General features: G+C 60.6%; 49 protein-coding genes (2 of these 49 only partly in view). 26 read left to right on the top strand and 23 right to left on the bottom strand.

Annotation, left to right across the window (positions count from 1 at the left end):
- The 6 genes from DQ393_RS14590 to DQ393_RS14565 form a co-directional block, all read right to left on the bottom strand.
- A protein-coding gene (locus DQ393_RS14590) for a class I SAM-dependent methyltransferase (RefSeq protein ID WP_112342474.1) crosses the window boundary here: on the bottom strand, positions 1-261 show its 5' portion. It extends 333 nt beyond the left edge of the window; 261 of the gene's 594 nt are visible here — the first part of the coding sequence; the start codon lies at positions 259-261; its stop codon lies beyond the left edge, outside the window.
- A gap of 55 nt (positions 262-316) precedes the next feature.
- A complete protein-coding gene (locus DQ393_RS14585) occupies positions 317-1,666 on the bottom strand; it encodes a c-type cytochrome (RefSeq protein WP_112342473.1) in 1,350 nt (449 codons plus the stop codon).
- Between the two features lie 126 nt (positions 1,667-1,792).
- The gene (locus tag DQ393_RS14580; RefSeq protein ID WP_112342472.1) at positions 1,793-4,057 is read right to left on the bottom strand and encodes a xanthine dehydrogenase family protein molybdopterin-binding subunit; all 2,265 of its coding nucleotides are present in this window, start codon (positions 4,055-4,057) and stop codon (positions 1,793-1,795) included.
- Positions 4,054-4,515, bottom strand: a complete 462-nt coding sequence (locus DQ393_RS14575) for a (2Fe-2S)-binding protein (protein ID WP_112342471.1) — start codon at positions 4,513-4,515, stop codon at positions 4,054-4,056. The genes DQ393_RS14580 and DQ393_RS14575 overlap by 4 nt, the downstream gene beginning before the upstream one ends.
- Before the next feature lie 268 nt (positions 4,516-4,783).
- The gene (locus tag DQ393_RS14570; RefSeq protein WP_112342470.1) at positions 4,784-5,503 is read right to left on the bottom strand and encodes a CDP-diacylglycerol diphosphatase; all 720 of its coding nucleotides are present in this window, start codon (positions 5,501-5,503) and stop codon (positions 4,784-4,786) included.
- Positions 5,504-5,687: 184 nt separating this feature from the next.
- Positions 5,688-6,035, bottom strand: a complete 348-nt coding sequence (locus DQ393_RS14565; protein WP_112342469.1) for an NIPSNAP family protein — start codon at positions 6,033-6,035, stop codon at positions 5,688-5,690.
- Between the two features lie 537 nt (positions 6,036-6,572).
- Here DQ393_RS14565 and DQ393_RS14560 point away from each other — a divergent pair.
- The 4 genes from DQ393_RS14560 (at position 6,573) to mgrA (ending at position 11,687) form a co-directional block, all read left to right on the top strand.
- Positions 6,573-7,046: a (2Fe-2S)-binding protein gene (locus DQ393_RS14560; RefSeq protein ID WP_112342468.1), complete on the top strand. Its 474-nt coding sequence runs from the start codon at positions 6,573-6,575 to the stop codon at positions 7,044-7,046.
- A complete protein-coding gene (locus tag DQ393_RS14555) occupies positions 7,046-8,029 on the top strand; it encodes an FAD binding domain-containing protein (RefSeq protein WP_112342512.1) in 984 nt (327 codons plus the stop codon). The genes DQ393_RS14560 and DQ393_RS14555 overlap by 1 nt, the downstream gene beginning before the upstream one ends.
- Positions 8,026-10,314: a xanthine dehydrogenase family protein molybdopterin-binding subunit gene (locus tag DQ393_RS14550; RefSeq protein ID WP_112342467.1), complete on the top strand. Its 2,289-nt coding sequence runs from the start codon at positions 8,026-8,028 to the stop codon at positions 10,312-10,314. Before DQ393_RS14555 ends, DQ393_RS14550 begins: the two co-directional genes overlap by 4 nt.
- A 329-nt stretch (positions 10,315-10,643) precedes the next feature.
- Positions 10,644-11,687, top strand: a complete 1,044-nt coding sequence (gene mgrA / locus DQ393_RS14545; protein WP_112342466.1) for an L-glyceraldehyde 3-phosphate reductase — start codon at positions 10,644-10,646, stop codon at positions 11,685-11,687.
- A 75-nt stretch (positions 11,688-11,762) separates the two neighbouring features.
- On the opposite strand, the gene DQ393_RS14540 is transcribed toward mgrA, so the two are convergent.
- The 6 genes from DQ393_RS14540 to DQ393_RS14515 all read right to left on the bottom strand — a co-directional run bounded on the left by DQ393_RS14540 (position 11,763) and on the right by DQ393_RS14515 (position 20,714).
- Positions 11,763-13,016 (bottom strand): LVIVD repeat-containing protein, encoded by a 1,254-nt coding sequence (locus tag DQ393_RS14540; RefSeq protein WP_112342465.1) that lies wholly within the window; start codon positions 13,014-13,016, stop codon positions 11,763-11,765.
- 73 nt (positions 13,017-13,089) lie between these two features.
- Positions 13,090-14,133, bottom strand: a complete 1,044-nt coding sequence (locus DQ393_RS14535) for a substrate-binding domain-containing protein (protein ID WP_112342464.1) — start codon at positions 14,131-14,133, stop codon at positions 13,090-13,092.
- A 40-nt stretch (positions 14,134-14,173) separates the two neighbouring features.
- Positions 14,174-15,205: an ABC transporter permease gene (locus tag DQ393_RS14530; RefSeq protein ID WP_112342463.1), complete on the bottom strand. Its 1,032-nt coding sequence runs from the start codon at positions 15,203-15,205 to the stop codon at positions 14,174-14,176.
- Positions 15,205-16,686, bottom strand: coding sequence for a sugar ABC transporter ATP-binding protein (locus DQ393_RS14525; RefSeq protein WP_112342511.1), 1,482 nt, complete (start codon positions 16,684-16,686; stop codon positions 15,205-15,207). Before DQ393_RS14525 ends, DQ393_RS14530 begins: the two co-directional genes overlap by 1 nt.
- 561 nt (positions 16,687-17,247) lie before the next feature.
- Complete coding sequence (locus DQ393_RS14520; RefSeq protein ID WP_112342462.1) at positions 17,248-19,131, bottom strand: MFS transporter; 1,884 nt, start codon at positions 19,129-19,131, stop codon at positions 17,248-17,250.
- A 383-nt stretch (positions 19,132-19,514) separates the two neighbouring features.
- Positions 19,515-20,714, bottom strand: coding sequence for an MFS transporter (locus DQ393_RS14515; RefSeq protein ID WP_112342461.1), 1,200 nt, complete (start codon positions 20,712-20,714; stop codon positions 19,515-19,517).
- A 720-nt stretch (positions 20,715-21,434) separates the two neighbouring features.
- On the opposite strand from DQ393_RS14515, the gene DQ393_RS14510 reads away from it, so the two are divergent.
- Positions 21,435-22,994 (top strand): DUF4070 domain-containing protein, encoded by a 1,560-nt coding sequence (locus DQ393_RS14510; protein WP_112342460.1) that lies wholly within the window; start codon positions 21,435-21,437, stop codon positions 22,992-22,994.
- 414 nt (positions 22,995-23,408) lie between these two features.
- Positions 23,409-23,651, top strand: coding sequence for a DUF1127 domain-containing protein (locus tag DQ393_RS14505; RefSeq protein WP_112342459.1), 243 nt, complete (start codon positions 23,409-23,411; stop codon positions 23,649-23,651).
- 137 nt (positions 23,652-23,788) lie between these two features.
- Here DQ393_RS14505 and DQ393_RS33435 read toward each other — a convergent pair whose 3' ends face one another.
- Both DQ393_RS33435 and DQ393_RS14500 read right to left on the bottom strand, forming a co-directional pair.
- On the bottom strand, positions 23,789-23,953 hold the full coding sequence (locus tag DQ393_RS33435) for a hypothetical protein (protein ID WP_162736959.1): 165 nt from the start codon (positions 23,951-23,953) through the stop codon (positions 23,789-23,791).
- Between the two features lie 83 nt (positions 23,954-24,036).
- Positions 24,037-25,068: a class I SAM-dependent methyltransferase gene (locus DQ393_RS14500; RefSeq protein WP_112342458.1), complete on the bottom strand. Its 1,032-nt coding sequence runs from the start codon at positions 25,066-25,068 to the stop codon at positions 24,037-24,039.
- A gap of 256 nt (positions 25,069-25,324) precedes the next feature.
- Between DQ393_RS14500 and DQ393_RS14495 the strand changes: the two genes are divergently transcribed.
- Positions 25,325-27,265: a putative bifunctional diguanylate cyclase/phosphodiesterase gene (locus DQ393_RS14495; RefSeq protein ID WP_245430358.1), complete on the top strand. Its 1,941-nt coding sequence runs from the start codon at positions 25,325-25,327 to the stop codon at positions 27,263-27,265.
- Positions 27,266-27,309: 44 nt separating this feature from the next.
- Complete coding sequence (locus DQ393_RS14490; RefSeq protein WP_112342456.1) at positions 27,310-27,693, top strand: ester cyclase; 384 nt, start codon at positions 27,310-27,312, stop codon at positions 27,691-27,693.
- 41 nt (positions 27,694-27,734) lie between these two features.
- Here DQ393_RS14490 and DQ393_RS14485 read toward each other — a convergent pair whose 3' ends face one another.
- The 5 genes from DQ393_RS14485 to DQ393_RS14465 form a co-directional block, all read right to left on the bottom strand.
- The gene (locus DQ393_RS14485) at positions 27,735-28,940 is read right to left on the bottom strand and encodes an MFS transporter (RefSeq protein WP_245430357.1); all 1,206 of its coding nucleotides are present in this window, start codon (positions 28,938-28,940) and stop codon (positions 27,735-27,737) included.
- A 132-nt stretch (positions 28,941-29,072) separates the two neighbouring features.
- Entirely contained in the window at positions 29,073-31,400 is a 2,328-nt protein-coding gene (locus tag DQ393_RS14480) for a cation:proton antiporter (protein WP_112342455.1), read from the bottom strand.
- A 147-nt stretch (positions 31,401-31,547) separates the two neighbouring features.
- A complete protein-coding gene (gene pcaF, locus DQ393_RS14475) occupies positions 31,548-32,753 on the bottom strand; it encodes a 3-oxoadipyl-CoA thiolase (protein ID WP_112342454.1) in 1,206 nt (401 codons plus the stop codon).
- Positions 32,754-32,865: 112 nt separating this feature from the next.
- Positions 32,866-33,555 (bottom strand): CoA transferase subunit B, encoded by a 690-nt coding sequence (locus tag DQ393_RS14470; protein WP_112342453.1) that lies wholly within the window; start codon positions 33,553-33,555, stop codon positions 32,866-32,868.
- Complete coding sequence (locus tag DQ393_RS14465; protein ID WP_112342452.1) at positions 33,552-34,259, bottom strand: 3-oxoacid CoA-transferase subunit A; 708 nt, start codon at positions 34,257-34,259, stop codon at positions 33,552-33,554. The genes DQ393_RS14470 and DQ393_RS14465 overlap by 4 nt, the downstream gene beginning before the upstream one ends.
- A gap of 152 nt (positions 34,260-34,411) precedes the next feature.
- On the opposite strand from DQ393_RS14465, the gene DQ393_RS14460 reads away from it, so the two are divergent.
- Entirely contained in the window at positions 34,412-35,167 is a 756-nt protein-coding gene (locus DQ393_RS14460) for an IclR family transcriptional regulator (RefSeq protein ID WP_112342451.1), read from the top strand.
- A gap of 3 nt (positions 35,168-35,170) precedes the next feature.
- On the opposite strand, the gene DQ393_RS14455 is transcribed toward DQ393_RS14460, so the two are convergent.
- Complete coding sequence (locus DQ393_RS14455; RefSeq protein ID WP_112342450.1) at positions 35,171-36,058, bottom strand: helix-turn-helix domain-containing protein; 888 nt, start codon at positions 36,056-36,058, stop codon at positions 35,171-35,173.
- Between the two features lie 113 nt (positions 36,059-36,171).
- On the opposite strand from DQ393_RS14455, the gene pobA reads away from it, so the two are divergent.
- Entirely contained in the window at positions 36,172-37,344 is a 1,173-nt protein-coding gene (gene pobA / locus DQ393_RS14450; RefSeq protein ID WP_112342449.1) for a 4-hydroxybenzoate 3-monooxygenase, read from the top strand.
- Between the two features lie 7 nt (positions 37,345-37,351).
- On the opposite strand, the gene pcaQ is transcribed toward pobA, so the two are convergent.
- Positions 37,352-38,278, bottom strand: coding sequence for a pca operon transcription factor PcaQ (gene pcaQ, locus DQ393_RS14445; RefSeq protein ID WP_112342448.1), 927 nt, complete (start codon positions 38,276-38,278; stop codon positions 37,352-37,354).
- 94 nt (positions 38,279-38,372) lie between these two features.
- On the opposite strand from pcaQ, the gene pcaD reads away from it, so the two are divergent.
- From pcaD to DQ393_RS14375, 14 genes are all read left to right on the top strand, one after another.
- The gene (gene pcaD / locus DQ393_RS14440) at positions 38,373-39,179 is read left to right on the top strand and encodes a 3-oxoadipate enol-lactonase (protein ID WP_112342447.1); all 807 of its coding nucleotides are present in this window, start codon (positions 38,373-38,375) and stop codon (positions 39,177-39,179) included.
- Positions 39,179-39,583, top strand: a complete 405-nt coding sequence (pcaC, locus tag DQ393_RS14435; protein ID WP_095437121.1) for a 4-carboxymuconolactone decarboxylase — start codon at positions 39,179-39,181, stop codon at positions 39,581-39,583. The genes pcaD and pcaC overlap by 1 nt, the downstream gene beginning before the upstream one ends.
- A gap of 12 nt (positions 39,584-39,595) precedes the next feature.
- Complete coding sequence (gene pcaH / locus DQ393_RS14430) at positions 39,596-40,345, top strand: protocatechuate 3,4-dioxygenase subunit beta (protein ID WP_112342446.1); 750 nt, start codon at positions 39,596-39,598, stop codon at positions 40,343-40,345.
- 2 nt (positions 40,346-40,347) lie between these two features.
- Positions 40,348-40,959, top strand: coding sequence for a protocatechuate 3,4-dioxygenase subunit alpha (gene pcaG / locus DQ393_RS14425; protein ID WP_181592353.1), 612 nt, complete (start codon positions 40,348-40,350; stop codon positions 40,957-40,959).
- Positions 40,960-40,962: 3 nt separating this feature from the next.
- Positions 40,963-42,015 carry a 3-carboxy-cis,cis-muconate cycloisomerase gene (locus DQ393_RS14420; protein ID WP_112342444.1) on the top strand — a complete coding sequence of 351 codons (1,053 nt, stop codon included), beginning with the start codon at positions 40,963-40,965 and terminating at the stop codon, positions 42,013-42,015.
- 146 nt (positions 42,016-42,161) lie between these two features.
- Positions 42,162-43,334, top strand: a complete 1,173-nt coding sequence (locus DQ393_RS14415) for an ABC transporter substrate-binding protein (protein ID WP_112342443.1) — start codon at positions 42,162-42,164, stop codon at positions 43,332-43,334.
- Positions 43,335-43,421: 87 nt separating this feature from the next.
- Positions 43,422-44,285: a branched-chain amino acid ABC transporter permease gene (locus tag DQ393_RS14410; RefSeq protein WP_112342442.1), complete on the top strand. Its 864-nt coding sequence runs from the start codon at positions 43,422-43,424 to the stop codon at positions 44,283-44,285.
- Position 44,286: 1 nt separating this feature from the next.
- Positions 44,287-45,291, top strand: a complete 1,005-nt coding sequence (locus tag DQ393_RS14405; RefSeq protein WP_112342441.1) for a branched-chain amino acid ABC transporter permease — start codon at positions 44,287-44,289, stop codon at positions 45,289-45,291.
- Positions 45,288-46,052, top strand: a complete 765-nt coding sequence (locus DQ393_RS14400) for an ABC transporter ATP-binding protein (protein WP_112342440.1) — start codon at positions 45,288-45,290, stop codon at positions 46,050-46,052. Before DQ393_RS14405 ends, DQ393_RS14400 begins: the two co-directional genes overlap by 4 nt.
- Entirely contained in the window at positions 46,033-46,749 is a 717-nt protein-coding gene (locus DQ393_RS14395; protein WP_112342439.1) for an ABC transporter ATP-binding protein, read from the top strand. The genes DQ393_RS14400 and DQ393_RS14395 overlap by 20 nt, the downstream gene beginning before the upstream one ends.
- 136 nt (positions 46,750-46,885) lie before the next feature.
- Complete coding sequence (locus DQ393_RS14390; RefSeq protein WP_112342438.1) at positions 46,886-47,278, top strand: GFA family protein; 393 nt, start codon at positions 46,886-46,888, stop codon at positions 47,276-47,278.
- A gap of 133 nt (positions 47,279-47,411) precedes the next feature.
- Positions 47,412-51,038 (top strand): hydantoinase B/oxoprolinase family protein, encoded by a 3,627-nt coding sequence (locus tag DQ393_RS14385; RefSeq protein ID WP_112342509.1) that lies wholly within the window; start codon positions 47,412-47,414, stop codon positions 51,036-51,038.
- An 84-nt stretch (positions 51,039-51,122) separates the two neighbouring features.
- The gene (locus DQ393_RS14380; RefSeq protein ID WP_112342508.1) at positions 51,123-51,650 is read left to right on the top strand and encodes a winged helix DNA-binding protein; all 528 of its coding nucleotides are present in this window, start codon (positions 51,123-51,125) and stop codon (positions 51,648-51,650) included.
- 302 nt (positions 51,651-51,952) lie between these two features.
- The gene (locus DQ393_RS14375) at positions 51,953-52,783 is read left to right on the top strand and encodes an MBL fold metallo-hydrolase (protein ID WP_112342437.1); all 831 of its coding nucleotides are present in this window, start codon (positions 51,953-51,955) and stop codon (positions 52,781-52,783) included.
- Positions 52,784-52,923: 140 nt separating this feature from the next.
- Here DQ393_RS14375 and DQ393_RS14370 read toward each other — a convergent pair whose 3' ends face one another.
- Positions 52,924-53,670 (bottom strand): polysaccharide deacetylase family protein, encoded by a 747-nt coding sequence (locus DQ393_RS14370; protein ID WP_112342436.1) that lies wholly within the window; start codon positions 53,668-53,670, stop codon positions 52,924-52,926.
- On the bottom strand, positions 53,660-54,757 hold the full coding sequence (locus tag DQ393_RS14365; RefSeq protein WP_112342435.1) for a glycosyltransferase family 4 protein: 1,098 nt from the start codon (positions 54,755-54,757) through the stop codon (positions 53,660-53,662). The genes DQ393_RS14370 and DQ393_RS14365 overlap by 11 nt, the downstream gene beginning before the upstream one ends.
- A 304-nt stretch (positions 54,758-55,061) precedes the next feature.
- Here DQ393_RS14365 and DQ393_RS14360 point away from each other — a divergent pair, with 304 nt between their 5' ends.
- The gene (locus tag DQ393_RS14360; RefSeq protein ID WP_112342434.1) at positions 55,062-56,786 is read left to right on the top strand and encodes an adenylate/guanylate cyclase domain-containing protein; all 1,725 of its coding nucleotides are present in this window, start codon (positions 55,062-55,064) and stop codon (positions 56,784-56,786) included.
- Between the two features lie 80 nt (positions 56,787-56,866).
- On the top strand, positions 56,867-57,671 hold the 5' portion of the coding sequence (locus DQ393_RS14355) for an FkbM family methyltransferase (protein ID WP_112342507.1). 74 nt of this gene lie beyond the right edge of the window; the window shows 805 of its 879 coding nt (coding positions 1-805); it begins with the start codon at positions 56,867-56,869; its stop codon lies beyond the right edge, outside the window.

Here is a 57,671-nt window from a genome sequence, read left to right as displayed (position 1 = left end):
CCATTTTTGCACGGATACCCTTTGTCGCGCGGTTTCCGCTCTCGCCATCTCGATCATGCTTTCATCCAGATCGAGCGCATAGACCTTTCCTTCGACGAGTTTCGCCAGCGGCGCCGTAAAGTATCCATCGCCGCAACACAGATCGAGAACCGTCATGCCCGGCGTGATACCGAGCGCTCGGAGCATGCCTTGCGGATCGGGCCAAAGCGCCGACCACCAGTCGCGGTCGGGCATCGATGTGGCCGGAAATGCTTCACCCATGACGGGCCTCCGCAAGGGGTTGAGTTGATCGCAGCCGGCTGGCATGCAGCCCGAGCTACCGCATCTGCAATATGATGGGGCTGCTGCTTGCCGGATCGGTATGCTCGCGCAGGGATTTCACGTCAACAGGCGCGACCGCCCCGCCGCGGTTTCCCCAGGAGGACCGAACGAAGGTCAGGACATCGGCGATCTGCTGGTCCGAAAGCTGCTGCCTGAATGGCGGCATGCGATAGGCGTCCGGAATGCCGTTCGCCACGACGCGGCTGGAGCCGTTCAGCGTCACGTTGATCTGAGAGGCGTTTTCCTTTGCGAGCGATGCGGCGGAGCCGGCCAGCGGCGGGATCCATTGTTCCTTTCCGCGACCATCGATGCCATGGCAGAAGCTGCATTTCGCGACGAATGTCTGGGCACCGGGCACTTGCTGACGGGCAGGCAGGGCGACGTCCTTGGCCGTAGCTTCGTCATATTGCCAGGGGGTACCGTCGCGTGCCGGGTCGCCTGGCAAGGACTTCAGATAATGGCTGATGGATCTGAGATCGTCATCGGTCATGAACTGGGTCGAATTGTTGAAGGCATCGGCCATGGAGCCGAAGACGACGGCATGGCCGTTTCGGCCGGTCTTGAGAAAGGCGTATATGTCCTCTTCGGTCCATCGGCCGAGGCCTGTATTCGGATCGCCGCGCAGGCTCGGGGCATACCATCCGTCGAGAAGGGCGCCGGAAAGATAGAGCGGGCTGCTTTCATCGAGCGCTTTTTCCGCCATGGTGATCGCGCGCGGCGTGTGACAGCTGCCGCAATGGCCCGGTCCCTGGACGAGATAGGCGCCTCGATTCCACCGATCGTCACCGGCGGCTTTAGGCTGATAGGCTCCGCTTTCGGTAAAGACCGCATTCCAGAGCGCAAGCGGCCAACGCATGTTCATCGGCCATTGGATTTCGGAAGGTTTGTTCGCCTGGCGAACGGGCTCGACCCTGTTCATGAAATAGGCGTAGAGCGCGCGGATATCGTCGTCGCTCATTTTCACATAGGAGGGGTAGGGCATTGCCGGATAGAGGCGATGTCCGTCGCGTGCAATGCCCTGGCGGACGGCGCGGTCGAAATCGGCCAGCGTATAGTCGCCTATGCCGGTTTCCTTGTCCGGCGTTATGTTGGTCGCAAAGATCGCGCCGAGCGGCGTTCCCATTTCCAGGCCGCCGGCAAAGGGTGCGCTCTTCGGTGTGCTGTGACAGGCAACGCAGTCCCCCAGGCGCGCGACATACTCGCCATGTTGGAGCAGCTCCTGTGAAGGTGTCTGCACCGCGGCGACGCTATCGAAGGGAGATGCCGGCTTGCGGGTTACGAACCACGCGACGCCGCCGGCCACAAGCACGACAATCAAAAGAAGAACCAGAAGAAATCTCTTCAAGAATGTGCCCTCATGTCTTTGCTTCGGGATTTCGGACTCGGCTGTTTGAAGGAGCCAAGCACGCCGGCTCTCGGACCGGAGTGGGCCGAGAGCCGGAATTGTGCCTGGCGCAGCGTTTGCCGCGCCTCAGCTTTCAAAGGTGTAGTTGGAGAGAGGCATGCTGCGTATCCGCTTGCCCGTCAGCGTCGAAACCGCATTGGCGACCGCCGGCGGGATGGCTGGCAGCCCCGGCTCGCCGATGCCGCCCATCTCCGCCCCGCTTTCGACGATGCGGACGTGGACGCGGGCCATGCGGTCTGGCGGCAAGATCGGATAGAGGTCATAGTTGCGCGCCACCGGCTCGCCGTTCTTGTAGACGGCTTCCTCCATCAGCACCTGCGATATTCCGAGCGCGGTTGCCGAATTGACCTGTGCCTCGATGATCGCCGGATTGACGATGCTGCCGGGATCGATGGCTTCCCAGACGTCGTGCACAACCACCTGTCCGTTGCGGATGGAGACTTCGGCGATCGCCGCCGTATGACTGCCGAAGGGAGAGGCCATGGCGACGCCCCGCGCCCGCTTTGAACCATCGTCCGCGGTGAAGGGACCCCGCTTCCAGCCGCCGGAGAGATCGCCGACGGCTTTCAAGAGATTGCTCAGCCGCTCGTTCTTCTGCAGCAGTTTGAGGCGCATCTCGTAGGGATCCTGCCCGCCCTTGTCGGCCAGTTCGTCCAGGAATGTCTCATAGAAGAAGTCGTTCATGGAGTTGCCGACCGAGCGCCAGTAGGCAAGCATCGTCGGGTTTTTCACATAGATCTGAGCGATACGGTAGTTCGGGATGGCATAGGATTTTCCGGTCAGGCCCTCAAGAGCCGTTGGATCGAGCGAATCCTCCTTGTGGCCGAAAACGCCTTCCGTCGGCCCTTCGCAGGCGCTGATGGCCTCGAGCGCGACCGGCATGCCGCTGGCGTCGAGCGCTCCGCGGAAGCGCACGGCTGCCATCGGGCGCAGCGGATCGCGCAGAAACTCCTCCTCGCGGCTCCAGATGAGCTTGATCGGCCGCCCGACGTCCTTTGCAAGCTGGATGGCCTGCGGATAGGGATTGGCGGACGGATAGAGGAAATGTCGTCCGAAGAAGCCACCCAGGATGGGACTGTGTACCGTCACCTTTGATGATTCAAGCCCGGTCAGCTTGGCGATATCGGCCTGGAATTGTTCGGGCGCTTGATTTGGCATCCAGACTTCCAGGCTGCCATCCGGATTGAATCGCGCCAGTGTGGACGGCGGCTCCAGCTGCGCGTGATGAAGATACTGGCTCTTGTAAGTGGCCGAAACGACGGTCTTGGCGGCATCGAACGCTTTGGCGATGTCGCCGACATTCTCCGCCTCTTTGCCGTTGCCGGGCTCGTTGGCGAGCCTGTCGTTGAAGGCTGCGGTCGAGAAATCCGCCGGCATATAGCGGAAGGCGGGATTTGCATCCGGGCCGGGTTCACGCCAATCGACCTGAGCAGCCTCCGCTGCCCGCTTGGCATTCCACCAGCGTTCGGCAACGACGGCGACGGCACCGGGCAGGCTGTGGACGGAATGCACGCCCGGCATTGCCTTGAGCTGATCCTCATTACGGATCCTGCCGATGGTCAGGCCAAGGCGCGGGGCGTGCTGGACGGCGGCATGCAGCATGCCGTCGACTTTGCAGTCTATGGCGTAGACCGCCTTGCCGGTCGATTTGTCGTGCATGTCCAGCCGCTCGACCGGTTTGCCGATCCAGCGGAATTTGCTCGGGTCCCGAAGCGTTACGCTCTCGGGAGCGGGAACCGGCAGATCCAGCGCCTCGGCAGCGATGTCGCCATAGGCAAGGCTGCGTCCCGATGCGGCATGGATTACGCGGCCGGGCTCGGTGGTCAGCTCGGCAATCGGCGCATCCAGGCGCTTGGCGGCGGCTTGCAGGATCATGTTGCGCGCCAGTGCGCCGAGCCGGCGCATGGTCTCATAGCTGGTGCGCACCGACATGCTGCCGCCGGTAATGCGCATCTTGCCATGCACGACCAGATAGTCGCTGCCTGTCGGGGCATTTTCGACGACGAAGCTTTTCGGATCGGCGTCGAGCTCCTCGCCGACGATCTGAGCCATCGCCGTGAAGACGCCCTGGCCGCCTTCGACGAAGGGGCTCATGAAGCGGATGGCGTTGTCCGGACGGATTTCGAGGAATGCCGGAACGCGCGTGCCGGGCGGCATGGCGGTTGCGGTCTGCTGGGCGCGTGCGCGGCCGACCGGAACGCCGAAGCCGAGCACGAAGGCACCCGCTGCGGCCCCGGCGGAGGTCAGGAGAAAATGCCGGCGCGAGATATTGACCGGAGATCCGGTCGGGAATTCATCTTCCGGAACGAGATTGCGGCTGGTCTCGGTCATAGCGTTTCTCCTTCTTTCGAGGAGAGGTCTTTGACCGCCGCTTCAATCGCGTTGTAGGTTCCGCACCGACAGAGGTTGATCATCGCCGCGGCGATCTCGTCATCGGAGGGATTGGGTGTCTGTTTAAGAAGTGCCGTTGCCGCGACGACCTGCCCCGATTGACAGTAGCCGCATTGCGGAACCTGATGCTTGACCCAGGCAGCGACCACCCGCTTGCCGACGGGGTCCGTTTCGATCGCTTCGATCGTCGTGATCTGGCGACCGACAACGCTATCGAGCGGCGTCACGCATGAGCGCACTACCTCTCCATCGACAAGAACCGAACAGGCGCCGCATTGCGCCAGCCCGCAGCCGTATTTCGTGCCAGTCATGCCGAGCTCGTCGCGGATGATCCAAAGGAGCGGCGTGTCTCCGTCCGAGTTGACCTGATATGACTGGCTATTGATCTGAAGATTCATGAAGCGCCTCCTGAGGCTTTCGATCGTGAACCTTCCATGCCAGGCGCCGTGCGATGATCTGAATGCTCAACAAGCGGATGACGCGTGACTCAGGCTCACAACCCGGGACTATAACACTGAATTCATTTCCCCTAAAAGATTAGTAGGTGAATCGTGATAGCTATTAGAGGCTGGCTTCATAAATCAGCCGCTCGCTCCCGATTAACGGGAAGCGGTGTCCCAGCGGCCAACTCGCATCAGAGGCCTTGAAGGCGGCATCTCCTTGTTTTTAATGCATGATCGCGCAGCTGTGATCCTGTACGTCTTCCCCGCCCATGCCGGGCAGCGCCACGTCCGTCAACACGATAAAGCCGGGGCCATCGGCGAAATTGGCGCCGGTCACCACGAGATTGTGATCGCCCATTTCCTTTGCAGGGTGCTTCAATGTTTTGGCGAGAGCCAGGAACGGATTGAAATCGCCCAATGTCTCGCCCTTGACACGGATCGCCGCGAACTTATGGCCGGCAATCGCATCGGGAAGGGGCGCCCAGTCCGTTCCGATCTTGTCGGCGTCCGCCTTCAGGGCGGCCCGTGCATCGGCGCTCAAACAATCGATATGGATATGCAGCTGGTTCTGCGAGCGGGCCTGCAGCGCGTTGACAGCGAGGCTCATGCCATCGCGCGGGACGGGGCGCGGCAGGCGAGAATCGACATCGCCCTGTTCGGCCCAGGCATCGGCAAAGAAGTTAGGCGTCGCCGGATCGAGAAGATCGGCACTTTCGATTCCGGTGATCTTATCGGTCGGAATCAGGAGAAATTGCGCAACCCCCCGCAGATCCTTCAGCATTGCGTAATGCTCGGCCGTGTTCACCGAAAGGCAGGGCGCAGTCTGCACGACGCATTTGTCATGCACGATCTTCCACAGCACGTCGGAATCGGCAAAGGCCGGTGCGAAAAGGAAGGGAAGAAATGATGCGGCAAGAGCGGCAACGCGGCGAGAGAAAGTCATGGCGTGAAATTTCCCTGGTTCAAACAATTCGGCATTTTTCCAAATTTCGGACGGCTTAGCATAGGCCTATTAGGCCGATGTGACGGCTTGACGGCCGTTGCGCGTCAAATCAGGACCGCATCCCACTGCATATCTGTTCCGCTTCATCCTCACGTAAGGCCGCCCATTAATCCTCTATCCGTCTTCAGCCATCGGCGTCGACGGAGATAAAGGGGCGAAAGAATCCAGTCGGCTGCAGGATCGAACTGGCGATATTGGCGACGATCTGGCCCGGCGCTTCGCTTTTCGCCCTGGCCTCCTTCCAGGCCGGATCAGCCAGGAATTCCGCCCATTTCCGCTCGCGCTCCTCCAGCGATTGCCATTCGAGGAAATAGATGAGGTCGTTGCTGGAGGGCCCGACCATCGTCGTCCAGAAACCGAGGGGACGGATGCCGAGCCGGTCCCAGATCGCCAGCGTCGCCATTTCGAAACGCTCCTGGAGCGCTGGCAGCTTGCCGGGCAAGCAAGTATAGATGCGCATTTCATGGATCATAGAAAATCCTCGTTGAGTGAATTCGGAACAGGCCGGGGCCGTCCCTCAGGGGCCAATTTGAAATAGCTGAGCGATAACAGTAGGCTGTGATTCCTTTTAGTGGTGAATCGAAATGTGTTCCCATGATCTGGATTACTATTGCTCAATTTGAGCATAACAGAGATGCGCTTTATTTTTCAAGTGAGTTGATGGACCGGGAGGGGCGTTGATCGATCCCCTTATCCCACCGGCACCCAGTGGGGCAACCGAGGACAAACAGCAGAGGCTCTTTCGGCCCACCTCCCGCCTATCCTTCATCTCGATCGGTCCAAGTCGCCCGAATGTCGGGGCTTGACGAAAACAAACGAGGCGGTACTTTAAACGGAGGCGCCTCCGTTTATAGGTGGCGTTCCGCGTCTAATTCCGATGAGCCGGCTATTGTGAGGACATGCTGGCAATTCGCCTTCCTGAAAAATCATAGAGCAACCGGTAGACCAACGAACAAACTCTACTAGTTTTCGTAGGTCTCATTTTCATGACGATGGCAGGAGCCTTATCATGACACGAACCATCCATATCGCACTCGACATCAATGGGCAGCGCCGCGAGCTTGACCTCGAACCGCGCGTCACCCTGCTCGATGCACTGCGTGAACACCTCTCGCTCACGGGCACCAAAAAGGGCTGCGATCAGGGCCAGTGCGGCGCCTGTACCTGCCATGTCGACGGCAAGCGCGTGCTCTCCTGTCTGACGCTGGCTGCGCAGGTGGAAGGCCGCGAGATTACGACCATCGAGGGGTTGGCCGGAGACGCGGGGGATCTGCATCCGGTGCAGGCTGCGTTCATCGAACACGACGCCTTCCAGTGCGGCTATTGCACGCCGGGCCAGATCATGTCGGCGGTTGCCTGCATTCGCGAGGGACATGCCGGTTCCGACGCCGAGATTCGCGAATATATGTCCGGCAATCTCTGTCGGTGCGGGGCCTATAACAACATCGTTGCGGCCGTGCGCCAGGCGGCGGAGGTGGCATGATGCGAAACTTTTCCTATCTGCGCGCCACATCTGCGGCCGAAGCCGGCCAGGCGGCGCAACAGGCCGGCGCGATGATCCTTGCCGGCGGCACGACGCTGCTCGATCTCGCCAAATGCGGGGTGAGCGAGCCTGACGCAGTCATCGACGTCACCCATATTTCCGGCATGAGCGGCATTGCGGTCGATGCGGCCGGTGCCAGGATTGGCGCGCTTGCCAGAATGAGCGAGGTCGCCGACCATGAGGCTATCCGCACAGCATTTCCGGCGGTCTCGGAATCGCTGGCATTGGCCGCGTCCGCCCAGCTCCGAAACATGGCAACGATCGGCGGCAATCTTCTGCAACGAACGCGCTGTCCCTACTTCCGCGATCCGGGCACCTTTTCCGCCTGCAACAAGCGCAAGCCCGGTTCCGGCTGCGCGGCGATCGGCGGTATCACGCGCAACCACGCCGTGCTCGGAACGAGCCAGGCATGCATCGCGTCCTATCCAGGCGATTTGGCGGTCGCTCTGGCCGCATTCGACGCCGTGGTGGAGACGGATAGCCGCAAGGTCACCGTCGACGATTTCTTCCTTCCGCCCGGCGATACGCCGGACAAGGAAACCGTCCTGAAGCGCGGCGAAATCATCACTACCGTCACTATTCCTGCCTCCGCCGCGGCCCGGAACTCCACCTACCTCAAGATCCGCGATCGGCAATCCTATGAATTTGCTGCTGCGAGTGCCGCAGTCGGTCTGGAGCTTGAATCCGACGGCAGGACGATCCGCGATATCCGCGTGGCAATTGGCGGCGTCGCCACCAAGCCCTGGCGGGCGCATGTCGTCGAGCAGGCGCTGATCGGTAAGGCTCTTGATGCTGAACTCGTGGAGAAGGCCAGCCGTCTCGCGATGGAGGGCGCCGTCGCGCATGGCGGCAACCGTTACAAGATCGAACTCGCGCCGCGCGTCATCGCCCGCGCCATTCTGAAGATGGGAGGTCTTGCATGACCATGATGGAACCCCGCAAACATGGCGATGCTTCCGATGGTACGGTCGGCGGTCGTCAGTCGCGCTTCGAAGGCAATATGAAGGTGACGGGAACGGCGACCTATGCGCTGGAATATCCTGTCGAGAACCTCGCTTACGCCGTCCTTGTCCAGAGCACGATCCCGGCCGGGCGTGTCGTCAAAGTCGACATGTCGGCCGCACTCGCAATGCCGGGCGTACTTCTGGTGCTGACGCCGGAGGACGACCTCGGCCTTAAGCTCGGCGCCGACTGGGGCGGCAACAAGCCCGTTGAAGGTCCCTATTATCCGCTGCCGCGCAAGGTGCAGTTCAACGGTCAGTCGATCGCCGCCGTGGTCGCTGAAAGCCGCGAGCAGGCAACGGAGGCGGCTGGGCTGATCCACATTACCTACGAAGAGAGCGAGCACGTCGCCGATCTCAACGATCCGAATGCCGGCGAAGGCAAGCTGATGGAGCCGCTCTCGGTTGCCTGGGGCGATGCCGAGGCAGCACTTGCCGCATCCCCCGTTAGGATCGAAGCGGAATATTCGACGCCGCGCGAATATCACGTCGCGATGGAGCCGCATGGTTTGACGGCGAAGTGGGATGGCGACCAACTGACGATCTGGGAGCCGAGCCAATGGTCGCATGGCATGGCGCGCATGTATTCCGAATGGTTCGACATGCCCTATGAGAATGTCCGCATTATCTCGCCTTTCATCGGCGGCGGCTTCGGATCGAAAGGGATGCCGCTTGCCTATGGCGCGGTTGCCGTCGCGGCGGCAAGAAAGCTAGGCCGGCCGGTGAAACTTGCGGTCACCCGCCCGCAGAATTTCACCAGCTATGGCGGGCGCGCCGCGACCAGGCAGAAAATCGCGCTCGGCGCGACGAAGGATGGCATCCTGCAGGCGATCGTCCATCGCGGTGCCAGCGAAACCTCGCTCGATGCCGACTGGCCGGAGCAGACGGGGGCGGCAACCTCGATCCTTTACAAGGTCGAGAATTTCTCCTCGCAGCATCGTGTCGTGCCGGTCAACAGCGTGACGCCCGGCGCCTTGCGCGGTCCGGGCAAGAACCCGAGCGCCTACGGCATCGAATGCGCGATCGAGGAACTGGCCTACAAGCTCGGCATGGATCCGCTCGAGCTCAGGCTGAAGAACTATGCCGATCACGATTACCAGTCCGGCAAACCATGGTCGACGCGCCGGCTGCGCGAAGCCTTGACCGAGGGTGCTGAAGCCTTCGGCTGGTCGAAGCGCAGCCACGCGCCGCGCTCGATGCGAGATGGCAAGACGCTGGTCGGCTGGGGCATTGGCTGCGGCACCTTCCCCGTCATCCGGGCACCGAGCGAGGCAATGATCCGTATTCTCGCGAACGGCCGGGTCGAGGTCGTCAGTGGCGCCATCGACATGGGGCAGGGCACCTATACGATCCTTGCCCAGAGTGCCGCTGAGGTCTTCGGCATTCCTGTGGATCAGGTCGAGGTCTATCTCGGCGACTCACGGCTACCGGGTTCGGCGATCGCCGGCGGCTCGATGCTGGCCGGATCGATCATGGGAGCCGTCCATAAGGCTGCGGTCGCGGCGCGCGACGAGCTCATCGGCCTTGCACTCAGCGATGCCAACTCGCCCTTCCGCGATACGGGCGCGAATACGCTGAATTTCGCCGAAGGGCGCATCGTGGCACCGCGCGGCGAGACGCCATCGCTGACGCTTGCCGAACTGATGTCCGCACTGAAACGTGAGGAGATCGAAGTCCGGCGCAATACCCTGCCTGACGGTACAAACGCACAGGAGCAGCTTCAGGCCTGGACCACCATGGCTAGAGTTCAAGGGCCGACCATGGGCGACTATTCGATGCATAGCTGGTGCGCCCATTTTGCCGAAGTTCGGGTCGACGAGGATTTCGGCACGGTGCGCGTCTCCCGCATGGTCTCCGCCTTCGACTGCGGCCGGCTCTATAATCCGCGGCTGGTCGAAAGCCAGTGGCGCGGCGGCATCATCATGGGCATCGGCCAGGCACTTCTCGAAGAAGGGCTTATCGATCAGCGCAACGGGCGCACCATCAACAACAATGTCGGCGATTACCTCGTGCCGACGAATTCCGACATCCCGGATATCCAGGTGATCTCCGTCGGCGTGCCGGATTTCAACGCCTCGGCGCTTGGCGGCAAGGGCGTCGGCGAGGTGGGCATCGTCGGTGTGGCGCCGGCGATTGCCAATGCCGTGTTCCATGCCACCGGCAAGCGCGTTCGCGACCTGCCGATCACATTGGAAAAGCTGCTCTAAGGGCAGAAGGTTCGAGCCGCATTGCGCAAAGCGTGCGGCTCGAATTTTTCGAGGTTGAGCCAGTTCCGATTTGAGCGAACGAGCGGCCGCAGATTTTCCTGCAATCTTACCAGGACGTGGGAACGACTCTGGCGCATTCTCGATGCGCTCAGTCAGCACCCTGGAAAAAACTTCTCCTCTCTCGTCGATAAAAAATATGGATTGGCTTCTCATCGATAGCCTCTCTGCCATTCTGTGCCCCGAGCGAGGGTGACCACAGCAAGGCCAGAGCCGAAGCTGTGTTGTCCGCGTCGCTACCTCGCATAATTTGATCGACAGGAAGACAATTCATGACCTACCGCCCCGATCCGGAACGCTATGACTCGGCCCATTTCCGCCGCGTCGGTCGAAGCGGCCTCAAATTGCCCGCCATCTCTTTCGGCCTCTGGCACAATTTCGGCGATACGACGCCTCTCGATACGCAAAGGTCGATCCTGTTCAAGGCGTTCGATCTCGGCATCACGCACTTCGATCTCGCTAACAATTACGGCCCGCCTGCGGGAAGCGCAGAGATCAATTTCGGTCATATCCTGAGACAGGATCTGGCCGCTTATCGCGACGAGCTGATCATCTCCTCCAAGGCAGGCTGGGACATGTGGCCGGGTCCCTATGGCCGTGGCGGCGGATCGAAGCAGGCGCTGCTTGCCAGCCTTGACCAGAGCCTGACCCGGCTTGGCGTCGACTATGTCGATATCTTTTATTCCCATCGCTTCGATGCGGAGACGCCGCTGGAAGAAACGGCCGACGCACTTGCCCAGGCGGTCCGGCAGGGCAAGGCGCTTTATGTCGGCGTATCGTCTTATTCCGGCAACAAGACGCGCGAAATCGCAGCACTCCTGAAGGAACGTCAGGTGCCGCTCCTGATCAATCAGCCGGCCTATAATCTCTTCAATCGCTGGGTCGAGAAGGATTTGCTTGCCGCCTCGGACGAAGTCGGAGCCGGTATCATCGCCTTCACGCCGCTCGCTCAGGGCCTGCTCACCAACAAGTATCTCAACGGCGTTCCGGAGGATGCCCGCGTCAATCGGCCGGGTGGGGACTTCCTGCGCCCTGAGCATTTGAAAGAGGAGAATATCGATCGCGCCCGGGCGCTCAACGAGATCGCCAAGCGTCGCGGCCAGTCGCTGGCCCAGCTTGCCATCGCTTGGGTTCTCAGGGATCCACGGGTGACGTCGGCCCTGATTGGTGCAAGCTCGGCACGTCAGGTCGAGGAAAACGTGGCCGCCCTGAACGATCTCACATTCAGCCCGGAGGAGCTCGCCGAGATCGATCGTTATGCCGTCGAAGGCGGTATCAATCTTTGGGAAAAGCCCTCGCACGACGAGGCCGTCTGATACGACGGCAGCATCTGCCCGAGATGTCGGGCAGATTGCCTTGCGATGAATAGCAGGCTGAGGGCAGGCTGTTCCTCAGCCGCCATATTCGATGATCTCAAGTCCGGCATTGTAATCCGTCGCATAGATCAGGCCATTGGCGTCAACGAAGACGTCGGCGGACTGGATGACCTTCGGCCGGCCGGGACGGCGGTCGGTCATGACAGTCGGCCCCGCCGGCACGAGAGCGCCGGTTTCGACAGGATGATAGGGGTCGGAAATGTCGAAGGCGCGAATGCCGGCATTCTGCCAAGTCGCAAAGATCAGGGTTTCGGAGACGAACGAGCCGGGCCGGTTTTCATGCAGATTGTGCGGTCCGAAATGACCGCCCTTCTTCGCGTAATCTATTTCGGCCGGGATCGGGAAGGTCGAGACGCTGATCGGATTTTCGGGCACGCGGATGTCGAAGACCCAGGTATGCTTGCGGCCGTCTTCCTCCTTGTCCAGCACGGCTTCATCCGCAACGACAAGAAGATCGCGGCCGGGAAGCGGCAGCGGCGAATGCGTGCCGCCGCCATAGGGCGGGCACCAGTTATGGTGCTTGATGAGCCGGGGGGCGGAATGATCCTTGACGTCGAGAAGCGTCAATCCGCCGTCGCGCCAGCAGGCATAGGCGGTGTCGCCATGGACAAGTGCATGGTGCAGGGCATAACGCTTACCTTCGCCCCAATCCGGCGTTTCTCCCGCCGCCTTGTTCATGCCGGGAAGCCACCACCGGCCGACAAGTTCGGGCCTGGTTGGATCGGCCATGTCGATAGTGACGAAGATATAGTCGGTAAAGCCGTCGAGCAGCGCCGAGGCATAGGCATAGCGGCCGCCGACATACCACAGCCTATGAAAGCCGACGCCTTCGACATCCAACTGGCCGATCTTGCGCGGACGGTTGGGAATGGAGATATCGAACACGCTCATGCCCGCGGTCCAGGCGCGCTCACGTTTTCTGGAGGCGACTGTCTCGCCGACGGATTGCGTGTAATAGGCCTTCTCGTCCGTGAAGGTTTCCACGTCGGCAAAGAGGTCGAGCGCGTTGATGACCAGCAGCAGGTCGTCATGCGTCTGCAGATGGATGTTCCAGGTATTTGCCGGCGCCGGCACGTAATTGACCGTCTGCGGGTTCTTCGGGTCGCGCACGTCGACGATCGAGAGGCCCTGCGACCAGGGATGGGCGACATAGGCGTAGCCTCGATGAACCATCAGCTGCAAGCCATCGCCGCGGCCGCCGATATCGCTATGGCCGATCAGTTTCATGTTGCGGGCAAAGTCGGGTTCAGGCAGATCGGTCGATGCCATGGGACGTCTCACGCTCAGGGGAATGAAAAGGGCCGCCCGTAGGGGCGGCGCCTGTGAAAGCAATTGATAAGGCTCAGTTCTTAGCCGCCGGAATCCAGCTGGCTGTTGCGGCATCGCTCTTCAGGAAGGCCGGGAATTTCTGCTGCAGTTCTTCGATCGTGCCGATCTTGTTGTTGATGAGATCGTCACGCGTGATGAGCGTCGGCTGCAGAAGAACGGAGCGGCCCGGGGACTGGCCGGCAATGGCAAGCGAAACGGCGCGAACGGAAACTTCGCCGACGACGGCAGCGTTCGTGGCAGCGGTAGCGACCCAGGCGCTGTCCGGCTCGACCATCAGCTGGATATCGGCAGTCGAGGTGTCGACACCATAGATCTTCACCTGGCCGGAAAGGCCGAGCTCGTCGATGGCGAGCTTCACGCCCTTGGCAAACTCATCCCACGGCGTAAAGATCACCGAAATATCCGGATTGGCGCGCAGGACGGCCTTGGTCTGGTCGGCCACGGAAGCAGGCACGGTGTCATTGACCACGCCCCAGACGGCCTTTTCCTTCAGATTGTGCTTGACAATGAAATCCTTCCACACCGCATAGCGGCGGTCGAGCGGCGCAAAACCGGCAACGTAGACGGCACCGCCGGTGAACCCGTCACCCTTATCCTTCACGGCCTGGTCAAGCACGAGCTTGGCCATATCCCTGTCGCTCTGTTCGATCTGCGGAATTTGCGGATCGTCGAGGTTGACGTCATAGGCGACGACCTTGATGCCTTTGTCGAGCGCCTTCTGCGCGACATCCTTCAGGACTTCGGGGCGGCCATTGTTGATGATGATGCCGTCGACACCGAGATTGATCGCCTGCTCGACGAGATTGCGCTGCGTGTCGTTGTCATTGCGGGCCTGGGAGACGGTGAGGTTGACGCCAAGCGCATCCGCCTGCCGCTTGACACCGGCCTCGAAGGCCTGCAGCCAGTCGCCGCTGCCCAGGAAGCTGACGACAGCAATATTGACGGTCCTCTTGTCGAAGGGAGCGGGCGCGCCGCTGAGGCCTGCCGCCGATGCCGAGGTCATGAAAAGCGAGCCGGCGACAATGGCCGAAGCGATGGCTTTGAATAATTTGATCATTGAAAATCCATTGAGTGTCGAGTTGGGACGGATGCCGGGATCACGCCTTGCTGCGGCTGATCCCATAGGTAAGTGCAAGCGCACCGACGAGAACGGCGCCCTTGATGAAGTCCTGCGTGTAATAGGGCGCATTCAGCATCGTCAGCCCGTTCAGAAGCACGCCGACGAAGACGGCGCCGATCGTCGTGCCGAGAACGTTGGGGCGGCGCAGTCCCAGCACGGCAAAGCCAATGAGCGAGGCTGCCACGGAATCCATCAGCAGCGAGGCGCCGGAGGAGACGTCGCCACGTCCGACACGGGCAGCGACGATGATGCCGCCAAGCGAGGCGAGAGTGCCCGAAAGCACGTAGGCAAAGGTCTTCAGGCGGGCGATATTGGCGCCGGCGAGCCTGGTCGCGGCTTCATTGCCGCCGGTCGCATAGAGAAGGCGGCCAAGGCGTGTGCGCTCCGTGAGGACGTAGAGCACGAAGGCGACGATCAGCATGAGGATGACGGGGAAGGGAATGGTGCCGAACAGGCTCGACCGTCCGATCGTCAGGAAGGCAGGGTCAACCTTGCCGGTTGCCGTCGTTCCATCGGGAAGAATGAGGCCGACGGAGATAGAGCGCCCGGCGGTTGGGATCAGCTGCAGCCCGGTCAAAAGAAACATGGTCGCGAGCGTGGCGAGCAGATCCGGTACCTTCAGGCGAACGATCAGCAAGGCATTGACGAGCCCGACGATCGCGCCGAAAGCGAGCACCAGCGGCACCGTCTCGTAGGCGTTGAGATTGAGCACGATCATGGCATAGCTCGCCGCCATGACACTCGAGGCGGCGACCGCACCGACGGAAAGATCGAAGCCGCCGATGGCAAGCGTCACCGTAACGCCCGCGCCGATGATGGCGACCACCGAAACCGCCTGCAGGATGCTCATCAGATTGTTGATATTGATGAAGGCCGGCTGGGCGAGGCTGAAGATGATGACGAGGGCAAGGAGGAGGAAAAATACAGCCCCCCGCCGTACGAATTCACGTGGCGATATCGCGCCGTCTACTGCCTTTCCCTCGGGGATCTGGATGGTTCCTTCACTCATCAGGCATATTCCTCGTTCTGCCGATCGCCGTCACTTGCGTGAGCGACCTCTTTCAGTGTGTGATGCTCCATCAGCACCACCCGGTCGGCGACTTCGAGCGCCTCTTCCGGATCGGATGTGGCAATCAGGGTGGCGCGATCGCTATGGGCGCGGATGGCGGCGATAATGTCCTGGCGGGCACCGACATCGACACCCTGGAAGGGTTCGTCGAGCAGCAGCAGGCGGCTCGGCTCCGCCTCCCAGCGCGCGAGCACGACCTTTTGCTGATTGCCGCCGGAAAGCGACCAGACGGATGCGTCGGGACCAGACGCCTTGATGCCGAGGCGCCGAATGGCCTTTTCGCCCTCACGAGTCTCTCGCCCCGAAAACAGGAAACCCGATGGATACCATTGCTTCAGGTGCGGCAGGCTGATCGTGGAGGCGATGCTTTCGCCCGGCCAGTCCAGCGGCATCAGCGAGGAGCGATGCCGATCGGCGGCAGCCATGACGACGCCGCGCGCGATCGCCTCTGCGGGCGAGGCGGGCTCAAAGGGGGCGCCATCGAGCAGCGCGTTGCCGGCAGCGAAGCGTTCGAGGCCGAAAAGGGCCGAGAGAAGCCGGCTTTTGCCGGCGCCGAGAACGCCGGTAATCGCTACGACTTCGCCGGCATGAAGCTTGAGATCGATCGGCGGGCTGCCGGCAAGCAGCCGCACGCCCTGAAGCTCCAGCACGGTTTGGTCGAACCGTTCGCGGCGATGCGGACGAGCGGCCGTCATCGATCGTCCGATCATGGTTTCGATGGCAGCGTTAAAATCGATGGGGCGTGTAAAGTCACCGACATTGCGGCCGCCGCGCAGGACGACTACGCGGTCGGCCAGCGCATCGAGATCGGCGGTTCGATGCGAGATATAGAGAATGCCGAGGCCGCGCGCTTTCAGTTGGCGAACGATATCGTAAAGGCGCCCTGTCTCGCGTGCGGAAAGGCTTGCCGTCGGCTCGTCCAGGATCAGAAGCTGCGCCTTGTTCGAGAGGGCTCGCGCAATGGCAACCATCTGCCGGTCCGCCGTACCGAGGTCGCCGAAATCCCGATCGAGCGGCAGGTCGAAACCGGCTTCCGAAAGGATGGTCGCCGCCTTTCGCCGCACCGTACGCTTCGACAGGAAGAAGGGCTGTCGTCCATCGACGAATTGATTGAGCAGAAGGGCATCTGCCATCGAAAGGCCCGCCACGCCGACGACGTCAGTGGATTGGTGCACGGTGACGATGCCTTGGGCTACGGCCTCGGCTGGACTGTCGGCGTGATAATCATTGCCGTTCCACAAGATCCTGCCTGAATCGGCGCGGTGAATGCCCGACAGGATTTTCACCAAAGTCGATTTCCCAGCGCCGTTGGCTCCCATCAGCGCGACGACTTCGCCGCTGTCGATGGTGAGCGACGCGCCCGCCAGGGCCTGCGTCGAGCCGAAGGCAAGCGAGAGATTTTGAATATCCAGCAAGGTCATGCGTGCAGGCTCGATGATTGTCTGCGACAGCAGTAAGCCACTGCCGCCCAATCACAAGGATCGGCCTTGCTTTGTTGATTTATTCTATAGAATAAATTTTCATTTGGTTTTGCTTAGGTTTACTGGTGATCTCCGTGGGTTGGGAATGAGATCAATCAAACAATATGCCGCTCTGCAGCGCGTGAGTTTAATTTGTCCGAAATGCCAAGGGAGCTGAAAAACCCTTCCTTTAGTCTACTAATTTTATAGACAATATAAAAGCTCGGATATCGCGAATTTCCGTAGTCGTGACGGCATTGGTTTCGCCATTCGGATATATGCGCCAGGAGTTTTTATGGACACAGTTCTTTACCTTGCATCCCTTGCGGCCCGACCGAGCTTCGCTGCAAGCCGACGCATTTGGCCGATCCTGCAACATGTCCTGGCAGGCCTCATGGTGCTCTTTTCCCTCTTGCTATTGCTGCACGCTTTTTGCGGTGCCTGAACGCGCGTCGATCAAGGCCTCCCAAGGCAAGCGAAGAAAAGCCCGGCCCGCAACAGCGCAGGCCGGGCTTTCCAGCGTTACTTGATGGCGTTGAGATCGATACCCTTGGTTTCGCGAACGAAGATAAGGCCGATGACGAGCGTCATCGCAGCGATCGCGATCGGGTACCACAGGCCGTAATAGATGTCGCCCGTTGCGGCACTCATGGCGAAGACCGTTGCCGGCAGCAGGCCGCCGAACCAGCCATTGCCGATATGATAGGGCAGCGACATGCCGGTATAGCGGATGCGGGTCGGGAACATCTCCACCAGGATCGCGGCAATCGGGCCGTAGACCATCGTCACATAAATGACGAGGATCGTCAGGATCAGGATGGTCAAAGGCCAATTGATGGCCGAGGGATCGGCAACCATCTTGAAGGCGCCGCCGTTGGCGATGGTGTAGACCGGCATCTCTGTCGCGCCGCCAGCTTGATCCGCCGTCAGCAGTTTCGCTTTGATGAGATCGGCAACCGGGGTCACCGTCTTATCGCCCGCTCGCACGGTTGCGGCGTTCAGCCCGAGTTCCGGGTTGGCGGCGATGAAGGCATCGAGCTTGGCGTCGGGAACCTTGGCGGCGTCGCGCGCCAGCGGGAAGCCGGCCTTCTGCAAGGCAAGGTTCATGTCATGCGTGAATGCCGCGCTCTTCGCTGCTGCTCCGGCACCTGCCGCCGTTGCGTCATAGGAGGTTATGGTCGCGTCGCCGACCTTGATCGTCGCCGGCTGACCGGCTGGACCTTCGACAATCGTATAGGGCACGGAAGATTTCGCCAGGAAGGACGTGGCGATATCGCACGAATTGTTGAACTTGGCGGTTCCTACGGGATTGAACTGGAATGTGCAATCGCCGGGAGCTGCCGTCACCGTGGCGTGGACCGTCTGTTCCGCTTGGGCGAGGGCGGGGTTTGCGGCGTTGGTCAGCGCCTTGAACAGCGGGAAATAGGTGAGGATCGCCAGCGCAAGGCCCGCCATGATGATCGGCTTGCGGCCGATCTTGTCGGACAGCCAGCCGAAGAACACGAAGAAGCCGCTCCCGATCAGAAGCGCGATCGCGATCATGATGTTGACCGATTGGCCGTCGACCTTCAGCACGTTCTGCAGAAAGAACAGCGAGTAGAACTGGCCGGCATACCAGACGACCGCCTGGCCGGCAGTGAGGCCGAGCAGGGCGATGAGGGCGATTTTTGCGTTCTTCCATTGGCCGAAGGCTTCGGAAAGCGGCGCTTTGGAGCCCTTGCCCTCTTCCTTCATCTTCTTGAAGGCCGGCGATTCGCTGAGCGAGAGCCGAATCCAGACGGAGATGGCGAGCAGCAGGCAGGAGAGAAGGAAGGGAATGCGCCAGCCCCAGGCCGCGAAAGCCTCCTTGCCGAGGGCATTCTGGACAATCAGGATGACGATCAGCGACAGGAACAGACCGAGCGTTGCCGTCGTCTGGATCCACGACGTGTAGTAGCCGCGCCTGTTGTCGGGCGCATGCTCGGCGACATAGGTGGCGGCACCACCATACTCGCCGCCAAGCGCCAGGCCCTGCAGCAGGCGCAGGATGATCAGGATGACGGGAGCGGCGATGCCCCAGCTTGCCGAGCCGGGCAGAACGCCGACCAGGAAGGTCGAGAAACCCATGATCAGGATGGTGACGAGGAAGGTATATTTGCGTCCCACGAGGTCGCCGATGCGTCCAAAGACCAGGGCGCCGAATGGCCGGACGAGAAAGCCCGCGGCGAAAGCCAGCAAAGCGAAGATATTGCGGGTCGCCTCCGGATAATCGCTGAAGAAGGTTGCGCCGATGAAAGCGGCCAGCGACCCATAGAGATAGAAGTCGTACCATTCGAACACTGTGCCGAGCGAAGAGGCGAAGATGACCTTCTTCTCTTCCCTGGTCATGCCTCGACCGTTCGTCTCGGCCACGGACGTGGATGCCATGAATCAATCCTCCCAATTGCACCAGGGACATGGTCAAAAGACCCGTGTCATGTCCCCCATAATGACATTACGCAGGACTTTCCTGCCGATGGGCGCGGAAAGTCGCGCCAGTGGGTGCTCTCCCGATTTCCTCCCCCGGGAGATCACGCACCTGATGCATTTGCGAGTGTTGGCTAAAAATTGAAAATTGCAATGCCTGCAACCGCTGTCGCTATGGAAAACTGTGCGTAAAGCATCAAGAAATACGAATATATCGCTACGGGGCGCTAATACGGCGTACTCGCGGCACGGGGCCGGCGCCAGGAAGACTGGCATCAGCCGTATCTGAAATGTGCCGCGTGCCGGAGGTCACAGGTCCGCGTCTGCGCCGCTCTGGGCCTGTCTCACGCCGGCTGCAGCCGCAGGCGCCGGATCGGCGGAAAGGCAAGGGCGATACCGGCGGCCCCCAGACCGACCATGGACGAACCGATGAACAGCCACGAATAATTGGCGAAGCTGTCGAATATCCAGCCGCCGATCAGCGGCCCGGCCGCCATGCCGATGCTCGAAAGCATCGATGCCGCGCCGAAGACGGTGCCGATGACACGCGGCCCGAAATATTCGCGGGCAAGCACCGCATAAAGCGGCATGACGCCGCCATAGGCGCTGCCGAAAACGATCGCCAGTGCATAGAATTCGCCGAGTTCGCTGACCAGCAGATAGGTGGCAAGTGCTGCCGCCTGTACCAGCAGACCGGCGATCAGCACCGGTTTGACGCCGAGCCTGTCGGCAAGCGTACCATAGAGCAGGCGGCCGCCGAGCCCGGCAAGTCCCTCGACGCTGTAGATGCTGACGGCAGCCATAGGGCCTACGCCGCAGATCGTGGCGTAGCTGACCATATGGAAGATCGGTCCGGAATGGGCCGCGCAGCAGGCAAAGAAGGTGGCGCCAAGGACGATGAATTGCGGCGAGCGGAAGATCTGGCCGAGCGGCACGCTCTTCTCCTCCGCCTGCCCACCCCAGCCGGAGGTCTCCGCCAGAACGGACGCGCGCCGCACCAGCAGGGCAGCCGGGATCAGAAGCACCCACGCCATGAGACCGATGACAAGCATAGCGAAGCGCCAGTCATAGGCGGAAATAAGGTAACGGGCGAAAGGCGATACCGTCATCGGCGCGACGCCCATGCCGGCCGACACCAGCGACACCGCCAGGCCTCTTCCCTTGTCGAACCATGCGGTTGTCGCCGCGATCATGGGCGCGAAAAAGGCGCTGGCGGCGAGGCCGACGAGAATGCCGTAAGTCAGCTGGAATTGCAGGAGCGAGCCGGCGCGGCTCGCCAGGACCAGTGCAAGCCCGAGCAGCAGCGCACCGATCGTCACCACGATGCGGATGCCGAAGCGGTCACTTGCCGCACCCCAGGCGAAGGCGCCCAAGCCCATGGTCAGGAAATTCAACGTCATGGCGGCGGCGATGCCGGCATGCGACCAGCCCGTGTCGGCGGCAATCGGCACCTGAAAGATCGCTAAGGAAAACATCGCGCCGAGCGCAACACAGGTCATCAGCGCACCGGCACCGACGATTACCCAACGATAGGACGAATTCATTTCGCAGCTCCTTCCAGCCCGGTTCGGCGCGAGAGATCGGATAATATCCTTTCTCACCATGTCTGGAATAAAGACGATTGCGTCGGGACGATTTCGACATTGCCGCCGGAAAAATTTTCATCGGCTGCGCGGGCGATACGTTTGAAAGTCTGGCGGCCAGATCGCCCACAGGGCGCGTGTGCCCCGGCGTGAGGAATCCTCGGTAGCTTTAAGCGGTAGGGTGATACCTCTCCTTGAGGGGAGAGGTCGCCGCGTAGCGGCGGGTGGGGGTGACAATTGCTTGGCTGCAAAGGTTGCGGCGATCACCCCACCCCGGAGCTATGCTCCGACCTCCCCCACAAGGGCAGGGTGAAAATCAGTGTACCGGAGCAACCAGCGAGAAGAACGCGCCTTGCGGGTCGGTGGCCTGGACGATCCAGCCCCATGTCGAAATCGGACCTAGGTTCCCCACCGAACATCTCGCAGACGCGATGGCCCTGTCAGACATCGGTGTCGTTCCGCAGTCATGAGGACGCCGATCTGTCGGCATCGCGTTGCAACCGCTGTCGGCACGTCGGCACCCGGAATTTAATCTTGAGCTCATATACGGCTGCTAAAACAGCCGCCTCGATGCTGGAAGACCCTGCTTCGCAGCCGAAGGCGAGCTCAAGCAGCTACAAATGATTTACAGCCTCAAAGCAATACCGAACCAGATCTTTACGTCATGGAGCGGCATATTCAATGGCTCATATCGTCATCATTAATCCGCGTTTCGAAACCTCCTATTGGGGTATGGAACACGCGCTTCCGCTGTTCGATGTGAAGGCCAACCTGCCCGTTGCCTGTCTGCCGCTGCTTGCGGCGCTAACGCCCGCGGAACATACCGTTATACTCTTGGACGAGAATATCGAACCGATCGACTACGACCTTTGCGAGAAAGCCGACATCGTTGCGCTGACGGGCATGATCGTCCAGCGCTTCCGGATGACGGAAATCCTGATCGAGCTCAAACGACGCAATTGCTTCACCGTCGTCGGCGGACCTTGGGTTACGGTCAAGGAAGACTATTTCGGCGATCTCGTCGATGTCTCCTTCATCGGCGAAGCGGAGGAAACCTGGCCGAAATTCCTGCGCGAATGGCGGCAGGACAACCATGCGCGGCGCTACGAACAGTCCGACAGAACGGATATGAGCAAGGTGCCGGTGCCGCGCTTCGACCTCCTGAAGATGCATGAATATGCCGTCGGCAGCATCCAGTTCTCGCGCGGCTGTCCCTTCACCTGCGATTTCTGCGATATCATCGTGGTCTTCGGCCGCAAGCCGCGCATCAAGACCAGCGCCCAGGTCATCGCCGAGATGGAGGCTCTGCTGGCCGCTGGAATGGATACGGCCTTCATCGTCGACGACAATCTGATCGGTAACAAGAAGGCGATCAAGGAGGTTTTGCGCGATGTCGTCGCCTGGCAGGAAAGACGTCATTATCCGATGACGTTCCTCACCGAAGCGTCGATCGATCTGGCTGACGATGCGGAGCTGATGCAGCTGATGGTCGATGCCAATATCCGCGTCGTCTTCATCGGCATCGAAACACCGAACGAGGAGGCGTTGCGGGAAACAAAGAAGCTGCAGAACCTGCGCAAGGGCGGCACCATGCTGGAAAAGATCCACGCGATCCAGCAGACCGGCATGGAAGTGTGGTGCGGCATGATCCTCGGCTTCGACAGCGACGATGCGACTATTTTCGATGCGCAGCGCGTCTTCATCAAGGATGCGCGCATCGTCAACGCCATGATCGGCATGCTGGCGGCGATTCCGAAGACGCCGCTCTACACGCGTCTTGCCAAGGAGGGGAGGCTCGATCACGATGATCCGCCCGCCTTCGGCACCAACGTCATTCCGCTCAATCTTTCGCGTGAAACGCTGCGGGATGGATATCTTTCCGTCCTTAGCGATCTGCATCAACCGACGGCTTACTTCGACCGGCTGGATGCGCTTTACATCGATGCTCATATCGAACCGGAAAGCACCCGCTTACGGCACCTTCGTCGCCATCCTTTGCGGCTGCTGGTTCTCAACGCAACATGGGCGATGGAGGCGGCTGGAATTTTCGTTCGCCTGATGCGTGGTGTGAAGGAAGCGGATCTGCGCGCCGTCTATCGCCGGCGGCTTCTCAATCTGCTGCGGCATCGCCGCTCTCCGATCATCCTGCAAATCTACGCGATCAAGTGTGCCATGCACTACCATGCCCATATCATGGTCCAGCAGATGCGCACCGGCGGTGGCATCGTCAACTCATTCTAGCGACGCTTCGGCGAAGAGCTTCATTGCAACGAAGCCTGTTTTGTTGTTGCGCCGGCGCAACACCAGGCGTGAGATTCCTGCAATTCGAAATTGTGGGGTTGCCGTTTTTCCGATCTCGCGTATTATATACCCATCCGCAAATCAAACAGAGGAGGCGTGACATGCATCATACACGAATGTTTACATACGTCTCCGGCGGAATGCTCGTTGCTGGCTTGGTATGCACCATGCCAACCACACGACGAGCTTTTATTTAAAGCCAATAAAGGCTTTATCTACCGCCGTTTAGGCACTTTTCCCATAACTGCATCGTGACCTGCCCAGGGAATGAATCCGCGCATGTTTTGCGCGCTTGCTCCTGAAGCCGGTCAAGCTTCAAGAGGACCTGGCTGCGTAATTGCGCCAGGAAGGACGATGACGCATTCACAATTTTTAGTTGCTGACAGTTTGACGGCGACGATCGACGAACTATGCCAGAAATTCGGTGTCTGGAGGACCGCAAGGGCTCTGCTGCTTGTCGTCTGGAGGCAGCGGCAAACGCGCATGCAGGTGTCCGAACTATCGAATCATCAGCTTCGTGACATTGGTCTGCCGGAGCGGGAGGACACTCCGAGCCAGTTCAATTCCCTGGCGCTACACCTGCGCCGCTTCGGTTAGGCCGAAAAGGATGGGCATGAGCGCTTCATCCCATTCCGCCGATCGATTCCGGCCCGGAAATAGCCTTGACCGACAACGTCCAGGGTATGAAACGCATGATCGGCGGCGCAGACCCGAATGGTTCTGTACGCCGCCGGTTACCATAAAAATGGCTTCACCGCCATCAGCGGGGGATGGCAATCGATGGTCTCCCCTGCTGTGGCGCGAACGATGACCGTTGACATATCGCTCTGTTCGATCGTGGACGGAGTGCAGGTCATCGCGCAGGAAGCAGCGACATTCGCCGCTTTGGCAGCCATCATCCTGGTCTATCTTCTGCTCGTTGCTTTATTCCGTCTTCGCCGGCCAAGCCGCACGCGGTTTAGCCAATTGCCATGCCTTCGGGTTACACGGTCAGGACCGCATATATGACGCCGCCGTTTTCACCGCGCGTGACCGAAACATCCGTGACCGGGTGCTTGACCTTGTCGATGATCGACTGCACATCCTCATTCGTTCGCCAGATCAACGGCCAATTCATGAAGGTTTCCATGTAGCCTTCGACGCCGATATCCTTTGCGAAATTCGCGAGAAGGAACTTGCCACCTGGCTTCAGCATCTGCAGGCAGCGCTCCGTCAGCCGAACGGCGACGCTTTCGGCAAGATAATCGTAAAGACCGGCTGCATAGATGAAATCGAACGTGCCAAGCTTCTGCGCGCGCCCGAGAATGGTGCGGACAGAGCCGTTGATCGCTTCGATGCAGCTGCCATGGAAGGCCGAACTCACGGTACCGACGCTGACGGGATCCTGATCGAGCGCGATCCAGCGCTTGAGCCTGCCGCTTTGCAGAGCCTGGGAGCGCTCCGCTTCACGAAGGTGGCCAGCCGCAATCGCCAGGATTTCGGCCTTGTCGTTCTTTTCGGCCACCGCATCGACATGCGCCGCCAGAAGATCACGCCTCTCCCGCACGGCAACGGCGGACGCGGCTTGCCGGGTAAAATCGTAAACTTCGGCGCCCAGCGCCGAGGCTTCCTTCACCTGTTCGGCGACGGCCGGATGTTCATAAATGAAGTCCAGCAGATAGGCATCGCCGCTATAGCCGCGCGGCTTTTCGAAGGACCATCGGGTCAGAGGGTCCTGAAGCAGGAAGGACGAAACTGGATGCGTCTGCGCAGTGGCGGTGAGATGCGTCCAGGTCCGGGGCGTCACCTTGTTCTTCAACGCCTGCAGGCGCTCCGTCAGGGCTTTCATGATGCCCTGAACCGGTGCACTGGCTTCAAATGCCTGCTGTGCCAAAGAGAGAATAAGGGCAAGTTCGGCCTCGCCCTCTTTAATTTGCTCGGTTGTAAGACTGTTACTCGATGATCTCGTATGTTTCGAGATGGATTGCGCGGTAACGAGGCTATAGCCATCAAGAGCAGTTTGAAATTGTTTCAATTTTAAACGAGTCCGTGAACACTCCGCAAACCATATCTCAGATAAAAAATGAGCGCTATGGTTTTGTTAATGTCACTGCGGCAACGCTGTCGTTATCAAACGGATCAAATTAGCCGCCTTGGTCAAGCGAGTGATTGGTTCAGTCGAGCGACGCAAAGGTAAAGCGGTGGACATGAAGTCTCGGCTAACTCGGGTGATGATGAGTATGCGTCGATTGTCGGGAGGAAGCGGTCTTGGCTGGAAAGAGGCTCGCTTGATGAGCAATCCTGCCGAGCTTCGTGCGCTCTACAAGGACTATGGCAACGAGGCGCGTCGTACCCTGGCACGCAGCGGCCTTTGGCTTGCGGTGCCGGTCTATATTCTTTTCCTGATCACCGACCTGATATTCACTCCCGATGTCTCCCATGTGACGATTCCGGCGCGTTTTTTCATCGGCGGCGTCTCGCTCCTTGTTCTGGAGATCCAGTTTGCGCGCCAGCGTCGCGCCGGAGAGCTTGAGACGACATGCGCGAGCGCCGTGGTCTTCGGGTATGTCGTGTGGCTCGTGCCGACGCTGCAGACTGCCAATGCCGAGGCTTTTTCCTATTACGCCGCCTTCGGCGCCATTTTCATGATGGGCGTCAATCTGTTCTTCAGCCTCGAATTTGCTCTCGCTCTTGCGTCATCGGGGATGATCTTCGCCATCTTTCTGCTATCGCTTGCCGAGTTCCATTACAGCCCGGCCTATTGCCTGGCCTTTACGACCTTTTATCTCTGTTGTTTCGTGTTCACCGCCTATGTGAACTGGAAATTGAACAAGGAGCGTTTCAACGTCTTTCTCAATGCCAGGGAAGCCGAACTGCAGCAGCGCCAGGCGGCGGAACGCGGCGAGGCGCTTCTGCGCCTGTCCATTACCGACTCCCTTACCGGAATGGAAAACCGCCGGGCGGCCGATATAAGGCTCAAGCAGTTCTGGGAGCGTTGGCGTGAGGATGGCGTGGCATTTGCGGTCCTGCTGGTCGACGTCGATTTCTTCAAAAAATACAATGACTATTATGGGCACCAGGAAGGCGACCATTGCCTCATCACGGTCGCCAATGCCTTGTCGGATATCGTGGCGCCTCTGGGTGCGACCGTCGGACGATACGGCGGCGAAGAGTTCATCGTCATCCTCGATCTTGAGCGCGGATCGGACGCACTGGCGTTGGCGGAAGCCATTTGCCAGGGGATCGAGGCGCTGGATATCGTTCATGCCCAGCGGCTCGACGGCTTCCAGCACGTCACCGTCAGCGTTGGGGCGACCGTCACGAGGGATGCAGCCGGCACCAAGCTGGAAAATGTCATCAATGAAGCCGACCGCGCCCTTTATTCCGCAAAGGCGAGCGGCCGCAACTGCGCCAGAATATTCGATCCGAACGAGCTTCCGGGTGGTGACGCCAGCGAGAACATCGCGGCGATACTGAAGATCGCCATCCAGCAGAACCTTGTCTCTCTGGTCTATCAGCCGATCCAATATCTCGAGACGGGGGAAATCGGCGCCTATGAGGCCCTGATGCGCCTGCAATTGCTCGATGGCTCGAGCTCTTCCCCCGCGATCTTCATTCCGATAGCGGAGCGAACGGGGGCCATCATCGAATTGGGCTACTGGGCGATCAGGAGGGCATGCTGCGAGCTGCTATCCCGCGACGTCGTCGAAACGGTCAGCGTCAACGTCTCCCCGATCCAATTGCGTGCGCCGGGCTTTGCGGCACAGGTGGCCGCCATCCTGGCCGAAACCGGCGTTTCCGGGCACAGGCTTGCGTTCGAGATCACCGAGGGCGTCGATATGGAAATACGCCCCGACGTGCTCGACAGCGTCCAGGACCTCAAGAGGCTCGGTATCAAATTCTGGCTGGACGATTTCGGCACGGGTTTTGCCGGTCTATCTTGGCTTCGCCTGATGGAATTCGAAACCGTGAAGATCGACAAATCGTTTCTTCACGACGCGACAAACAGCGACGGCGCCAAGATCCTTCTCGAAGATATCATCGGCCTGGTGCGCAATCGCGGGCATCGCATTCTTGTCGAAGGGGTCGAGAACGAAGAGCAGCTCGATCTCGTCAAATCCTTTGGCATCGATGCCGTTCAAGGGTACCATATCGGCAGGCCCGCACCGCCGCTCAAGCATCCGATCGTGGTCCGCCGTGCGGGACACCGACGCTGGCAGGCATCGGCCTGAGCGCCGGTGCTGGTCCTCAGCGTCACCGCAAAGGCAGCAGCGTCATGAGCGTCAACCTTTCCGAGATCTACCGAAATTATATCGCCTGTTTGAACCGGCAAGACTGGCCAAACCTTGGCAGGTTTGTCGATGAGGATGTTCACTACAACGGCGCCTATGTCGGATTATCCGGCTATCGCAACATGCTCGCGGGCGATTTCCTGGCAATCCCCGACCTCCGTTTCGACATTAGCCTGTTGATTTGCCAGCCGCCGCATGTCGCCAGCCGCCTGCAGTTCGATTGTACGCCAAAGGGGATGCTGTTCGGCATGCCGGTGAACGGCAGGAGGGTCCAATTTTCGGAGAACGTCTTCTACGAGTTTCGGGACGCTCGGATCCGCAGCGTCTGGTCGATCATCGACAAGGCTGCCATTGCGGCTCAGCTATAGATCTTGACGATCAGGTTCGGAAACGGCCGCCGATGGCAGAGCTACTTATGATCAAGGCGCAACGCTATGAAACCGGCGATGAAGGCGGCCAGGCCACTGACGGCAATAGGACCTAAATAGCTGCCGGTGTGATCGAAAATGACACCCGTGGCCGTTGGGCCAATCAAGGCCGCGATACCCACTGCCGTATAGAGATATCCGAGGACAGCGCCGATATGGCGCGTCCCAAACAGATCGGCGGCCACAGCCGGATAAAGCCCGACGCAGCCGCCATAGCTCATGCCGAAAGTCAACGCGAACAATGCCAGCTGGATCATGCCAGTTGCCGATGCCCACAGGGCGAACGAGGCTGCGACCGCGAATGTCAGCGATGCCAAGAGCCGGCGGCGGCCGAGGCGATCGCCGAGACCGGCCAGAAAAAAGCGCCCGATGACGTTACCCACGCCGATGAGGCTTACAAGAACCGTCCCATCTTGAAGCGAGAGGCCCATATCCAGGGTGGCTGCCACGATATGCACATAGGGAATGAAGGTGCAGAAGGACGACAGGATGAGCATGATATAGAAAAGGCGAAATCTGCTGTCGCGCCAGATGGCGAGAGCATTTGCATGGCTGTTCGCCTGAGGCGAGGTCGGATTGGTATTATCGCGCCTTTTGCGCATGACAATTGCAGCCGGCACGCCAAAACCCGCAAGCATGAATGCGAGGGCGACAAAGCATCCACGCCAACCGATGGACGGAAGTGCCTGGCCGACTGCGAAAGGCAGAACGAGGGTGCCGATGCCAATGCCCGCTGTCGCAATGCCCGAGGCCTGACTTCGTTTGCGGATGAACCAGGACTGCACAACCCCAAGGGCTGGAACGTAAGACAGGCCGATCCCAAACCCGATGCCAAAGCCATACCAGATATAAAGCGATAGGAGAGAGCCGGCACGAGTGGCGCCTATATAGCCAAGGATCATAGCGGCTAACCCCAGAAGAACCAGGCTGCGCGGCGACCATCTATCGGCAAGCGGTCCGGCAATCGCCCCCAGGGAGTAGAAAAGGAAAGCGGAAATGGAGAAGACGAAAGCGATCTCGCCGCGAGAGGCACTAAATTCTGCGGCAAGCCCAGGGAACGTGGCGGAAAAGGAATAGGCGGCTCCGAACGTCACGGCTGTCAGAGCATGGGTGGCGGCAACGACTTTCCACCCCTCCCGCATATCGGCTTCTTCATGGTTATGCGAAAGGGTCAGTTCGGACATCATCGAGCTCTGAAAAAGTCGCGCTGCCGGCCACTATGGCCTACGGCGTAGCGGCCGAACAATGAATAGTGCTGATGCCCTTTATTGATTCCCTTGATCTATCCCGGTTTCGAGGCCCGGCATCGCGAGACCGGGCTATTCGCGAACTATCTGCGAAGAAGCCAGGTCGGTTTCGATGAAAATGCATGATCTGTCGGCGGTCTGCAGGAGAGTGTCCGCGACGCCACCATAGGAAAGGCTGCCGCTTGCCCGCTTGCTCACGCCGAGCACGATCAGATTATATTTTCCGCTGCGGGCATGGCGCAGGATCGAAAGCTCAGGCGAAGGTCCCTGCTGAACCACTTTTTCGATTTTGACGCCGTAGTAGTCGGCAATCGCGCCGACCGTCTTCATAACCTCCCAATTATCGCTGCCGCGGTCGCTGATGCGCGGAATGGCTCTTGCCTGCCGTGGTTCGACGATCAGCAGCACGGCGCAATGAGCGTTTGCCGCCTTGGCAACGGCAAGTCCGAATTCCGCCGCCCTGACGGAGCGCTCCGTACCGCTGACGGGGAGCAGGATTCGCAGATCTTGGGGGCGCTCCGGTAACGCCCCGCGCGCAGTGACGATGGCGGAGGTTCCCTTGAAGGCCGAGGTCATGACCTGCAGGGTCTCACTGAAGCGGCCGTCCTCTCCCATCGAAGGCTCGATGCCGGTGAAGAGAAGGTCGTGGCCGCTGTCCGAGATGTCGCCGAGCATGGTTTCGAGCTCACCATCCTTTTCCCGAGCCGTGACGTGGATATCGCTTTCGGCGCCTATGTCCTTGTCAGGTGGCGCCGACGACAACAGATCGGTTGCGCATTGGCGCAGATCCTCGGCAATGGCTCGGGCTTGCGAGGGTGGTTCCGCGGCAGTTGCCATTTCCGGCTCCCTTTCGGCCTCCTTCGGTTCGCGCACGTCGAGAACGGTGACCGGCATCTTGCGCGTCACTGCGAAGAAGGCGGCAATCCAGATTGCAAGGCGGCTGCTTTGCGAGCCGTCGACGGTCAGCAGGATGCGTTCGAAATTCGCCAGGAAGCTTTCGCTTTCGAATTGCTCGCGCTCGAGCCGATCGCGCTCTTCGTCGCGCAGCGGCAGGCGTGCCAACGCCCAGCGCAGCGTCGGCGGCATCGCCATCGTCGTGATGACGGCCATGGCGACGATGACGGAAAAGAGCTTCTCGTCCAGAACGCCGACGGACAGGCCTATGGTCGCGACGATCACTTCCGTCGATCCCCTCGCATTCATGCCGCAGCCGAGAGCGAGGGCCTCCGATCCCGAATAGCCGCTGATCTTGGCGGCGGCAAAAGCCCCGCCGAACTTGCCGAGGCTGGCAATGACGACGACGGCCGCCGTCAGCAACAATATGGAGGGATCGGCGAGCATGGTGAGATCGGTCTGCAGGCCGGTCAGACCGAAGAAGACGGGCATGAACAGCGCCGTCGTCAGCGCACGAAGCTGCACGTCGATCTGACGGGTGAGGATCGGCGATTCACCGACGAGGATGCCCGCGACGAAGGCGCCGAGCACGGTATGGACGCCGATAAGATTGGTGATGATCGCCATCGTGCCCATGATCGCGACGATGGCGCTGAGCACCGGCAGGTCGCTGCGAAAATTGTCGTTGGTCCAGCGAATGATTTCGAAGACGATCCGCCTGCCAATGGTAAAGCTGACGGCCATGAAGGCCAGCGTGCCGATCGCGCTGGTTGCCAGAGTCGAAAGGTCGACCGTGCCCTTTTCGGCGAGGCCGAAGGTGATGGCGATGATCACCCAGCCGATCGTATCGTCGATAATGGCGGAGGCGACGATCAGCTGGCCGATGTTCCGGCGCATGAAATCCATCTCACGCACCACGGAAGCGACGATCTTCACCGAAGAGATGGAAAGCGCAGTACCGAGAAAGAGAGATGTGACGAGCCGCTTGCCGGGATCGGGAAGCAAGGCGTCTGGGATGAGCTCTCCCAGGACGAAACCTGCGGCAAAGGGAATAGCGATGCCGGTGAGCGAGACGCCCGCAGCAGATCTGCGCAGGCGCGTTGCCAGGCCGAGATCGGTTTCCATGCCAGCCAGCAGCAGAAGGAAGAGGATACCGAGCTGACCGATTGCATCGGTCATATTTTTCTGGCCTGGATCCGAGGGAAAGATGCTGGCCTGCACATGCGGAAGCACCAGGCCGAAAAGGGAGGGGCCGAGAATGATGCCGGCGATGATCTGGCCCATGATCGACGGCTGGCCGATGCGCACCATCCATTCGCCAAGCAACCTGCCCGATACGACAAGCAGGACGATCTGCGCCAGAAACAGCCCTTCGGAGGCATGGCTGGCCTTTTGCCCATCAGCCGCGAAGGCGATTTGCGCGATCGACAGCGATAGGATGAGGGCGATGGGAAGGGTAAGTGCGCTTGAAGGAAATACTTTCGAGGTTCTCTGGCGTGACGGCATGGATCGATCCCACTGAGCAGCAGGAAAACGCGCCAGAGCCTTTGCCGTTCCAGATGGCATCGGCAATTGCCGTCTTGATTTGTCCGGCATCGGGACGGCAAGCCGGTCCGCCGCCCTTGGAGCGGCGGACCAAAACTGATTGGAAAGTCAGACGCGTTCCAGCGCGATGGCAATGCCCTGCCCGACGCCGATGCACATGGTCGAGAGCGAATAGCGGCCGCCGGTTTCCTTCAGTTCCAGAGCTGCGGTGCCGGTGATGCGGGCGCCGGACATGCCAAGCGGATGGCCAAGCGCGATGGCGCCGCCGTTGCGGTTGACGCGCGCGTCGTCATCGGCGATGCCGAGTTCGCGCAGCACGGCAAGCCCCTGCGAAGCGAAGGCTTCGTTCAATTCGATGACGTCGAATTGTTCCTGGCGCATGCCGAGGCGCGTCATGAGCTTGCGTGAGGCGGGAACCGGGCCGATCCCCATGATGCGCGGGGGAACACCGGCGGCCGCGCCGCCGAGGATGCGGGCAATCGGCGTCAGGCCGTATTTCCTGGCAGCTGCCTCTGAAGCAATGATCAGCGCGGCAGCGCCATCATTGACGCCGGAAGCATTGCCGGCCGTCACCGTGCCGCCTTCCTTCTTGAAGGGCGTGCCAAGCTTGGCGAGTGCTTCCATCGTGGTGGCGCGCGGATGCTCGTCCTTGCCGACGACGACCTGATCGCCCTTGCGCTGCGGGATCGTCACCGAGGTGATCTCCCTGGCAAGCCGGCCGTTCTCCTGCGCTGCCGCAGCCTTTGCCTGCGAGCGAACGGCAAAGGCGTCCTGGTCTTCGCGGCTGACCCTATAGTCTTCGGCGACATTCTCGCCGGTTTCCGGCATGGAATCCACGCCATACTGCTTCTTCATGACAGGGTTGATGAAGCGCCAGCCGATGGTGGTGTCGTAGATCTCGGCATTGCGCGAAAAGGCGCTTTCGGCCTTGGGAATGACGAAGGGGGCGCGCGACATGCTTTCGACGCCGCCGGCGATCATGATGTCAGCCTCGCCGGCGCGGATGGCGCGGGCGGCAGTAATAACGGCATCCATGCCTGAACCGCAAAGGCGGTTGATCGTCGTGCCCGACACCGAAATTGGCAGGCCGGCCAGCAGGCCTGCCATGCGCGCGACGTTGCGATTGTCCTCGCCCGCCTGATTGGCGCAGCCATAGATCACATCGTCGACGGCTTCCCAGTCGACCAAGCCATTGCGCTCGATCAGCGCCTTCAGCGGCACGGCGCCGAGATCGTCGGCGCGGACGGAAGAAAGCGATCCGCCGAAGCGGCCGATCGGGGTGCGGATAAAGTCACAAATGAAGGCTTCGGTCATGGTCTTCTCCCTGCGGCGGCGCGCAAAAACGGGCAGCGGATTTGCGACAACGGCATACGAAATATTATAAGCTTAAAGCATTGCGCGCAAATCTGAAAGATAGCAACGCGCTTTAGAGCTTCGGCACGATGAGGTCGGCGACGGGGCGATCGGTATGAAGCGGCGCGCCGGTCATCGCCTGCAGTTCATCCATCGTCATTGCGGCGAGTTTTTCGCGCACGACGAAACCTTCCTTGGCAATGTCGATGACCGCATGGCTCGTATAGATGCGGGTGATGCAGCCGACGCCCGTCAGCGGGAACGTGCAGGCCTCCACCAGTTTCGGCTTGCCGTCCTTCGTCACATGTTCGGTGATGACGAAGACCTGCTTGGCGCCATGAACCAGATCCATGGCGCCGCCGACGGCAGGCACGCCTTTTGAGCCGACGCGCCAATTGGCGAGATCGCCGTTCTGCGCCACTTGATAGGCGCCAAGGATCGCGACATCCAGATGGCCGCCGCGCACCATGGCGAAGCTATCGGCGTGGTGGAAGAAGGAGGCACCCGGCTTCAGCGTGACGGCCTTCTTGCCGGCGTTGATCAGGTCCCAATCTTCCTCGCCTTCCGCCGGCGGCTCGCCGAAATTCAGTATGCCGTTTTCGGTGTGGAAGATCGCCTGACGGCCCGGAGGCTGGTAGCGGGCGACCATTTCCGGAAAGCCGATGCCGAGGTTCACATAGGCGCCGTCTTCGATATCCTGAGCCGCGCGCCAGGCGATCTGCGCGTTGGAGAGCTTGATGTCTTCGCGTGTGTCGATGGTCATACGTAAGCCACTCCGGCTCGAATGAGATTTTCTTCCTGCTGCGGATCGGCGACTTCAACGACGCCGTTGACGAAAATGCCGGGGGTAACGATGTGCTCGGGATCGAGCTCGCCGGCGGCAACGATTTTCGAGACCTGTGCGATCGTCTTGGCCGCGGCCATGCACATCAGCGGATTAAAATTGCGGCCGGCCTTGTTGTAGATGAGATTGCCCTGCACATCGCCGACATGGGCTTTGACAATGGCGAAATCGGCCTTGAGCCAGCGCTCCTGAACATAATGGCGGCCATCGAATTCGGCGATGACCTTGCCGTTGGCGAGTTCGGTGCCATAGGCGGTTGGGGTATAAAAGGCTGGAATGCCGGCGCCGCCGGCGCGGATGCGTTCGGCAAGCGTCCCCTGAGGCACTAGCTCCAGCTCGATTTCGCCCGCCAGATAGCGGTCCGTGAAGGCGCGCGGATCGGATGAACGCGGGAAGGAGCAGATCATCTTCCTGACCATGCCGGCATCGATCATTGCAGCGATGCCGATACGCCCGTTGCCGGCATTGTTGTTGATGACGGTCAGGTTCTTCGGGCCCTTGTCGATCAGCGCATGAATGAGTTCGATCGGCGCGCCGGAGCCGCCAAATCCGCCGATCATGACGGTCGCACCATCACCGATCTCGGAGACGGCAGCCGCCGTGCTCGCAATTGTCTTATCCATGCGCAAACTCCCACTTGCCAATGCGGGCGGACCAAGGCGCCCGTCCTCTTCCTTTCGAATAGATCAGCACGGGCTGGACGGCAATCATTTTGTGCGTTATTTGATATTTGTTCATATAACGCACAAAATGATGCCAAAATCGAGGATCTAAGATGCGCGAAACGGATTTCGTCAGTGGCTTTGCCAAGGGATTGAAAGTCATCGAAGCCTTCGGCGAGACGCGGCAGCGCCTGACGATCGCCGAAGCATCGAAGCTGACCAGCCTCAATCGCGCCACCGTGCGCCGTTCGCTGCTGACGCTCTCCGAACTTGGCTATGCTACTTATGACGGCAAATTCTTCACGCTGACGCCGAAGATCCTGAGGCTCGGCCACGCCTATCTGGCCGCAACGCCGCTGCCGACCATTATCCAGCCGCATCTCGATCAGCTTGCCGAGCGTGCCGGGCAGAATGCGTCAGCCTCGGTGCTCGACGGCACGGAGGTCGTCTATATCGCCCGCGCCTCGCAGCGCCGGGTGATGTCGATCAACCTGACGCCGGGCAGCCGGCTTCCGGCCTTCTGCGCCTCGATGGGCCGTGTGCTGCTTGCGGCCCTGCCGGAAAGCGAGGCGCGCTCCGTGCTTGGGCGAACTGATCTCAAGGCGAACACGCCGAATACCAAGACCGATCCGGAGGAGCTGATGGCGGAGTTTCGTCGCGTGAAGGCGCAGGGCTATGCCGTCATCGACCAGGAGCTGGAAATCGGCCTCTGCTCGATTGCCATGCCGGTCGAAAACGATCGCGGCCAGACCGTGGCGGCAATCAATATCGGCGCACCGGCTGCCTATGTCGCGGCTTCCGACATGGCGGAGCGCTTTCTGCCACTGCTGAAGGAAACGCAGAAGGCGCTGCGGCTGGTGCTGCCGTAACCATCACATTCCCAACCTCTCCCGCTCCTCGATGCGCCAGGCACGCGGCGTCTGGCCAGTCTGCTTCATGAAGAAGCGGGAGAAATAGGCGGGGTCGGCAAAGCCGAGGCGATAGCTGATTTCCTGCACCGTCGCGAAGGTGAAGACCAGTTCGCGCTTCGCTTCGTCCAGCAGCTTGCGCGTGATTAACTCGTGCGCACCATGCCCCGTCCGGCTGCGCACGATACGACTGAGATGGGCCGGTGAGATGCCGAGGCTCTCGGCATAGAAGGCGGCCGGCTTGTGCGAGCGGAAGTGGCGCTGGATCAGGCCCTGCAGCATCTCCATGCGGCGCTCGCTTTCGTCGCCCGGATTGGATTCATCATCGGCTTTCTGAGCGATGCGCGCCGTCAGCAGCAAGGCCGAGGTCAGATAGGCATCGAGCAGATCGTTGCGGCCGTTGCGGTGGCTCGCAAATTCTTCCCCCAACCGTCTCAGCGTCCTGGCGACGTGGGCTGCGTCTTCATCGCGGGTGTCAAGCAAGGTCAGATGCGGATCGGCAAGCCATGTGCCCAGCCGGCTGCGATCGCCCGGCGAAGCTTTGAGGTGCGAGATCAGCACCGTGATGACGAAGCCGTCTATATCTCGCGAAAAGCGGAAGCCGTGATTGAGGCGAGGCGGCACCGTGATGACGGCGGGCGGCGTTATGGCATGGGGAATTCCGTCAAAGATGGCATCACCGGATCCGGCATCTATGTACAAGATCTGGAAAAAGTTCTCATGCCGGTGCAGGCGGATTTCCCAGTGATGCAGGCTGCTGCGGGAGGGAATTGTCTCGCAATGCAGCCAGAAATCCGGCTTTCGGCCGGTATTTTCGCCATAGAGTTCATAGGTCGGCACGTTCTTCGTCATGGCATTCCTCCCTCGCCATGTTCGATTTGTGCAATTTCATGACCGAAATGTCCATTGCGGACTTGCCTCGCGCCGAAGAGACTTGAGGCAAGAAATACGCATGGGAGGAGACGATGCGCACTCAAGTCGCCATTATCGGTTCGGGGCCGTCCGGGCTGCTGCTCGGCCAGTTGCTGACGGAGGCCGGCATCGACAATGTCATTCTCGACCGGGTCGGCAAGGATTATATTCTCGGCCGAGTCCGCGCCGGCGTTCTTGAGGAAGGCACCGTCCGGTTGCTGGACGAGGCGAAGGCGAGCGCACGCCTGCATGCCGAGGGCTTGCCGCATGATGGCTTCTCGCTTGCCTTCGACGGTCGCGATCATCGTATCGACCTTCATGGTCTCACCGGCGGCAAACGGGTTGTCATCTACGGACAGACCGAGATGACCCGCGATCTGATGGCCCGCCGCGAGGAAAGCGGTGCTCCAATCATCTACAGCGCTGCCAATGTCCAGCCACACGACTTCGATGGCGATACGCCCTATCTGACTTTCGAAAAGGATGGCATTTCGCACCGTATCGATTGCGATTTCATTGCCGGCTGCGACGGCTTCCATGGTGTCAGCCGCAAATCGGTTCCGGAAAAGGCGATCCGCAGTTTCGAGAAAGTCTATCCCTTCGGCTGGCTCGGTGTGCTGGCGGAAGTGGCCCCCGTCAATCACGAGCTGATCTATGCCAATCATCCGCGCGGATTCGCACTATGCTCGATGCGGTCGATGACGCGCAGCCGCTATTACATTCAGTGTCCGCTCGACGAGAAGGTCGAGGACTGGAGCGACAATCGCTTCTGGGAGGAGCTGCGCCGTCGGCTGCCGGCCCACCATGCCGAGGCTCTGGTGACGGCGCCGTCCTTCGAGAAATCGATTGCGCCGCTGCGCTCCTTCGTGGCTGAACCGATGCGTTTCGGTCGCCTCTTCCTTGTCGGCGATGCCGCCCATATCGTGCCGCCGACCGGCGCCAAGGGGCTCAATCTGGCGGCGAGCGACGTGCATTACCTGTTTTCGGGTCTCTCCGAGCATTATCAGGACCGCTCGAATGCCGGACTGGAGGCCTATTCCGCCCGCGCGCTTGCACGGGTCTGGAAGGCGGTGCGCTTTTCCTGGTGGATGACGACGATGATGCATCGCTTTCCCGATACAAACGATTTCGACCAGAAGATCCAGGAAGCCGAGCTCGACTATCTCACCCATTCCCGTGCCGCTTCGACCGCGCTCGCCGAGAATTATGTCGGCCTGCCGTTTTAGGCGAGCATCAGAGCTTCTTGGCGACCTCGCTTGCTGCTTCCCGGATCGTCTGCATCAGGATCGACAAGGGAAGGGTGGGGATGGCGTCGGTGCGCATGGTCAAGCCCACCGGTCCCTTCGTCTCGGTGGTATCGATCGGCAGAAGTGCCAATAATCCGTCCTCGACATCGCCGGCAACGACGCCGGCTGAGATGATCCAGATAGCGTCGTTCGAGCGCACGAAAGCGCGGCCGAAGGAGTCGGACACGGTCTCGATCTGGTTGGGCAATCCGCCGGCGCCGTTGGCGATCAGGAAGCTCTCGACGAAGGGTCGGATGATCGAGCCGCGCGTCGGCAGCAGGACCGTATAGCGATTGAGATCCGAAAACAGCGACTGCCTGCCCGATAGGAGCGGATGGCCGGCCCTGACGGCGAAGACGACCTGTTCGGAGTAGAGGTGCTCGAAGGAAAAGCCGGTCATTTTGTCGGGGCTTGCCAATCGGCCGACGACGAGATCGAGATCGCCGACTCGCAACTGCTCAAGAAGGACCGCGTTTTCGCCTGTCACGATCTTGATGCGGCTCCAGGTCTCCTCCTTGAGGAACAGGTCCATTGCCCGCGGCATGATCCGCGTGGAAACTGTCGGCAGCGCGCCGACCCGGATCGGCGGCGCTTCGCCGGAGCGCTCCTGCGAGACGGAATCCAGCCCTTGTCGGAGTGCTGTCAACGCGGCACCGGCATGGCGGAGAAAGACTTCGCCATAGCGGGTGATGCGGATGCCGCGCCCGTCGCGCTCGAAGACGGCGACACCAAGCGCTTCTTCCAGCTCGCGGATGGTCTTCGTCACCGCCGGCTGGCTGATATTCAGCAGGCCAGCCGCCTTGATCACGCTTTTCTGGCGCGCAACCTCGACAAAGGTCTGCAGATGGCGGAATTTGATGCGTGCGTCGAGCATGCTCACTCATAACCCCGGAGTTATTGTAGAGCAAAGAAATATCATTTTACCTAACCAGATTATACATCCAATCTCGCGGTCGAGGAGATTTCCAGTGCAGTTTGCCCGCATCAACGACGTCACGATCCATTATCAGATCATTGGCGGCCCCGCCGACAAGCCGGTTCTTGTCTTTGCCAATTCGCTCGGCACCGATTTCCGGATCTGGCGGGATGTGATCGTGCGTCTGGCCGGCGATTTCGCCATCGTGCTTTACGACAAGCGCGGCCATGGTCTCTCGGATCTCGGTCAGATGCCCTATTCCATCGAGGATCACGCCACCGACCTTGCCGGCCTGCTCGATTTCCTCTCGGTCAAGAATGCCATTATCTGCGGCCTGTCGGTCGGCGGGCTGATCGCGCAGTCGCTCTATCAGCGGCGGCCGGATCTGGTGCGGGCGTTGATCCTCTGCGACACCGCGCACAAGATCGGCACGGCCGAGAGCTGGAATGCCCGCATCGCCAAGGTCGAGGCTGATGGTATCGAATCCATCGTCGATTCCATCATGGAGCGCTGGTTCACGCCCGCCTTCCGCCGGCCGGAAAACCTCGCCTATGCCGGCTATTGCAACATGCTGATCCGCCAGCCGGTTGCGGGCTACGCGGCTACCTGCGAGGCGCTTCGCGATGCCGATCTGACCGAGGCGGCCGCCAAGATCTCCGTGCCCACCATCTGCATCGTCGGTGATCAGGACGGTTCGACGCCGCCCGAGCTGGTGCTGTCGACGGCAAAGCTCATTCCGAATGCACGCTATGAAGTGATCAAGGACGCCGGCCACATCCCCTGCGTCGAACAACCCGAGGCGTTGACCGAAGTCATCCGTGCCTTCATCGACGTCGTCCTGCGTGGAGAACAAGCCTGATGAATGATCCCACCGCGCCGTCCGAGCGCTATCTGCAGGGCATGGCGACACGCCGCGCTGTGCTCGGCGATGGCCATGTCGATCGCGCCCAACAGGCTGTGACCGATTTCGACCAGCCTTTCCAGGAACTGATCACCGAGGCAGCCTGGGGGCATGTCTGGTCGCGCCCGACGCTCAGCCGGCGCGAGCGCTCCATCGTGACGATCGCGCTGCTGGCAGCCCTTGGTCAGGATGACGAGGTGGCCATGCATGTGCGCGCCACGCGCAACACCGGCGCGACGCGCGACGATATCTGCGAGGCTCTTCTGCATGTGGCGATCTATGCCGGTGTGCCGGCCGCAAACCACGCGATCAAGATCGCCAAGCAGGTTTTCGAACAGATGGACGCCGAACAGGCGGCATGAAGCGAGGCAGACATGTCCGATAGAAGCAACAGCAAGCCCGAAACGGGCGCCTTTTTCGCGAGAGACCGCGCCTGGCATCCGCCAGCCTTTGCGCCGGGATATAAGACGTCCGTGCTGCGCTCGCCGCAGCGCGCGCTGCTGTCGCTCGACGGCACCATCTCCGAAATTACCGGACCGGTCTTCGGCCATTCCATATTGAATGAGCTCGATAACGACCTGATCCATAATTTTGCCAAGCCGGGCGAGAGCGCTATCGGTGAGCGGATCATTGTTCATGGTCGCGTGCTCGATGAGCGCGGCCGGCCGGTGCCGGGCGTCCTGCTCGAATTCTGGCAGGCCAATGCCGGCGGCCGTTACCGCCACAAGAAGGAAACCTATCTCGCGGCCATCGATCCGAATTTCGGTGGCTGCGGCCGCGCCATCACCGATGATGAAGGACGCTATGCCTTCCGCACCATCCGCCCCGGCGCCTATCCCTGGCCGAACGGCGTCAATGACTGGCGTCCGGCCCATATCCACTTCTCCGTCTTCGGCCATGGCTTTGCGCAGCGGCTGATCACGCAGATGTATTTCGAGGGCGATCCGATGATCTGGAAATGTCCGATCGTCGGCACGATCCCCGACAAACAGGCGATCGAGCAGCTGATTGCGCCGCTCGACTGGGGCAACACGATCCCGATGGATGCCCGCGCCTATAAATTCGATATCGTGCTGCGCGGTCGCCGTTCGACCCTGTTCGAAAACCGGCTGGAGGGCAATTGATGATACAGGATCTCGGCTACCTCAAGGAAACGCCGTCGCAGACGGCAGGGCCTTACGTCCATATCGGCCTGACGCCGAATTACAGCGAGATTAGCGGCGTCTACGAAACCGATCTCGGCTCCGTCATGGTCAACGACAAGACGCTCGGCGAGCGTATCACCGTGACGGGCAGGGTTCTCGACGGCGCGGGAGCGCCGGTCAAGGATGCCGTCCTCGAGATCTGGCAGGCCGACAGCGCCGGGCTTTATAACAGCCCCTCGGAGTTGCGTGGCACGGCCGATCCGAACTTTACCGGCTGGGGGCGTTGTCCGACCAGCTCGACCGACGGCGTTTTCCGTTTCGAGACCATCAAGCCCGGCCGCGTTCCCTTCAAGGACGGCCGCAAGATGGCGCCGCACATCACCGTCTGGATCGTCGCCCGCGGCATCAACATCGGCCTGCACACGCGCATGTATTTTCCGGAGGAAGCTGCCGCCAACGCGGAAGATCCATTGCTTGCCCGCATCGAACACAAGGAGCGCTTGGCAACGCTGATCGCTCACAAGGAAGGTTCCGTCTACACCTTTGATGTCCATTTGCAGGGCGACAAGGAAACGGTTTTCCTCGATATATAGACCATGAGCGTTTCTCCCTTCGACCATCCATTCCTGTCTGGCCTTCTCGGGGACGAGGAGATTGCGGCCTATTTCTCGGCCAAATCAGATATTCGCGCCATGCTCTCTTTCGAAGCGGCGCTTGCCGAGGTCGAGGCGCGGCATGGGTTGATCCCGCAGGAGATGGCTGCGCATGTCGCTAAGGTCTGCGCGGATTTCGAACCCGATCTACAAAGGCTGAAGACGGCAACGGCATCGGATGGCGTCGTCGTGCCGGATCTTGTTCGGCAGCTGCGCAAGGCGGTCGGAGAGGATGCCGGCAAACATGTCCATTTCGGTGCCACCAGCCAGGATGTCATCGACACCAGCCTGATGCTGCGGCTGAAGGCGGCGGTTTTCATCCTAAGCAACCGTCTCTTTGCCGTATCCTCCGCGCTCGCCAAACTGGATGAGCGCTTTGGATCGAACAGGCTCATGGGGCACACCCGGATGCAGGCTGCGATCGCGATCACCGTGTCCGATCGGCTGCGGGCATGGCGCCATCCGCTCGATCAGTATCGCGACCGGCTGACGCAGGAGACTTTTCCGCTGCAATTCGGCGGGGCCGCCGGTACGTTGGAAAAATTCGGGCCGAATGCGGCGGAAGTCAGGAGTTCGCTGGCACAAGCGCTCGGCCTCACGGACGAGCCGCAATGGCAGAGCCAGAGGGGGCGCATTGCCGAACTGGCGGGGCTATTCTCCATGATATCAGGCAGCCTCGGCAAGATCGGCCAGGACGTAGCACTTCTGGCACAGGCGGGCGACGAGATCGAGCTTGCCGGCGGCGGCGGTTCCTCGGCCATGCCGCACAAGCAAAACCCGGTCGCTGCCGAAACGCTGGTCACGCTTGCCCGTTTCAATTCCGTCCAGCTTTCGGGCATTCATCAATCACTCGTGCACGAGCAGGAGCGCTCTGGCGCCGCCTGGACATTGGAATGGCTGCTATTGCCGCCTATGGTGGTGGCAACGGCAGCTTCGTTGCGCCACGCGTTGCAACTGGTCGGTTCGATCAAGCGCTTGGGAACGACAGCCGAGTAGGATATTCGTCGCCATTCATAACTGAATTGGTATGGAAGCAAGGTTTTATTTCATTTTACATCACCATTTCCCATGAGAAATTGGTGATGATCAGAATTTGAATGATCAAGGGCAGCTCAAAAAGACGGCTGCCGGGAGGAGAGAAAATGAAACGGTTTGTCTTGGCCGCCATTGCGGCCGTTGCTCTTGGCGGTGCTGCCTATGCCGATACCATCAAGGTTGGTGTCATCGGTCCGTTTTCCGGCCCGTTCGCGCTGCAGGGCAAGAATTTCAAGGCCGGCATCGACGCCTATATGGCCGTCAACGGCAAGAAGGTCGGCAATGATGAGGTGGAGGTGATCTACCGCGATTTGCCCGCGGCCGATCCCGCCCAATCGAAGTCGCTCGCCCAGGAGCTCGTCGTCAAGGAGAAGGTCCAGTATCTCGCCGGCTTCTACTTTACCCCGGATGCGATGGCCGTGACGCCGATCCTCAAGCAGGCCAATGTGCCGATGGTGATCTTCAATGCGGCGACCTCGGCCATCGTCACCAAGAGCCCGCTCGTCGTGCGCACATCCTTCACCACCTGGCAGACCTCGACGCCGATCGCCAAGGTTGCCTATGATGCCGGCGTGAAGAAGGTCATCTCCGTCGTCAGCGATTATGGTCCGGGCGTCGATGCCGAAAACGCCTTCAAGGCTGGCTTCAAAAAGCAGGGCGGCGAAGTGGTGCAGGCGATCCGCATGCCGCTTTCGACCAACGACTTCAGCCCGATCATGCAGCGCATCAAGGATTCCGGCGCGCAAGGGGTTTTCGCGTTCCTGCCCTCCGGTCCTACGACGCTCGGTTTCGTCAAGGCCTATAACGAGAATGGCCTGAAGTCTGCCGGCATCAAGCTCTTTGCGCCGGGCGACCTGACGCAGGAATCCGATTTGCCGGCGCTTGGCGATGCCGCGCTCGGCATGCAGACGACCTTCCACTATGCGATTTCGCATGACTCGCCCGAAAACAAAGCCTTCGTCGCCGCTGCCGACAAGGCGATCGGCAATCCGGCCGAGCTGACCTTCCCCGCCGTGGGCGCCTTCGATGGCATGCATGTCATCTACAAGATGATCGAGGCGACCGGCGGCAAGCAGGATGCGCAGAAGGCCGTCGATGCCGTGAAAGGCCTGTCCTGGGTCAGCCCGCGCGGCCCCGTCACCATCGATCCGGAAAGCCGGCATATCACGCAGAACATCTATCTGCGAGAAGTCGCCAAGGGCGATGACGGCAAATACTACAACAAGGAAATCCAGACCTTCGAGAAGCAGGGCGATCCCGGCCTTGCCGCCGCGAAGTAAGCGCTCCAGTACCTGATCCCCTGATCGGAAGATTCTGTTCAGGGGATGACGGCGGTCGCGCAACAACAAACCGGACCAGCGATATCAATGCAAACCGTGCTCAGCATAGCAGTCGATGCCCTCGCTTACGGCATGGTGCTGTTCGTCATCTCCATCGGCCTTTCCGTCACCATGGGGCTGATGCGCGTCGTCAATCTTGCCCACGGCGCCTTTGCCATGATCGGCGGCTACATCGCTTCCTACGCGGCGCGCGATCTGGGGCTTGGCTACGGTGCGGCCGTATTGCTGGCTGTGGTGGGCACGGTCATCATCTCCATCCCGATCGAACGGCTGCTTTATCGGCGCATTTATGGTGCGCCTGAGTTGACGCAAGTTCTGATGACGATCGGCATCACCTTCTGCATCATCGGCATTGCCAATTACGTCTTCGGCCCCACTCTAAAGACCATCCCCTTGCCGGGCAGCCTGCAGGGCTCCGTCGATCTCGGCTTCCGCACCATCGGCACCCATCGTATCTTCGCGATCGTCTGCGGCCTCATCGTCGCCCTGGCCTTGTGGTATACGATCGAGAAAACCTCCTTCGGCGTGAAGCTGCGCGCTTCCGTCGATAATGCCGCGATGGCGGCCGCTCTCGGCGTCAGGACGGAAATCGTCTATGCAGTCAGCTTCGCGATTGCCGTCGGGCTTGCCGCTTTCGGCGGCGTGGTCGGTGCCGAACTCCTGCCGGTCGAGCCCTATTATGCTCTGCGCTACATGGTGACCTTCTTGGTTGTCGTCTCCGTCGGCGGAGCCGGCTCGATTTCCGGCGCGCTGCTTGCATGCCTCATCCTTGGCTGCATCGATACAACAGGCCGTTACCTCATGCCGGAATATGGGGAATTCTTCTTCTATCTGGCCGTCATTGCCATCGTCTGCGTCTTCCCGCGCGGCTTTGCCGGGAGAATGAAGTAACATGGCTTTGACCCTTGAAAGAGAGGCGGCGCCGACCGTGACCAGACATCGCACATTTGGGCAGGATTTGATCGCGATTGCGGTCATCGTCGTCACAGCCGCTGCCGGCTACCTGCTGTTTCCGGATAATCTCGCCCTCCTGACGCGGCTGATCGCGATCGCGCTTCTCGTCCTCTCGCTCGATCTCGTCACCGGCTATTGCGGCGTGGCGACGCTCGGCCACGCAGCACTGTTCGGTGCGGGAGCTTATGCAGCGGGCATTGCATCGGCCCATTACGGCATCAACGATCCCTTGCTGATGACGCTTGCCGGAATCGCCGGCGGCGCGGTTGCCGGGTTGATCTGCTCCATCGTCATTTTGAGAGCTAATGGCCTGCCGCAACTCGTACTGTCGATCGCGCTGGTCTATCTCTTCCACGAATTCGCCAACAAGGCATCGGGCTGGACGGGCGGCAGCGACGGATTGTCGGGCATTTCAGCAGATCCGCTGTTCGGTGTTTTCGAATTCGATCTTTACGGGCATACGGCCTACTTCTATGGCGTTGCGCTGCTGCTGATCGTGCTCGTGCTTTTGCGCTTTCTCGTGCGTTCGCCCTTCGGCATGCTCTGCCGCGGTATCCGCCAGGATCCTTTACGCATCCGCGCCATGGGGGCATCGCCAAAAGTGGCGCTGATCAAGATGTATATGATTTCCGGTGCCGTTGCCGGCATTGGCGGCGCACTGAATGCGATCTCGACGCAGGTCGTCGGCCTTGACAGTCTGTCTTTCACGCAATCGGCCGAGGCGCTGGTCATGCTCGTGCTCGGCGGTACCGGTTCGCTGTTCGGTGCGCTCGTCGGCACGCTGATCTTCATGCTGTTCGAGGATTACGTCTCCGCCGCCAATCCATTCCACTGGCTGACGATCGTCGGCGCACTGCTGATCCTCGTCGTTCTTTTCGCGCCGAAGGGCATCTATGGCACCGCCGCCGCTTATGTGGCTCGCCGCAGGGAGGCGCAGGCATGAGCGCTATTTTCGAAGTCAGCAATCTCAAGAAGGCGTTCGGCGGGCTGACGGTGACCAACAATGTCAGCCTATCCATGGCGCCGGGAGATCGCGTCGCCTTGATCGGGCCGAATGGCGCCGGCAAGACCAGCTTCGTCAATCTCGTCACGGGTAATCTGCAGGCGGATTCCGGTGAGGTGCGCATCGCCGGCCAGAACGTCAATAAGATCGAGGCCATCGGCCGGGTGAGGCGCGGGCTGGTGCGTTCGTTCCAGGTGACCAGGCTGTTTCAGGATATGACGCCGGCCGAGCATGTCGGCATGGCGGTGCTGCAGCGGACAGGGCGCTCCGGTCGCATGTTCGGTAATTTCCTTTCCATGCGCGATGTCATGGCCGAGACGGAGGAGTTACTCGGCACGCTCGGGCTTGTGGCACTCGCGCATCGCAAGGTCAGCGAGATTGCCTACGGCCAGCAGCGGCTTCTGGAAATTGCCGTCGCCATGGCCCTGAAGCCGAAGGTGCTGCTGCTGGATGAGCCTGCCGCCGGCGTGCCGCAGAGCGATACCGGCCGCATCGAGCAGGCGCTGGCCGATCTGCCCGCCGATCTCGCCGTGCTGATGATCGAGCATGACATGGACCTCGTCTTCCGCTTCGCCAAGCGCGTCGTGGTGCTCGCGGCCGGCACGATCATATTTGACGGATCGCCGAAAGACGTGACGCAGGATGCGCGGGTGCGCGAAGCCTATCTTGGGAGCTATGCCAATGCCGGCCACGCCGCTTGAAGTCGAAAACCTGTCGGCCGGCTATGGTCCGACACGGGTGCTGGAAGGTGTTTCCTTTTCCGTGCCGGCCGGCGGCCGGCTTGCCGTGCTCGGCCGCAACGGCATGGGCAAGAGCACGCTGCTGGCGACCCTTGCCGGCCAGACCCGGCGTTATGACGGCCGCATCCGGCTGGGCTCGGCCGATATTGCCGGGCTGCCAAGTGCCAGACGCGCCCATCAGGGCCTCGGCTATGTGCCGCAGACGCGTGACGTCTTTCCGACGCTGACGGTGGAGGAAAATCTCTCCGTTGGGCTGAAGGGACGGCCGAAGAGCGCCTTGCAGGAAGCCTATGACATGTTTCCGCGCCTGCAGGAGCGTCGCAGGAATTTAGGCGGCCAGCTTTCGGGCGGTGAGCAGCAGATGCTGTCGACGGCCCGCAGCATCCTCGGCCGCCCCTCCGTCCTGCTTCTCGATGAGCCGCTGGAGGGGCTGGCGCCCGTCATCTGCGAGGAGTTGATGGCGGCCTTCGCCAAGCTCGCCAAGTCGGGCGACATGACGATCCTGCTGGTGGAGCAGCGCATCCAGAGCGCACTGGATTTTGCCAGCGATGTTATCATTCTGGAGCGTGGCCGACTTGCCTGGAAGGGGACGCCCGAGGGGCTGGCTGCGGATCATGGCGCAGTCGAGCGTCTGCTCGGCGTCGGTGGATTGCATTAGCGCATCCACTTCCGACTGTGCTCCAATGGAGCGCGGCCTTATAATGAAACGCCATGCTCCCACCAGCCGCCTGCCGTTGCGGCGGCTGTTCCGTTTGTCGTAGACAGTCCGCCTGCTTTTTTTCAGGAGGTGCAAGATGGACCGATTTACCGGTGGCTGCCTGTGTGGCAAGGTACGGATCGTTGCGTCGGGGCGACCCTATCGGGTCGGCATTTGTCATTGTCTCGACTGCCGCAAGCATCACGGCGCGCTTTTCCATGCCTCCGCGATTTTTCCCGAGGATGCGGTCAAGATCGAAGGCGAAACACGCGACTACGCCGGCCGCTTTTTCTGCCCTCACTGCGGCTCGTCTGTTTTCTCGCGAAGCGCGGACGAAATCGAAGTGAACCTCGGGTCTCTCGATGCTTCCGATCAGTTGAAGCCGACCTACGAACTCTGGACCGTTCGCCGCGAATCCTGGCTGCCGCCGTTTCCGCTCGCGAGGCGATATGATCACGATCGCGAGGCAACGAGCCGCTTCGAGGATTAGGTCGGGCTCGCCGCAAGCGTTATGATGACAAAAATTGTCAGGGCGATGACTATCGATTCGTGTTGACGACAAAACGTTGACGATTTATCGATATATTATCATCGTTATTGGCATCGTTCTGCTGGAGGCGGGTTTGTCGGAGAATATTTCGGGTCGTTGGGATTTCTGGATCGATCGCGGCGGTACCTTTACCGACGTGGTCGGGCGCGATCCGTCCGGTGCTCTCCACGCCCGCAAGATCCTCTCGGAAAATCCCGAGGCTTATCGTGATGCCGCCGTTCATGGCATTCGTCTCCATCTCGGTCTTGGCAAGGGCGAGCCGGTTCCCGAAGGTGCGATCGGTGAGGTCCGCATGGGCACGACGGTCGCCACCAATGCGCTGCTGGAGCGCAAGGGCGAACGCCTTGCGTTGGTGACGACGAAGGGATTTCGCGACGCGCTGCGCATCGGCTATCAGGAGCGCAAGAAGATCTTCGCGACCGAGATCGTCAAGCCGGAAGCGCTTTACGAAGATGTCGTCGAGATCGAGGAGCGGGTGCTTGCCGATGGCACTGTCGAACTGGCCCTGGACGAAAAGGCGACTGAGGCGGCGCTGCGCGACCTTCTTGCCAAGGGTTATCGCTCCGTCGCCATCGTCTTCATGCATGCCTATAAATTCCCGGCGCATGAGGCTGCGGTCGCGAGGATCGCAAGGTCGATCGGCTTCGAGCAGGTCTCCGTCAGCCACGAAGTCTCGCCGCTGGTCAAGCTCGTCGGCCGCGGCGATACGGCTGTTATCGACGCCTATCTCTCGCCGGTGCTCGGCCGCTATATCCGCCAGGTCTGCGATGAGCTCGATGTCGAGCGCACCGGCGCACGCGTCATGTTCATGATGTCGTCGGGCGGATTGACGGCCGCCGATATGTTCCAGGGCAAGGACGCGATCCTCTCGGGTCCGGCTGGCGGTGTGGTCGGCCTTGCGAAGACAGGTGAGCAGGCGGGTTTTGCCAATGTCATCGGCTTCGACATGGGCGGCACCTCGACGGATGTTGCGCATTTCGATGGCGAATATGAGCGTGCCTTTGAAACGGAAGTGGCCGGTGTCCGCGTCCGCGCGCCGATGATGCTGATCCACACCGTCGCTGCCGGCGGTGGCTCGATCCTGCATTTCGATGGTGATCGCTTCCGTGTCGGCCCGGATTCGGCCGGTGCCTTTCCAGGTCCGGCCTGCTATCGCAATGGCGGCCCGCTGGCCGTCACCGACGCCAACGTCATGGCCGGCAAGCTGCTGCCGGAATTCTTCCCGTCCATCTTCGGACCCAGCCAGGATCAGCCGCTCGATGTCGAGACGGTGCGGACCAAGTTCGCATCTCTTGCAGCCGAAATCGGCGATGGGCGAAGCCCGGAAGACGTTGCCGACGGCTTTATCCGCATCGCGGTTGCCAATATGGTCGAGGCGATCAAGAAAATCTCGGTGCAGCGCGGCTATGACGTCACGCGCTATGCGCTCAACTGCTTCGGCGGTGCCGGTGGCCAGCATGCCTGTCTGGTGGCCGATGCGCTGGGGATGAAGAGCATCCTTCTGCATCCGATGTCCGGCCTTCTCTCCGCCTATGGCATGGGCCTTGCCGATATCCGCGCAACGCGCCAGAAGGCACTCGGCGTTTCCCTCGATGATGCCGCACCTGCCGCCATCGCAGCGCTTGGCAGCGAACTGCGCGGCGAATGCGTGCCCGAATTGGAAGCCCAAGGTGTCGCAACGGCCGAGATCAAGACGATCCGGCGCGCCCATATCCGCTATGCCGGCACCGATACCCTGCTGGCGGTCGAGACGACCTTTCCGGAAATCGACACTTCCGCGCGGCTGCGCAGCCAATTCGAGGCGCTGCACAAGCGCCGCTTCGGCTTCGTTGCCGAAGACAAGCCTCTGGTCGTGGAGGCCGTCGAGATCGAAACGATCGGCGGCGCTGCTGCCGATATCACAGTCGAGCTGGAGACGAGAGCCGAAGGTGAAGCCGAGGCTGTGAGGCGCACCTCCTTCTACTCCAACGGAGCAAGTCACGATGCGGCCGTCGTCCTGCGTCAGGCGATCAAGCCCGGCCAGACCGTGACCGGTCCGGCCATCATCATCGAGCCGAACCAGACGATCGTCATCGAGGACGGCTGGCAGGCGCAGCTGACCACGAGGGATCATATCGTCCTCACGCGCATCAAGGCGCTGCCCGAGCGCAATGCCATCGGCACCAAGGCCGATCCCGTCATGCTGGAGATATTCAACAATCTCTTCATGTCGATCGCCGAGCAGATGGGCATGACGCTGCAGAACACGGCCTATTCGGTCAACATCAAGGAACGGTTGGATTTCTCCTGCGCCGTCTTCGATGCGGAAGGCAATCTGGTCGCCAATGCGCCGCATATGCCGGTTCATCTGGGCTCGATGGATGCGTCGGTCGCAACCGCGATCCGCGAAAACGCCGTCATCCATCCGGGCGACGTCTTCCTCATCAATGCGCCCTATAATGGCGGCACGCATCTGCCTGACCTCACGGTCTGTACGCCGGTCTTTGATGATGCCGGTCAGAAGATCCGCTTCTGGGTCGCCAGCCGCGGCCATCATGCCGATATCGGCGGCATTTCGCCGGGATCGATGTCGCCACTTGCCACCCATATCGAGGAAGAGGGCGTCTATATCGACAATTTCAAGCTGCTCGATCGCGGCCGCTTCTGTGAAGCGGAGCTTACCAAGCTTTTGACGGGCGCCCGCTATCCCGTGCGCACGCTGGCGCAGAACATCAACGATCTCAAGGCCCAGGTCGCCGCCAATGAAAAGGGCGTCGCCGAGCTGAAGAAGATGATCGCGCTCTTCGGTGAAGACGTAGTGGATGCCTATATGGGCCACGTTCAGGACAATGCGGCGGAAAGCGTGCGCCGTGTTCTCGATCGTCTGTCGGATGGCGAATTCACTTACGAGATGGATCAGGGCTGCAAGATCGTCGTCAAGATCTCGATCGACAAGGACAAGCGCGAGGCGACGGTCGATTTCACCGGCACGTCGGCGCAGCGCCCGGACAATTTCAACGCGCCGCAGCCGGTCACCCGTGCCGCCGTGCTCTATGTCTTCCGTGTCCTCGTCGAAGCCGATATTCCGATGAATGCCGGCTGCCTCCGGCCGATCCGCATCATCATTCCCGAAGGCACGATGCTGACGCCGAAATATCCAGCTGCCGTTGTTGCCGGCAATGTCGAGGTCAGCCAGGCCGTGACCAACTGCCTGTTCGGCGCGGTCGAGGCGCTTGCCGCAGCCCAAGGCACGATGAACAATCTGACCTTCGGCAACGACGCCTATCAATATTATGAGACGATCTGCTCCGGAGCGCCGGCAGGACCTGGCTTCAATGGCGCCGATGCGGTGCACACGCATATGACCAACTCGCGCCTGACGGATCCCGAAATCCTCGAGACGCGGTTCCCGGTCGTGCTGGAGAATTTCCACATTCGTCCGAATTCGGGCGGGCGCGGCAAGTGGAACTCCGGCAACGGCACGCAGCGCACCATCCGCACGCGTGAAAAGCTGGAATTCGCCATCCTGTCGGGCCACAGGCGCGTGGCACCCTTTGGCATCAAGGGCGGCGAAGCCGGACAGACTGGCCGCAATTATGTCCGTCGCAACGACGGCAAGATCGAGGAACTGATCGGCTCGGCCCATACCGTCCTCGAAGCTGGCGAAGCCTTTACGGTCGTCACTCCCACCGGCGGCGGTTACGGAAAGCGGGATGAATAGCAATATGATGCCGTGTCGAGCGGCAACCGACCGCTCGGCTCGTCGAATCTGCGGGGCCTTGATCCGGTTCGAAGGAGTTTTCAGGTGACGTCCGAGGAAAAGAGTAAGCGACGCGAATTGATAGTCTCGTCGGCCCATCTGGCCGGCGGCAGCTCGCCGGCCTTATCGGAGCTGGAATACGGGTCGATCCTCTTTTCCCATGCCTTCAATCGATGGCTGGTGCGCTGCATGGCGGCGGCCGGCGTGCCCGGCCTTTCGCCGGTCGAGATCCTGATCATTCATTCCGTGCGGCATCGCGACCGGCCGAAAACGCTCGCCGATCTCTGTCTCGTCCTCGATATCGAGGACACGCATGTCGCCAATTACGCCATCAAGAAACTGGAGGCGGCAGGCCTCGTCAAAAGCGGCAAGGCCGGCAAGGAAAAGACGATCCGCGTCACCGACAAGGGCCTGGACGCATTGCAGCGCTATACGGAAATTCGCGAGCGCCTGCTGGTGGAGGCGACCAAGGTCTCCGGCCTGTCGCAGGATGGCCTGTCCGACATTGCTTCGCATCTCAGGGCATTGTCCGGCTATTACGAACAGGCCGCACGGTCGGCAGCGACCCTGTAAGCAGCGAGGAAAGCAGGCGACCGCCGCAATTCTTGGTCGCTTTAAGGCCTCTTTCCGTCAAGATCACGATCTCGTGCCGACCCCGAACCGGAGCGTCAACCCCGGCCCCTTATCTATTCTGTTGCGCCATACCTATATTAGGTCTGTGCGATCCGTTGGCGGATGTTCGTCCAACGATCGGTATCGATCGAACGATATGAGATCCAGTTTTTACCACCGCACGACTTTTGGAAATTGCTGGCTTCGCACGATAGCAAAAGTGTGCTTTTTTTGACCGAAAGGGGAATGGTGTAAAAACTTCCATGAACAACGATAGTTTTGAGCTGAAATTTTGGGGCGTGCGGGGAAGCATCCCTGTATCGGGACCGGAATTTGAGCGGTACGGCGGCAATACGTCGTGCATTGAGTTACGGCATGACGGCAGGCATATCTTATTCGACGCCGGGACGGGGTTGCGCGAAGCGGCGGCGTATCTGGCCAAGGAAGGGGTTCGCGACATCGATCTCTTCTTCACCCATTCTCACTATGACCACATTATCGGCCTGCCCTTCTTCAATGCCATCTATGATCCGAGGGTCAGCGTCGATCTCTGGTCCGGCCATCTTGCCGGCAAGACGACGACCCGGCAGCTGATCGGCCAGTTCATGCGGCCGCCATGGTTCCCCGTCGAACCCGATATCTGTCGCGCCGAGATGAGTTTTCGTGATTTCGCCGCTGGTGATACGCTGAAGCCGCATCCCGGCATCGTGATGCACACCGCCAGGCTGAACCATCCGGGCGGCTGCATCGGCTATCGCATCGAATGGTCGGGCCGGGTCATCGCCTTGGTCTACGATACCGAGCATACAGCCGGCAAGCTCGATGAAGCCGCGCTGGCCCTGATGGCCGATGCCGATATCGTGATATATGACGCGACCTATCTCGAAGCCGAGATGCCCAAATATCTGGGCTTCGGCCATTCCACCTGGCAAGAGGGCATCAAGCTCGCCAAGAAGGCCGGCGCCAAGCGGCTGGCCCTGTTTCACCATGCTCCCGGCCGCACCGACCGCGAGCTGGACGACATGCAACGCGATGCGCAGCAGAGCTTCCCCGGCGCATTCGTCGCCTTTGACGGGCAGTCGCTGCAGCTCTGAAGCCTGCCGCGGCAGCGGAGCATGCTGGAATTGCGCTAAAGCGTGTCGCGATCTTTCAGATTCGCTTCTCGCGCTTTAGGTGTTTGGTTTTGCGCATGTCATCGTCGCAAAACCGCTGCACACTTTCGCGCGGGCATGCTTTAGTTGATGAAATTGCCGACCGGCCGCCATTCGATGGCGGCATGGCCGGCCGTTTCCGCAAACAACGCCTCAACGAAATCCCAGGCAAGATCGTCGTGGACGAGATGGTGGGTCATCACGCCGATCGGTTCGTCATTGCCGTCGAAGCGGTTCTGAAGCTCCTCCACCAGGCGTCCGATCATGTCAGCATGCGGCAGTCCTCCGCGCACGCCGTGCCATCGCATGATGTCGATATGCGTGTTGACCAGGCCGATGGGTGCCTGCTTGGCCAGCCCGAAAACCGAGACGGCACGGTAGCCGAACGGTTCGAGATGCGGGAGCAGTCCATCGTCGATCCGGTTCCATGGCGGCACCAGCAAAGGGCAAAACTGCGTGGGATAAAGGGCTTGCAGCTTGTCGAAGCCGCGATGAAGCTCATCGAGCACGATAGCCTTAGGCCGGTGCAGGCCGAGCTCCTGCTTCTTGGTGTCATCAGGAGCATAGTTCCGATGTGTCCAGCCATGCACCGTCGCCGTGATGCGGCTTTCGGCCGCCAGCCGTTCGGCCAGAGCTTCGCCTGTCGGCGCCGGAATGATCGCGAGTGCCATCGGCACGTCGAACCGATTGGAAAGCGATAGAAGCCGGTCGAGGGCAGGGGTCGGCTCGATGGCGTCGTCGTCGCGGAACCATAGCTTCGCCTTTCGCCTGGCCGCGCCCCAGCGCCGCAACTCCTCGCGCAAGGGCTGCCACTCGGCTCTATCGTTCATAATGGCTATCTCCCAGATAGTTTCGAAGGATGGTTTCGAGCCGTTTCGATGCGGCGCTCAAGGAACGCTCCTGATGGACGAAGCCGTAGGCGGCGTCCGCCATGGCCCGTCGCTGCTGCTGATCGCCGAGGAGCTGCGAAATTGCATCGGCATAGGCCTTCAGATCGCCCTCCGGCGTCAGCAATCCGGTTTTTCCCGCCATCACCACCTCCGGCACGCCAGCCGTCGCCTGCGCGATCACCGGAAGGCCGGCCGCCTGTGCCTCAAGATAGGCAAGGCCATAAGCCTCATTGCAACCAGGCCAGACATAAAGACCGGAGCTCGCAAGCTCCTCTGCGATCTCCGTCGTGGAGCGTTCTCCGCGCCACTCTATCCGTCTCTCGTCGAAAGTCGAAAACAGTGATCTCACCTCGGTCCGCATCGGCCCATCGCCGATGACCGTCAGGATCCAGTCCTGATCGCGGATGAGATCGAGCGCTTTGGCCAGTATGGTGTAGCTGTCGAACTTGTCGCCCTTGCGCAGCATCGCCACGGTGATCAGCCGTCGCGGATCGGAGGACGAGCCCGCGAAGGGGGCGGCATCGATGAAGGGCAGGAAACGCTCGTAGCGGCCCTCCGGAATCGCATCCTCAAGGCCGAGCCGGTCCCTTTCGGTAAAGCACAGATTGACGGCGGCAAGCCTTACTGCATCGGCAATGAGGCGCTGGTTTTCAACCCAGCCGTTTTCGTCATGGCGGCGGGAATAGGATGCCTCCGCCGTGACATAGGGAATGCCGAGCCCTCTCGCGATCGGTGGGCCGATAAGATCGGGGGTCTTGTAATAGGGATGGTAAGTGAACCACAGGTCGGGCGGCGTCTCATCCTGCCAGCGCTCGAGCAGGCGATCCACTTCGCCTTCCGCCTGCCGTGCGATTTCCACGCGTGGACCGGCCTCCGGCGTCGGCGTGAAGCTTCGCAATTCGGAAGCGACGTCGACCCGATGCCCTGCCATTTCCAGCGCCGCGATGATCTGGCGAGCCATCAGCCGATCGCCGGAAGGGACCGGGTGGCCGGGAGATTTCAAGGGGGCGTAAAAGGCGATCTTCATGCTGCCGGCACGTGGTTGACGATTAAGTGATGGTATGAGCCTGAATCGTGAGAAAGTTGCCCGAATTCCGACCGGTTGCGTGACAATAAGATCCCTGCTTCAAAAAGCCGCATCCTCGACAGTATGCGGGGTTGCGGCTACTGCATAATTCCTTAAATCGGAATCGATTTGAGGATAAAATTATGCAGCAGATTAAAAGTGCTACGGCGATCTTTGCGCGTCATATATGACGCGCGGTACCGTAGATGAATAGGCGATAGCCGTTTTCCCACCTGTTGTGAACGGGCAATATACATTGGGTTTGATGACCATCGAGGCAAGAAAGCCAATCATGTCCGACCGCCTCGTGCGAAAGCTGCGCCTTGGCTCCGGTTTGATCGTATTCGCCTTCGTGATCATGCATCTGGCCAATCATGCCCTCGGGCTGATTTCGCTCGGCGTGGCCGAACATGCGCAACATTGGTTCATGTTGGTTTGGCGCAATCCGGTTGGAACCGTGCTTCTTTATGGCGCCCTGATCGTCCACATTCTGCTCGTGCTTAAGATGCTTTACAGGCGCCGCACGCTTGTCATGCCTGCCGGCGAGGCCTTCCAGATCGTTACGGGCCTGCTGGTGCCGGTGCTTCTGATCGATCACATCGTCGGCACTCGCATCGTGCATGAGGTTTATGGCTATCACGACACCTACAGCGCGATCGTGCGCACCCTCTGGATAACATCGCCGGTCAACGGCGTGCGTCAGTCGCTCGTGCTTCTGATCGTCTGGCTTCATGGCTGCATCGGCGTTCATTTCTGGCTGCGCTATCGTGCCTGGTACATGGCAATCGCGCCCGTCATGCTGTCGCTTGCCATCGTTCTGCCGATTCTCGCCTTGCTTGGCTTTGCCGCAATGGGCAAGACGGTGGCACATGAGGTCGCTCAGGAGCACGAGCGCGGCTATCCCGGCGGCTACTATAGCGACATGCGAAGCTATGGCGAGACGGGGTCGGTGCCGGGCAGTCAGATGGTCGAAATTCTATGGCCCTACCGCGCCGGGTTCTATGGGGCATTCAGCCTGTCGATCGTCGCTCTCTTCGGTTTCCGCGCGCATCGCAGACTGCGTGAGCGGCAATATCAGATCGCCATCCGCTATGCGGGCGGGGAGGTCGTGCATGCGCCACGCGGCTTCAGCGTACTCGAGGCAAGCCGCCTTGGCGGCATACCGCATTATTCGGTTTGCGGCGGCAAGGGCCAGTGCTCCACGTGCCGTGTCCAGATCATTGAGGGGCAGGAAAACCTGCCGCCGCCGGAGCCGCTGGAGCAGAAGACGTTGAACCGGATCGGCGCTACGCCGGATGTCAGGCTTGCCTGCCAGCTGCGCCCGACCGGCAATGTCAGCGTCCTCCCGCTCCTGACGCCGATGGCCGAGGCGACGATCCCGGTTTATAGCCAGACCGCCAGCCCAGGCCGCGAGCGCGAGATCGTCGTCTTCTTCTGCGATCTGCGCCATTTCACCGCGCTGACGGAATCGCGGCTTCCCTTCGACATCGTCTTCCTGCTCAACCGCTATTTCGCCATCGTCGGCCGCATCATCGAGGAGAATGGCGGCCGTATGGACAAGTTCATCGGCGATGGCGCGATGGCGCTCTTCGGCCTGCGTACCACGCCGAAGGAGGCAAACCGGCAGGCCTTGAAGGCCGCGGCCGCGATCATACGGGAGATCGACAAGCTCAGCGCGGAACTGGCCGACGAACTGGCCGCTCCGCTTGAAATCGCCATCGGCCTTCACAGCGGCTCGGCCGTGGTCGGCTCGATGGGATATGGCAGCGTCAAGAACGTGACGGCGATCGGCGACACGGTCAATGTCGCCAGCCGCCTGGAAAGCGCCGCCAAGGAATTCAACAGCGCGCTCGTCTTTTCCGAGCCGGTGGCCCGGCTCTCGGAGGTCGATATGGAGGGCATCGAAAGCCGCGAGATTGCCGTGCGCGGTCGCGGCGAGCCTTTGCGGGTCTATATCGTTTCGAAGGAAACGAGCGGCCGCTTTGCCTGATGTGCCGACAGGGCACCGGCGGCGTATCAGCCGATCTTCTCCGTTTGCAACGCAACGGCCCTGGTGTAGGGATGCTCGCCATGTTCGACCGCAAGCTGCTTACAAGAAAATACTGGCGCCGCGCCCTTCGCAGGAAGCGGGATGCGATCGCCACTCGCCTGTTCGACACGCGCCTGGGTCGGGACATTCTCGTCAGCGCGCTCGGTCCGCGCGTCAAGACGATGACGGTGGACTGCGGCGACCATGTCCTGAGCTTCTCACCGGCCGATTACATCGGCCGTAAGGTGTTTCGCAAAGGGCATTTCCAGCGCGATCATGTCGCCCGGCTGCTGAGCGTGCTGCGCGAGCGCGGTCTGCTACGCAAAGGCTCTGTTCTTCTGGAGCTCGGCGGCAATATCGGTACGCAAACCTGCTATTTTGCCCTCAGTGGCGCCTATGACCGCATTGTCAGCGTCGAGCCGGATCCGCGCAATTTCCGGCTGCTGGCGATCAACGTCGCCGATAACGGCCTGCAGGAGATGGTAACGGCGGTCAATTGCGCCGCCGGCGATCGCGGGGGGCAGCTCGATTTCTATCTCAATCACAAGAATCACGGCAAAAGCAGCGCGTTGCGCCAAAGCGCAACCGACGAGAAAATCTCGGTTCCCGTCCTGCCCGTTGGCGATATTCTGCAGCAGGCCGGCATCGATCCCGCCGATATCGGCCTGATCTGGATGGATATCGAAGGCTATGAGCCCGTTGCTTGCCGGTCGATGCAGGCACTGATGGCACGCAAGGTGCCGCTCTACATGGAATTTACCCCCGCCTTCTACGGCAAGGATCAGGCCAAGGCTTTCATTGCCGATCTCGCCAGGCACTACGGCGAATGCCTTGCATTTTTCGAAG

Origin of the sequence: Martinezella tropici, assembly GCF_003287875.1 — a bacterium.
GTDB lineage: Bacteria > Pseudomonadota > Alphaproteobacteria > Rhizobiales > Rhizobiaceae > Rhizobium > Rhizobium tropici_C.
The sequence above is the reverse complement of the archived record's forward strand: the minus strand, read 5'-3'. Positions and strand labels throughout refer to the sequence as shown.

Coding starts and splice junctions, on each gene's coding strand:
- DQ393_RS14580 (WP_112342472.1), bottom strand. CDS start 4,057: ATGACCGAGACCAGCCGCAATCTCGTTCCGGAAGATGAATTCCCGACC.
- DQ393_RS14575 (WP_112342471.1), bottom strand. CDS start 4,515: ATGAATCTTCAGATCAATAGCCAGTCATATCAGGTCAACTCGGACGGA.
- DQ393_RS14570 (WP_112342470.1), bottom strand. CDS start 5,503: ATGACTTTCTCTCGCCGCGTTGCCGCTCTTGCCGCATCATTTCTTCCC.
- DQ393_RS14565 (WP_112342469.1), bottom strand. CDS start 6,035: ATGATCCATGAAATGCGCATCTATACTTGCTTGCCCGGCAAGCTGCCA.
- DQ393_RS14560 (WP_112342468.1), top strand. CDS start 6,573: ATGACACGAACCATCCATATCGCACTCGACATCAATGGGCAGCGCCGC.
- DQ393_RS14555 (WP_112342512.1), top strand. CDS start 7,046: ATGCGAAACTTTTCCTATCTGCGCGCCACATCTGCGGCCGAAGCCGGC.
- DQ393_RS14550 (WP_112342467.1), top strand. CDS start 8,026: ATGACCATGATGGAACCCCGCAAACATGGCGATGCTTCCGATGGTACG.
- mgrA (WP_112342466.1), top strand. CDS start 10,644: ATGACCTACCGCCCCGATCCGGAACGCTATGACTCGGCCCATTTCCGC.
- DQ393_RS14540 (WP_112342465.1), bottom strand. CDS start 13,016: ATGGCATCGACCGATCTGCCTGAACCCGACTTTGCCCGCAACATGAAA.
- DQ393_RS14535 (WP_112342464.1), bottom strand. CDS start 14,133: ATGATCAAATTATTCAAAGCCATCGCTTCGGCCATTGTCGCCGGCTCG.
- DQ393_RS14530 (WP_112342463.1), bottom strand. CDS start 15,205: ATGAGTGAAGGAACCATCCAGATCCCCGAGGGAAAGGCAGTAGACGGC.
- DQ393_RS14525 (WP_112342511.1), bottom strand. CDS start 16,686: ATGACCTTGCTGGATATTCAAAATCTCTCGCTTGCCTTCGGCTCGACG.
- DQ393_RS14520 (WP_112342462.1), bottom strand. CDS start 19,131: ATGGCATCCACGTCCGTGGCCGAGACGAACGGTCGAGGCATGACCAGG.
- DQ393_RS14515 (WP_112342461.1), bottom strand. CDS start 20,714: ATGAATTCGTCCTATCGTTGGGTAATCGTCGGTGCCGGTGCGCTGATG.
- DQ393_RS14510 (WP_112342460.1), top strand. CDS start 21,435: ATGGCTCATATCGTCATCATTAATCCGCGTTTCGAAACCTCCTATTGG.
- DQ393_RS14505 (WP_112342459.1), top strand. CDS start 23,409: ATGACGCATTCACAATTTTTAGTTGCTGACAGTTTGACGGCGACGATC.
- DQ393_RS33435 (WP_162736959.1), bottom strand. CDS start 23,953: ATGATGGCTGCCAAAGCGGCGAATGTCGCTGCTTCCTGCGCGATGACC.
- DQ393_RS14495 (WP_245430358.1), top strand. CDS start 25,325: ATGAGCAATCCTGCCGAGCTTCGTGCGCTCTACAAGGACTATGGCAAC.
- DQ393_RS14490 (WP_112342456.1), top strand. CDS start 27,310: ATGAGCGTCAACCTTTCCGAGATCTACCGAAATTATATCGCCTGTTTG.
- DQ393_RS14485 (WP_245430357.1), bottom strand. CDS start 28,940: ATGATGTCCGAACTGACCCTTTCGCATAACCATGAAGAAGCCGATATG.
- DQ393_RS14480 (WP_112342455.1), bottom strand. CDS start 31,400: ATGCCGTCACGCCAGAGAACCTCGAAAGTATTTCCTTCAAGCGCACTT.
- pcaF (WP_112342454.1), bottom strand. CDS start 32,753: ATGACCGAAGCCTTCATTTGTGACTTTATCCGCACCCCGATCGGCCGC.
- DQ393_RS14470 (WP_112342453.1), bottom strand. CDS start 33,555: ATGACCATCGACACACGCGAAGACATCAAGCTCTCCAACGCGCAGATC.
- DQ393_RS14465 (WP_112342452.1), bottom strand. CDS start 34,259: ATGGATAAGACAATTGCGAGCACGGCGGCTGCCGTCTCCGAGATCGGT.
- DQ393_RS14460 (WP_112342451.1), top strand. CDS start 34,412: ATGCGCGAAACGGATTTCGTCAGTGGCTTTGCCAAGGGATTGAAAGTC.
- DQ393_RS14455 (WP_112342450.1), bottom strand. CDS start 36,058: ATGACGAAGAACGTGCCGACCTATGAACTCTATGGCGAAAATACCGGC.
- pobA (WP_112342449.1), top strand. CDS start 36,172: ATGCGCACTCAAGTCGCCATTATCGGTTCGGGGCCGTCCGGGCTGCTG.
- pcaQ (WP_112342448.1), bottom strand. CDS start 38,278: ATGCTCGACGCACGCATCAAATTCCGCCATCTGCAGACCTTTGTCGAG.
- pcaC (WP_095437121.1), top strand. CDS start 39,179: ATGAATGATCCCACCGCGCCGTCCGAGCGCTATCTGCAGGGCATGGCG.
- pcaH (WP_112342446.1), top strand. CDS start 39,596: ATGTCCGATAGAAGCAACAGCAAGCCCGAAACGGGCGCCTTTTTCGCG.
- DQ393_RS14420 (WP_112342444.1), top strand. CDS start 40,963: ATGAGCGTTTCTCCCTTCGACCATCCATTCCTGTCTGGCCTTCTCGGG.
- DQ393_RS14415 (WP_112342443.1), top strand. CDS start 42,162: ATGAAACGGTTTGTCTTGGCCGCCATTGCGGCCGTTGCTCTTGGCGGT.
- DQ393_RS14410 (WP_112342442.1), top strand. CDS start 43,422: ATGCAAACCGTGCTCAGCATAGCAGTCGATGCCCTCGCTTACGGCATG.
- DQ393_RS14405 (WP_112342441.1), top strand. CDS start 44,287: ATGGCTTTGACCCTTGAAAGAGAGGCGGCGCCGACCGTGACCAGACAT.
- DQ393_RS14400 (WP_112342440.1), top strand. CDS start 45,288: ATGAGCGCTATTTTCGAAGTCAGCAATCTCAAGAAGGCGTTCGGCGGG.
- DQ393_RS14395 (WP_112342439.1), top strand. CDS start 46,033: ATGCCGGCCACGCCGCTTGAAGTCGAAAACCTGTCGGCCGGCTATGGT.
- DQ393_RS14390 (WP_112342438.1), top strand. CDS start 46,886: ATGGACCGATTTACCGGTGGCTGCCTGTGTGGCAAGGTACGGATCGTT.
- DQ393_RS14375 (WP_112342437.1), top strand. CDS start 51,953: ATGAACAACGATAGTTTTGAGCTGAAATTTTGGGGCGTGCGGGGAAGC.
- DQ393_RS14370 (WP_112342436.1), bottom strand. CDS start 53,670: ATGAACGATAGAGCCGAGTGGCAGCCCTTGCGCGAGGAGTTGCGGCGC.
- DQ393_RS14365 (WP_112342435.1), bottom strand. CDS start 54,757: ATGAAGATCGCCTTTTACGCCCCCTTGAAATCTCCCGGCCACCCGGTC.
- DQ393_RS14360 (WP_112342434.1), top strand. CDS start 55,062: ATGACCATCGAGGCAAGAAAGCCAATCATGTCCGACCGCCTCGTGCGA.